Origin of the sequence: Enterococcus sp. BSD2780061688st2 D3, assembly GCF_005844145.1 — a bacterium.
GTDB lineage: Bacteria > Bacillota > Bacilli > Lactobacillales > Enterococcaceae > Enterococcus_B > Enterococcus_B durans.
This window is the reverse complement of sequence record NZ_SPHN01000013.1, coordinates 1-57,671: the sequence shown is the minus strand read 5'-3', so window position 1 is coordinate 57,671 and position 57,671 is coordinate 1. Positions and strand designations below refer to the sequence as shown.

Sequence of the window (57,671 nt, the reverse complement as noted above, 5' to 3'; positions counted from 1 at the left end):
ATACTAATTTTTATCAGTTAAAAAATGATGTGGATCCTTAGAGAATTCCAAAGTTCGTTCATCCTTTTTTCAGATAATAAATTGAAATTTTTCGCAAAAGTAAAAATAGCAAATAGAAATTTTCTGAATCTTATAGGGGTGATTTCGAGAAAACGTTCGTTTATTTGCAAATATATCTTCTAAATAAGAGAATAAATACAAAAAAATAAGGAAAAACTCTGGCAATTTTGTAAACGGTATGATATAGTAAGAATGTAGTTTTTGTTCGGTAATCTGTGGTAGCTTGTTTCAAATAAACATCTTCCAGATATACACCATTCAAGTAATTGCAAAATATGTGTTGATACACAAGGAGGATTTTTATTATGGAAACAGGTACAGTAAAATGGTTTAACTCAGAAAAAGGTTTTGGATTTATCACAGCAGAAAACGGTAACGATGTATTCGTTCATTTCTCAGCTATCCAAGGCGACGGCTTCAAAACTTTAGAAGAAGGCCAAACAGTAAACTTCGATGTTGAAGAAGGTCAACGTGGCCCTCAAGCAACTAACGTTGTTAAAGCTTAATCAACCTATATAATTTATAAAGCTCGGAGAAACTATTCAATTAGTTTTCCGAGCTTTTTTTGTCTTGCGCAACTGTTTTATCCATTGTGAAGCTCCCCATCTTTATGATGATTTACTAAAAGAAAGGAGAGGGTCAAAGTAATTTTCTTAGGTTTGTAGTATAATCGCAAGAGAATATTTAAAGGAAAGAGAAGGGGTATTTATTTTGAAACCAAAAACTTATGCAGTTGTTGATATCGAAACAACTGGGACAAATCCAAAAGAAGATCGAATAATCCAATTTGGGTGTGTCATGATTGAAGGTGGTCGAATCACTTCTCGTTTTTCGATAGATATTAATCCAGGTCGAAAGATTTCTAAACAAATCCAACATTTAACTGGGATTACAAATCAGCGTGTGCAGCAAGCGCCTTATTTCGAAGATGTTGCACAAACAATCTATCATTTATTAGCTGACACGATTTTTGTCGCACATAATATATACTTTGACTATAATTTTCTTAACCAAGAATTGACCCGTTGCAATACACCAGCTTTAACGATTCCAGGAATCGATACCGTTGAGTTAGCACAGATTTTCTTGCCTTGTGAACCAAGTTTTCGTCTTTCTGATTTATCGGAGAGTCTAGGTTTTGTCCACGAAAATCCTCATCAGGCAGACAGTGATGCAGAAGTGACTGCGCAACTTCTTTTACTGATCGAAGAGCGTATGCAACAGCTGCCGATCATCACTTTAGAAAAAATCATTGAATTAAGCGGGCAGACAGGAATGGATACAGCTGGATTCATCCAACACGTGACGGATAAAATGCGAGAGAATCCTCCTAGATTGAAGGAAGACTGGGAAATCATCGATGGCATTGCTTTGCGAAAAAAAGAAGTAGAACTCTATACAGATGTGCATTATGGCAAAAAGGTCTATCCAAGGAAGAAACAGGCCAAAGAGAAGATGTTTGGCAAAACATTGATGTATCGAAAAGAGCAGAATCGTTTGATGAATGCGGTGTATGACCATTTTACAAAAGATGAGTCTAAAAATCTGATGATTGAAGCTGCTACAGGAATGGGCAAAACAATCGGCTATCTCTTACCCCTTAGTTATCTGGCAACACCAGAAAAACCAGCGATCATCAGTACAGTATCGCTTGTTTTACAACAGCAGATCATGGAAAAAGATATCCCTTTGTTGAATCAGTTATTGGAGCAACCGATCCAAGCGACTATCATCAAAAGTTACCGGCATTATATCGATCTTCAACGATTCAAGGCAACACTCGCAACACCAAAGGAGCAAAAACAATATGCTCTCTATCAAATGTCGGTCTTGGTCTGGTTGACGCAAACAACAACAGGTGATTTAGATGAATTGCATCTGACGAATCTGAATCATGCCTTTTTCTCAGAGATCGCGCATCGAGGAACAAACTTTTTAGCACGTAATCAATCTTTCTATGAACAAGATTTTGTCCGTTTCTTAGAAAGAAAAGTCCAGCAGAGCAATTTTTTGATTGTGAACCATGCTTTTTTAGTCCAAGAGACACAAAGGAAAACACCTTTACTTCCGAAAAGTCCTTATTTATTGATCGATGAAGCGCATCATTTACCAGACATTGCAGAAAAGGTGAACGACCAGCGGCTAAGTATTGCTCAATTTTATAAACAAATCCAGCAATTTGAAGATCCAGAACGATTGTTTGACCGCATTCAAAGTTATTTGCCGGAGAATCATGACATGCGTCGCTGGCTTGAGATTTACCGAGATGAATTAAGTGCATTATGTGAGGCACAGATTTTTCTGGCAGAAGGATTGAATGAGTTTGCACCTAAGGAGACTCATGGCGAATATCCAGAAGAAATAATGGTCACCAAAGATATGCTTGATCAGCTTCCATTAGAAGCAAGCATGGCAATTGATCATCTTCATTTGTTTTACCGCGAAATCCAACAATTGCAGATACAGATGCGCCTTAGTCTAGAAATCATCCAAGAAAGTTGGACGAATCAGATGCGGATCGATTTGGCGACTTTCTATCAGCTGTTTGATCAAATGGAAAAACAAGGATTTTTTATGGAAAAATGGCTAGAAGATTGGCATGAGAATCTGATTCATTGGTTCGTACCCGGTAAGAATCCGCAGCAAACGATTTTTCATTTGCATGATTTCCAGGCAGCTTTATTAGAAACAACCGCTTGGTATCCTCGCTATGAAAGAATATTATACATCGGTGGCACATTAAAAGTCGGGCCAAATAGGCACTATCTAGCGAAGCGCTTGGGGATAGAAGGAACACCACTCAAAGTGATTGCTTCTCCTTATGATTATGAACAACAAGCTAGAGTCTATGTGCCTAGAGATGCTCCGGCAATCAATCAAGTGAGCGGTCAGCAGTATGTTGACTATTTGGCAAATTCTCTCATGGAGTTGATTACACAAGAGAAGCGTCCGATCTTAGTCCTTTTTACCTCACATGATATTTTACAAAAAGTGTACCAACGGATTCATTTGACTATGTTGGAGCAAGGACGAGAGATTCTGGCACAAGGTTTTGGTGGCAGTCGTCAAAAACTTTTGAAACGGTTCACGTTATCGGAAATGAGCGTACTGTTTGGTGCAGACAGCTTTTGGGAGGGCGTCGATCTACCTGGAGATGCGTTACAAATCGTAGTAGTGACTCGACTTCCTTTCGATAATCCTTTGCGTCCGATGGTAAAGGCTAGAAATGCGTATCTTGAATCAGAAGGACTCAATCCCTTCTATCAGGAGTCGGTCCCCAAAGCAGCCTTGAAGCTGAGACAGGCATTAGGTCGCTTGATTCGTTCAGAAAAAGACCGCGGGGTTCTGCTGATTTTGGATCGGCGCTTGCTTTCTGCTAAATATGGGGCGCGGATCATTCAAGCTTTGCCTAAAAAAATCACGATCAAGGAAGACTCCATGGAAGAGATTTGCCATGACATCCATCACTTCTTAAACAAAAACGAAGAATAAACTTCCTGTGACATTCTTTTTTCATATCAAAAATCTGCTATAATGAATGATAGCGAACAAAAAAAAGGAGCGACGATCCTTGAAAAAATCACCAAAGAAAAACAAAAAGAAAAAAACGGCAAAAGAAAAGATCATCAACCGCGTTTTACTTGGCTTGATCATTTTTTTGTTAGCAGTGATCGTATTTAGTTCGATTTTCTATTTACGCTCAAGTCGTCCAATGATGCAGGCGAAAAAAGAAGCGACTGAGATTGCCGAAAAATATGCCGATCTAAAGGAAGTTGATCGTTTTTATTGGTTCACACGTAAAAAAACGTATTTCTCTTTGACAGGTAAAAATGATAAAGGCCAGGAAATCGTGGTCGTCATTCCAAAATCGGGTGAAAAAGTAAAAGTTTTAGCTCAAAAAGATGGGCTGACAGAAAAAGAAGCAAAACAAAAGATTGCGGATGCTCATCCAGATATCCAAGTCGAAAAAGCAACTCTTGGTATGTACGATGATCAAGTAGTCTGGGAAATCACAGGAGAAAATTCACATAATGAATTGAATTATTATCTAATTGCTTTTGACACAGGAAAAGAAGTAAAAACAATTACCGATATCTAAATTGTAAAGGATGAGTTAGATGAATCTATCAGAAAAAATTCAACGGCTAGAACCGTCTGTTACGCTGGCAGCAGCAGCAAAAGCGAAAGCGTTGAAGGCACAAGGTAGGGATATTTTGAGCTTAACTGTTGGGGAACCTGATTTTGCTACGCCAGAAAACATTCAAGAGGCAGCCATCAAGGCAATCAAAAATGGTAAAGCTAGTTATTACACACCAAGCGCTGGTATCCCTGAATTGCGTCAAGCAGTCGTCGCCTATCTCAAACAGAATTATGGTGTCGATTATGCACCTTCACAAACAATTGTGACTGATGGGGCTAAATTTGCACTTTATGCGTTATTCCAAACCATTTTGAATCCGGCAGATGAAGTGATCATTCCGGTACCGTATTGGGTCAGTTATGGAGAACAAGTGAAGTTAGCAGAAGGAAAGCCAGTATTTGTCAAAGGCGAAGAGAGAAATGGCTTTAAAGTAACTGTTTCTCAACTAGAACAAGTACGCACAGCAAAAACGAAAGCAATCATCATCAATTCCCCGTCAAATCCGACAGGAATGATCTATGAGAAAAATGAACTTCAAGCAATTGGGGAATGGGCTGTCAAAAACGATATTTTGATAGTTGCAGATGATATTTATGGACGATTAGTTTATAATGGCAATGAGTTTACTCCAATTGCAACGATATCAGAAGCAATTCGTCAACAAACCATCATCATCAATGGTGTGTCAAAAACATACGCGATGACAGGGTGGAGGATCGGTTATGCTGTAGGTAATCAAGAGATCATCAATGGAATGATCGCTATTGCTTCACAGTCGACCAGTAATCCAACTGCAGTTAGTCAGTACGCGGCAGTTGAGGCTTTGACAGGGACTCAAGATACGGTAGAGGAAATGAGAAGTGCATTTGAAGAGCGTTTGAATATCATATATCCGCTTGTTTCTAACTTACCTGGAGTAACGATCAATAAGCCCCAAGGTGCATTTTATTTATTCCCGAATGTCAAACAAACGATGGCGATTTGCGGATATGAGAACGTCACTCGCTGGGTAGAAGATCTATTAGAAGAAACTGGCGTTGCTTTGGTAACTGGTGAAGGGTTCGGTGCGCCAGAAAATGTGCGTATGAGTTATGCGGCAGATCTAGGAACCTTAGAAGACGCAGTGAGACGGATTGCCCGATTCATTGAGAGTAAAAGTCAAAATTAATCCTAAAAATAGGAAATGATAAAGGAGAGTCAACGTGGAACAAATTCAAATCATCGATTCGAAAAACCATGTGGGAGAAACAGTAAAAATCGGCGCTTGGGTAGCCAATAAGCGTTCAAGCGGAAAAATCGCCTTTTTACAATTAAGAGACGGTACTGCTTATTTCCAAGGAGTAGTCGTAAAAAGTGAAGTGTCAGAAGAAGTTTTCCAACTTGCGAAAAACTTGCACCAAGAAACATCGATCATCATAACAGGTGAAATCCGTGAAGATAGCCGTTCAAAATTCGGTTACGAAATTGGGATCTCTGACATTGAAGTGGTCAGTGAAAGTCATGATTACCCTATCACACCAAAAGAACACGGCACAGATTTCTTGATGGATCATCGCCATTTATGGTTACGTTCTTCAAGACAGCATGCGATCATGCAAATCAGAAATGAAATCATTCGTGCAACGTATGAATTTTTCAATGATCATCATTTTGTTAAAATCGATCCACCGATTTTGACTGGTTCTGCACCCGAAGGAACAACGGATCTATTTGAAACAAACTATTTTGATCAAAAAGCTTACTTATCTCAAAGCGGACAGCTTTATATGGAAGCTGCTGCAATGGCTTTTGGGAAAGTATTCTCATTCGGACCAACTTTCCGTGCGGAAAAATCAAAAACTCGTCGTCACTTGATTGAATTCTGGATGATCGAACCTGAAATGGCATTTATGCATCAGGAAGAAAGTCTAGAAGTCCAAGAACAATATGTCGCTTTCTTAGTGCAAAATGTTCTTGATCACTGTGACTATGCGTTAGATGTCTTGGAAAGAGACAAAGAAGTACTGAAAACTTATACAAAATTACCATTCCCACGTATCTCATACGATGATGCAATCGAATTATTGAAGAAAAACGGTTTCGATGACATCGAGTGGGGCGATGACTTTGGTTCACCACACGAAACATTCATCGCAAATTCGTTTGAACAACCTGTCTTTATTTTGAACTATCCGAAAGCAATCAAACCTTTCTACATGAAGCCACATCCAACCAGAGATGATGTTGTTATTTGTGCCGACATGATTGCTCCAGAAGGTTATGGCGAAATCATCGGTGGTAGTGAACGGGCAACGGATTACGAATTTTTATTAGAACAAATCAGAAACCATGGATTAGATGAAAACGAATATTCTTGGTATCTTGATCTACGTAAATATGGTTCTGTTCCCCATTCTGGATTTGGACTAGGTTTGGAACGTACGGTGACTTGGATTGCCGGTATTGATCATGTACGTGAAGCAATCCCATTCCCACGTTTATTGAATCGTATTTATCCATAGAAAAACAGCTAGCTGTCCTAGAGATACATGCTTCGGTTTTGATACAGTGAAGTGCTAGAAGCAACAGGAAAAGCAATCGCTAAACCCAAAGAAGGATTCCACGAACATTCATGATGAATGTTTGTGGGGCCTTTTTTAGTATTGACATATTCCTCATAGATAGCAAAAATCAAACTGTCTCTCAATGAAATGGCCAAGTACGAAGAAGTAAAATAGTTGAAAAAAAGAATTGCATATTTGTCTCTGGAAAATGATGGTATAATACGATTGTGTTGGTGTAAGATAGTCAAAATGAATGGCTACGCCTGATTAACAAGTTAAACGTAACGATAATGCAAAAATCTAATCGAAGCATGGAAGTTTGGAAGAAAAATCTGTAGAGTTATTTTAGTGCAGACAGCAAAAAAAGAGCAATTGCAAACAGCATGTTGGAATAGGAATGAAAAGACACATTCTCAATATTGCTTATTGTTCCCGAGTGAAATCTAAGCTTTAGATGCTGTGTTTTTTCTTTTATACGAATGTAAGCGAATACGTTAAGGAGGGAACCCAATCCTGAAAAGTTGCTGATTGATCATACACAAGAAAGAAAGCATAAATAGACACAATAGGAGGAAAGTAATTTGAAAAAACGTATTTTATTTATTGGTGATAGTATTACTGATTGTGGCAGAGAATATAATGACTCAAAGGATTTAGGTAATGGTTATCCATTGTTGGTAGCAAAACGATTGAGCACACAGTTTCCGACTATCGAATTTGATGTTCTTAATAAAGGCATCAATGGAAATAAGATTGCTGATCTACGAGCACGTTTTGACACAGACTGTTTGGACCTTGAACCAGATATCGTTTCGATTCTTATCGGTATCAATGATACGTGGCATAATGTGAATGATCCAACCACGTTTGCAACGGAGCAATCAATGGCGATGTTTGAAGAAGATTACCGTTACATGATCGAAAAATTGTTGGAGAAAGGGATAAAGCAGGTTGTACTAATGGAGCCTTTTGTATTACCAGAGCCACTTGATCGTCAGACTTGGCGCAAGGACCTTGATCCGAAAATACAGATCATTCGTAGGTTAGCGGAAGAATACCATCTGGTGTTTGTTCCCTTAGATGGAAAACTGAATGCGTTGGGAATTACTCAAGGATTCAGTAAATATACAGGAGAAGATGGCGTACATCCTACACTTGCCGGACATGAGATCATTGCTCAAAGTTGGTTAGAGTTTGTCGTACCTGAAATGTTAGTGAATCTTTGATAAAGGGTGAAACAAATGGAAATACGAGAAGCAAAAGCGGAGGATCTTCAACAAATCAACTTGCTTTTTAAAACTGCCAAAGGAGTACCTACTGTAAAAATAAAGGAGTATGATCTCCAAAATCCTACTCGGATCTCTGTAGTGGCTGAAGTGAGACAGTCAAATGGGACACCAAAGCTGATTGCCTTCGGTCAGGCCTTTCAAATAGACAAAACAGTGGGGATGCGTTCTGGGAAGCTAGTTGAAAAAGTGTTTATCGCAATCGAAGAAGAAGAAAAGGTCCAAACTGAATTTATCAAATACTGGCTACTTGCAGCAAAGAAAAGAAAGATCGCTGATTTTTTTATTGATTTACTTTGAACGTCATATTCTTTTTTGAATAGATAGTTTGATATTCAGAAATGGTCATTTTTTTTGAAAAAAGATAAAATCTGAAAAATATTTTTGTTCACTTCTCTAAAAGGACATTTTCCATTTGACACATGAGTGTTCATTCATATATAATCACTTATGAAGAGTTACTCATATGTAAAAGCGAGGAGTGAGGAAAATGAAGAGTTATTATTTAGATGGATTAGATTGTGCCAATTGCGCGATGAAAATCGAGAAAAAAGTGAATGAAATCAAAGGAGTAAAGCAAGCGACTGTCAATTTTACGACATGTAAACTGACGATCGAAGCGAGTGATAAAGATTTAGCAACAATTGAAAACGAAACGAAAAGAGTCGTAAAAGAAGTAGAACCAGATGTTTCGATGAAAGAGATTACCAAGAAAAAGCAAGAAGTTCAGGGAGAAAAAGATGACCATGAAAAACGTGCATTGCTACGTATCATCCTTTCTGCTATCGGCTTGCTGATTTTGTTCCTGTGGTCACCAGCTGAACCAATCAAATTTATCGGATTTTTGTTGATATACTTAGTCATTGGATTTGATATCATCAAACGGGCAGTCGGGAACATAATCAAAGGACAAATTTTTGATGAGAATTTTTTGATGGCGATTGCGACTATCGGAGCAATGCTGATCGGAGAATATCCAGAAGCAGTTGCAGTTATGCTGTTTTATCAAGTTGGTGAATACTTCCAAGGATTTGCAGTGAACCAATCGAGAAAATCGATTCGTGAATTGATGGCGATCCGTCCAGAAGTTGCCCATGTCCAAACAGAAAACGGGTTGATAACAAAGCAACCCGAAGATGTAGTGATTGGAGAGCAAGTATTAGTCAAACCTGGCGAACGTGTGCCACTAGACGGAACGATCCTTACAGGCCAATCATTAGTTGATACCTCGGCACTGACTGGAGAGTCTGTACCTAAAGAAGTGTTTGCTGGAGAAACTGTTTTAAGTGGATTTATCAATAAAAATCAGCCATTAGTGATCAAGGTCGAAAAGACGTATGAGAATTCTACGATTAGTAAACTATTGGAATTAGTTGAAAACGCAAGCAGTAAAAAAGCACCAGCAGAAAACTTCATCACGAAATTTGCTCGCTACTATACACCGATCGTCGTAGGGTTAGCTTTAGTACTTGCTGTCGTTCCACCCCTTGTGATCTCTGGGGCAGAATTTTCTGATTGGATCTATCGCGCGTTGACTTTCCTAGTGATTTCTTGCCCTTGTGCGTTAGTGATTTCTGTCCCATTAAGCTTCTTTGGCGGAATCGGTGGCGCAAGTAAAATTGGGGTATTGGTAAAAGGTGGGAATTATTTAGAATTATTGGCCCACACAGATACAATTGTTTTTGATAAAACCGGGACTTTGACAAAAGGTGATTTTTCTGTTCAAAAATTAGAAACAACTCTTGGGAAAACACAATTTATGCAATACGTAGCAAGTGCTGAACAATTATCTACCCATCCCATTGCACAAGCTGTTTTATCTGCTTATGAAGGTTCATTATTGCCAGTAGAAGAAATAGAAGAAGTGGCAGGAGAAGGAATCAAGGCGCAGATAGGTGGAAAACTTGTTTTGGTCGGTAATCACAAGTTAATGGAAAGATACCAGATCAAGAGCACGAAGAGTGAAGAAGTTGGTACCCTTTTATATGTAGCGCTGGATGGTGAATTTGTCGGTTATTTGGTGATTGCAGATACAGTGAAACCTGATGCGCAAGAAGCATTGCGCAAACTAAAACAAGTAGGGATCAAACAAACGGTGATGCTCACTGGGGATGCCCAAAATATTGCCGATCATATCGGACACAAACTTGGGATAGATAAGGTATACAGTGAATTACTGCCACAAGACAAGGTCGAAAAATTAGAAAATATCATGGAGAATGCAACACAACAAACCGCATTTGTCGGTGATGGAATCAATGATGCACCTGTTTTGGCGAGAGCAGATGTTGGAATTGCTATGGGTGGTTTGGGAAGTGATGCAGCAATCGAAGCGGCAGATGTGGTCATCATGAATGACGAACCCTCGAAAATCGTTGATGCAATTCGCTTATCTAGAAAAACGTTGAAAATCGTCAAACAAAATATCCTCTTTGCCATTGGTGTCAAAGTGCTTGTTCTATTATTAGGTGCATTCGGAATCGCTTCAATGGGTGATGCTGTTTTTGCGGATGTTGGCGTGACTGTCTTAGCCGTTTTAAATGCAATGAGATGTTTACGGGTTAAATAATACCTAGCCACTTACGGATAAAAAAGCCTTTATTTTTTCGAGTCTTCTCGATCAAATAGAGGTTTTTTTGTTGCGCTCATGTCAGAAAAAACACATAGCAACTGTTTTGATAAAAAACTATTAAAATAACTTCACTGATTTAATTTTTTCAGAATATTCTATAAAAAAGGAAAGCTTTTTTCATAAAATGTGCCTTTTTAAAAGGGTTTTACCTCGAAAAATGATAATAAGATGTAATAAAAATGTGTAATTGCTAAAATAATCCACAATTAAAATAACATTATATTGTAAAAATGTAAGAGTTTTATTATGATTACATGTGGATGTTAGTTTTACCTATTAAAATCAAAAAGGAGAGAACAAATGAACGATAAACAATTACGTTGGTTTACCGTGGCTTTAATTGCATTCAACATGGTGTGGGGTATGGGGAATGTAGTCAACAATTATGCGCAACAAGGGATTTCCGTTGTTACCTCTTGGTTATTGATTCTTGCTATTTATTTTATCCCCTATGCCTTAATTGTTGGACAACTTGGCTCCGCCTTCAAAGATAGCAAAGGGGGCGTCAGCTCTTGGGTAGAGAATACGACCTCGAATAAACGATTGGCGTATTATGCTGCTTGGACTTATTGGGTCGTCCATATTCCTTATTTGGCACAAAAACCACAAGCAATCTTGATTGCAGCTGGTTGGGCAGTTGAAGGAAATGGCAATATCGTCAATACGATGTCAGTCCAAATGGTGGCGGTCATCTCGTTGATCATTTTCTTAGCCTTCCTTTATCTTTCAACAAAAGGACTATCAACACTAAAAGTGATTGGTGGTTTGGCTGGTACAGCTATGTTCGTGATGTCTTTATTATTCATCTTGCTCGCTGTTACAGCACCATTCATCAATCCAACAATGGAGTTTGCGACTCCTCATATGAATGAAGTCAAAACATACATCCCTACATTTGACTTTAGCTATTTCACGACAGTTTCGATGTTAGTATTTGCGGTTGGCGGAGCAGAAAAAATTTCTCCATATGTCAATTCAACACGTAACCCTGCAAAAGAATTTCCAAAAGGGATGATCTTTTTAGCGGCAATGGTCGGCGTGTGTGCGGTCTTAGGTTCAGTAGCGATGGGGATGCTCTTTGCTAGTGACAATATCCCTAAAGATCTGATGGCAAATGGTGCATATAGTGCATTCCAGATCCTTGGGAATTATTATGGTATAGGAAATGTATTGATGATCATTTACGCATTGACAAATATGGTCGGCCAGATTTCTGCATTAGCCTTTTCGATCGATGCGCCACTAAAAATCTTATTAGCTGATGCTGATCCAAACTTTGTACCTAATTGGTTGCGCAAACGTAACCGCAAAGGAACACTAGTCAACGGCTATTTATTAACTGGGATTTTAGTCGGTATCATCATCTTACTACCGATCGTTGGGATCAAGGATATGAATGAACTAGTCAAATGGTTGACGAACCTGAATTCAGTAGTCATGCCAATGCGTTATTTATGGGTATTCTTAGCTTATATGATGTTGAATAAAGCGTATAAGAAATTCACTTCTGAATATAAGTTTGTTAAAAATCCAAAAATCGGCTTTATTTTTGGCGCTTGGTGTTTTGCATTCACTGCATTTGCTTGTATTTTGGGAATGGTACCAAAAGTCGAATATGCAGCTGATCCAAAAGCATGGTGGTTCCAGTTGGTCTCAAACGTCGTGACACCGATCATTTTGATTTTATTAGGAATGATCTTACCTGCAATTGCACGTAGAGATAAAAATAAAGTAGAAGAACCTGTTACTCAAGTATGATGAACAGAACGTGAGTCTATTCATGGATGGAGAAAAATATCCAATCGTTTGAAAGAACAGGAAATAAGCTGAAAATAAGAACAAAACGTTTATACGGATAAAGAGAGACAAGGCATAAGGATGCCTTGCCTCTCTTTTTTCCTATGGTAAGATAGAAAAAAAGATGAATGAAATGGGGAGAGTAAATGAAGCGAATGATTATCGGTCAAAGCGGTGCTGGGAAATCTACACTAGCAAGGAAGATGCAAACGATCACACATAGTCCTCTGTTACCACTAGACTTGTTATGGCATACCACAGATTACAGTGACGAGGCTGCAGAATGGTTCAAAGCAGAACAAATAAAATTCATGGCTGAAAATGAATCATGGATCATCGAAGGCAACTATACCGGTACAGCGACAGAGAGAATCGAAGAAGCAGATCAGATCATATTACTAAAAGTCCCCACACTCCTCGCAATCTACCGAGTGATTTTAAGAAGTATCAAAAGAAAAAGAAACAAAGCAACAAGACCAGATATGCCTCACACCTTTAGTGAAAAACTAGATAGCGAATATATAGAATTTCTCTCATTTGTTTTACATTATAAGAAAAAAAATGAACCGCGGTTATTGAATCGTATTGATCAACTAGGTGCAAGCGAAAAATTGATTATTTTGCACAACAAACGGGAGCAAACAGCATTTTTAAAGAAATTGAGCAAATAATAGGAGAAACCATTTGACATTTTTCGTTTACAGTTGTAATCTATATCCGTACTTAAGTTTACATCTGTAAACAGAAAGGAAGAGTGATGAGATGAAAGAAGTAACTTCCCCAATCAAGATCAGTGACTCTGAGTGGGAGATCATGCGAGTCATCTGGACCCTTGGTCAATCGACAGCACAAGAAATCACGCAGATACTCGCAGAATCCATGGAATGGAAAGCAGCCACAGTAAAAACTTTGTTGGGGCGTCTGGTGAAAAAAGAAGCGGTCTGGACAGAACAAGAAGGGAAAAAATTTATTTATCATCCTGCCGTTTCGGAGACGGAAACGGTTCGCAGTGCAACCGAGAATCTTTTTTCCCATATCTGCGCAAAAAGGATCGGGGCAACGATTGCTGACTTAGTGGAAGAAGCAACCTTGACGCAAGAAGATATCGAGATGATCTTAGACCAATTAAATAAAAAACAGCCAGTCGCATCCGTTGCATGCAACTGTATCCCTGGCCAATGCCATTGTAAGGAACATCAATAAGGAGGAATAAATGATGAAACAAGAACTTTCAATTAAAGGAATGAGTTGTAACCATTGTGTCGAACGTGTGGAAGAAGCCGTTCATTCACTTGATGGTGTAAAAAAGATAAAAGTCAATTTAAAAAAAGAAAATGGGATCGTGAAATATGATGAAGAAAAAATCCAATCGGAAAAAATCTGCCAGACGATCAATGCATTAGGCTATCAATCTGAGGTGATTTGATGGATGCCCAAACAAAAATGGATACATTTGTTATCACAGGGATGACCTGTGCGAATTGCTCTGCTCGAATCGAGAAAGAATTGAAAGAGCAACCGGGTGTTGTATCTGCAACTGTTAATTTAGCTACCGAAAAAGCTAGTGTGACCTATAAAGAAACGTCAACAGAAAAACTGATTCGCAGTGTCGAAAATATCGGGTATGGAGCAATCTTGTACGATGATGCGCATAAACAAAAGATTGCGGAAGAAAAAACGGCTTATCGCAAGAAAATGAAATTTGACCTGATTTTCAGTGCAGTATTGACGTTGCCGCTAATGTTGGCAATGATCGCGATGATGTTAGGGAACAATAGTGAGATCGTCCACTTTTTTCATCGTCCAATCGTTCAACTTATCTTAGCTATTCCAGTCCAATTTTATGTGGGATGGCGTTTTTATAAAGGTGCCTATCATGCATTGAAAACAAAGGCACCAAATATGGATGTCTTAGTCGCGATCGGAACGACTGCGGCTTTTGCTTTAAGTGTCTACAATGGCTTTTTTCCAAGTCATTCCACCGATTTATATTTTGAAAGCAGCAGTATGATCATTACGCTGATATTGTTAGGTAAATATTTAGAACATACAGCGAAAAGCAAAACAGGTGACGCGATCAAACAGTTGATGTCGTTACAGACAAAGACGGCTCAAGTGTTAAGAGATGGACAGGAACAAACAATCTCAATTGATGAAGTCAATCTATCAGATATCCTAGTGATCCGTCCAGGGGAACAGATACCGACAGATGGAAAGATTATTTCAGGGACTAGTGCCATCGATGAAAGTATGCTGACAGGCGAAAGTGTTCCAGTGGAGAAAAAGGAAAATGACTCTATCTTTGGAGGAACGATCAATACAAATGGTTTGATCCAAATGGAAGTTTCTCAAATTGGGAAACAAACAGTTTTGGCACAGATCATTCAAATGGTCGAAGATGCTCAAGGAAGCAAAGCACCCATCCAAAAGATCGCTGATAGGATCTCAGGGATATTCGTACCGATTGTTTTAGTGCTTGCAGTGTTAACGTTACTGATTACTGGATTTATGACCAATGACTGGCAACTTGCCGTGATCCATAGTGTCTCAGTTTTAGTGATCGCCTGTCCATGTGCGCTTGGTCTAGCTACACCTACAGCGATCATGGTAGGTACAGGAGTCGGCGCTCGCAATGGGATTTTGATCAAAGGCGGCGGAGCATTAGAAGCAGCGGCACATTTGAGCAGTATCATCTTAGATAAAACAGGCACGATCACTCGCGGTACGCCAGAAGTGACAGATGTTGTGGGGAACGAAGAAGTAGCTTCGCTCTTTTATTCATTAGAATATGCTTCTGAACATCCTTTAGGTAAAGCAATCGTCGCTTACGGAGAAACCCAAGGGATGATCGCTGAGCCAATCACAGATTTCACTGCCCATCCAGGAGCTGGCATCAGTGGAAAAATCAATGGACAGTTTTATTTTGCCGGTACCAGAAAGCGGTTGGAAGAAATGACCCTTTCATTTGATGAATTTCAAGAACAAGCGTTAGAATTAGAAGGACAGGGAAAAACAGTCATGTTCTTGGCAAATGACAAAAAAGTCCTTGGTTTGATCGCTGTATCGGATCAAATCAAAGATGACGCCAAACAGGCAATCGCACAGTTACAGAACAATGGTGTCGCAGTTTACATGCTGACAGGAGACAATCAACTTGCAGCTCAAGCAATCGGTAAACAAGTTGGAATCGATCCAGCACATATTTTCGCAGAAGTGTTACCGGAAGACAAAGCGAACTACGTTGAGAGCCTTCAGAAAAAAGGAGAAAAAGTTGGAATGGTCGGTGATGGGATCAACGATGCGCCAGCGTTAGCTCTTGCAGATGTAGGGATCGCTATGGGAAGTGGGACGGACATCGCAATGGAAGCTGCGGATGTCACTTTGATGAATAGTCATTTGACTTCGATCAGCCAGACGATTGCTCTTTCGACAGCCACTTTGAAGAAGATCAAGCAAAATCTATTTTGGGCATTTATTTATAATACGATCGGCATTCCATTTGCCGCACTCGGCTTTTTGAATCCTATCATTGCAGGTGGCGCCATGGCCTTTAGTTCTGTAAGTGTTTTGCTAAACTCCCTAAGTTTGAATCGGAGGATGACACATTCGAAGAAAGGATAGGGTAAAGATGAAAGAAAAAACAACACATCCAGAAAAACAGGTTTCTAATGAACAACATGAGCATAGAGAAATGGATCATGGCCACATGAACCATGAAGGTATGGATAATGAAGAAATGGATCATGGACAAATGGGACATGATCACATGAACCATGAAGGTATGGATAATGAAGAAATGGATCATGGACAAATGGGACATGATCATATGAATCATGAAGGTATGAACCATGAACACATGAATCATGAAGGTATGGACCATGGAGAAATGGACCATGAACACATGAACCATGAAGGTATGGACCATGAACACATGAACCATAAAAATATGAACCATGGACAAATGGACCATGGAAATATGAACCACGGAATGATGGATCACGATCACATGGATCATGGAAGTATGGGCGGAATGGACCATTCCATGCACATGGGGAATTTCAAACAAAAATTTTGGTTATCGCTTATTTTAGCTATTCCCATCATTCTCTTTTCACCGATGATGGGAATGGAATTTCCCTTCCAAATTACATTTCCTGGGTCAGAATGGGTAGTTCTAGTTCTTGCGACAATCCTTTTTGTATACGGCGGACAACCATTTTTAAGTGGTGCGAAAATGGAACTCCAACAAAAAAGTCCTGCAATGATGACCTTGATTGCTATGGGGATCACTGTTGCATATGTATATAGTGTCTATTCATTTGTCGCAAATCTGATCAATCCGCAAGCACATGTAATGGACTTCTTCTGGGAATTAGCCACATTGATCGTCATCATGTTGTTGGGGCATTGGATCGAAATGAACGCTGTTTCAAATGCTAGTAATGCATTGCAGAAATTAGCTGAATTACTTCCTGAGTCTGTTAAACGTCTGAAAAAAGACGGTACAGAAGAAACTGTCTCTCTCAAAGAAGTAAAAGAGGGGGATCATCTGATCGTTCGTGCCGGAGATAAGATGCCAACAGATGGTACGATCGTAAAAGGTGAAACGATCGTGGACGAATCTGCGGTTACTGGTGAATCTAGAGGCGTGAAGAAAAACGTAGACGACCAAGTTATTGGTGGATCGATCAATGGTGATGGTACGATTGAAATCACTGTAACAGGAACTGGCGAAAATGGTTATTTAGCGAAAGTCATGGACATGGTACGAAAAGCCCAAGGTGAAAAATCTAAGCTAGAATCATTATCAGATAAAGTAGCCAAATGGCTCTTTTATGTTGCATTAGTCGCCGGTATCTTGGCTTTTATTGCTTGGTTATTCTTAGAGAATTTACCAGATGCGCTAGAACGAATGGTTACGGTGTTCATTATTGCTTGTCCACATGCGTTAGGATTAGCGATACCTTTAGTAGTCGCTCGTTCTACCTCGATTGCAGCCAAAAATGGCTTGCTTTTAAAAAATCGCAATGCATTGGAACAAGCCAATGACTTAGATGTCATCATGCTGGATAAAACAGGGACATTGACTCAAGGCAAATTTACAGTGACAGGTCTCGAAGTGTTAACTGACAACTATACAAAAGAAGAATTGCTGAAATACATTGGTGCTTTGGAATCCGCAGCCAACCATCCGTTAGCGATTGGTATCATGAACTATCTAAAAGAAAAGGATATTGCCCCATATGAAGCGTTGAACCAAAAAAATCTAAGCGGTGTTGGTCTAGAAGCAGATGTTGAAGACCAAAAAGTGAAGATCGTCAATGAAAAAGAAGTGAAGCGCTTGGGGTTATCAGTTGATGCAAGCCGAGTAAAACCTTATGAAGAACAAGGAAATACAATAAGTTATTTGATTATTGGAGAACAACTGGCGGCAATCATTGCACTAGGTGATGTGATAAAACCAGAAGCAAAACAATTTATCCAAGCCCTTAAAGAAAAGAACATCACGCCTGTCATGTTGACTGGCGATAATCAAAAAGCCGCACAGGCAGTAGCAGAATATTTGGGTATCGAGAATTATTATGGTGGATTGTTACCTGATGACAAAGAAGCAATCGTGCAACAATATCTTGATAAAGGCAAAAAAGTGATCATGGTTGGTGATGGGATCAATGATGCTCCTAGCTTGGCACGTGCCACGATCGGAATGGCGATTGGTGCTGGGACGGATATCGCGATTGATTCGGCAGATGTTGTGTTGACAAACAGTGACCCTAAAGATATTTTACATTTCTTGGAATTGGCAAAACAAACAAGAAGAAAAATGATCCAGAATCTTTGGTGGGGTGCCGGTTACAACATTGTTGCTATTCCTTTAGCAGCGGGAATCTTAGCCCCAATCGGAATTATTTTAAGTCCCGCAGTGGGTGCAGTATTGATGTCACTAAGTACAGTAGTTGTTGCTTTGAACGCACTAACGCTGAAATAGTAAAAAACTGAAAGAAAATCAAAAAAAGACAATTCTTAAAATAGCAGAAATCAAATGGACTTTACGAAGAGATGATTTCTTTTAGCTAGAATAGGAATTGTCTTTTTTTCATGATTTAGTTATATCTGTTTTCTGATCGCATCCGCAACAGCGTGATACATTGCTTTATCAAATGGCTCAGCATGACTGCCGTAGAGGAACGCTTCATAATGCGTCGTTAATTTGATGAAACGATCATTCAGTGGATAGTTCGTTTCAAAGCGCATACTGTATGATACGAGATCTTCTTCTGGTGCTCTAGGTAGCAGGCGCTCACATCCCCACAGCAGAAAACGATAGGCTTGCCGTTCGTTGACGATAAATAAGTGAAGACAGAGAACATAAATGAACCAATATAATTTTTTGCGATAGAGCCCGAGAACGACAAGCACTAAAACAGAAAATAACGCAAAGAACAGAAATCTATTATTTTTTTTCAATGTGTCAGTTACACCATTCTCAGTAGTAGTTGTTGTTTCTGTAGAGGAACGTTGTGTATCTGCAGGTTCACTGCTTTGTTCTGCTGCATCTGAAGCAAGCGGCGCACTGGATGTTTCTGGAACTTCCTGTTCAGCAGTTGCTGGATTTGAAAAAGCAGGAGTAGGTTCAAAAGGGAGCCAACCAAAGCCAGGGAAATAAACTTCCGGCCAAGAATGAGCATTGCTGTTTAAAATCGTATATATTTTGTTATCATCTTTTGTACCCGTTTGATAGCCTCCTGTAAATCCTTTGGCCCAACGAGCAGGAAGCCCAGCTGCTCTAAGGAGGATCACCATAGAGGTAGAAAAGTTGTCACAATAACCTACTTTCGTATCAAATAAAAAATAGTCCACATAGTCACGATTTTCTGGGGTATGTTGTGCATCGATCTTTGAATACCGATAGTTCCCTAACGATTTTAGGTGATCTTCAATTGCTTTTACTTTTTCAATAGGAGAAGCAAGTCCATCTGTGAGTTCATTTGCTAGATTTTTGACTCTTTCCGGGAGTGAAGAAGGCAACTGCAGAAAATTTTCAAGTCGCTTTTTATCATCAGCTGAGATCTGAATAGCTTGTAGGTTATCAGGCGAAGTGGAAATTTTATTGACAGCCATGGTAACCGTAGTATCTTTTTTTGCTCCAGTTAAAATGAAACGGTTCGATTGCTGCAAAAAATAGACAGGCATCTCGTTTTGATCAGGCAAAGTAGTCAATTGGATATTCCCATAAGGATAAGGAATGTAGGCTTGACTTTTCAAAGATAACTGGGCAGTTTGTGGTGTTGCGTCAGCTTTCTGATATTCTTGAAGTCCATAAGGTATATTTTCCACTGGAGTAAGAGGAGCATTTGGATCTTCATTCCATCCTTTACCAGTATAATCAGTCTTGTTTTCCACTTTCCAGTAGTTGCTTTCAGGTTGTACAACAGTAAAAACGGCATCGTTATTATCATATAGAGGGCCACCAAGTTGTTCATCATTTTCACTGAATCCAGTTTTAGCGGTACCAGTAGCTTGATAGTTGTTGATTTTGTCATAGAGTCCTTCTTGGTTGAGATAGTCTCTGATTGGTTCACTTTTTTCTTCTAATGCCTGATTGAATGTCGGCAAATAGGAAGGAAGTGTCGCACTGATAACTAAAAGGACAAGTAAAGTTGAATTTGTAAGTAATAGAAATTGGCCTTTTTTATTGCTAGGAAGGGTAACTAACAGTTGTCTTAAAATCAAATAGATACATAAGACAGCCACGACAAAAATCATTTCTTCAAATAGATCGAAATCCCTAAAAATAGTCAACAGCATAAAGTATACAGTTATAAGTATAAAAGGGATCGGCCATAGGTCATAATCGATCACTAGCAGACAGGTGAGATAGATCAAGCATAAAATCAGGCAAAAAGCAGTTTTTGCAGGAAAATAGTTCAATTCTCCTTGAAACAATTGCCCAAGCTCTAACGAAATCTGTGCGTAAAACTGTGAGAACCAACGGAAAGAAAATGGTGTTTCAGGAAAATAACGAACAAGTGCACCAATAGCCAAAATAATATAAAAAGGTAGTCGCAGTAGTTTTGAACGTAAACCAGCAGTGACGGCAGCAATCAAGCCAATGATCAAAACAAGGGTCAAATACTCTGGCAACTGATTCGCAGATAGAAAAACAGGTACTGGGACACTAAGTATAAAAAAACAATATATCCCACGAAGCCATAGTATTTTTTTATCAGTCATCTTTCGTACCTCCCTTGACAGCTAGACGAGCTTGTTTATGTTGAATGACTAAGTGATTGCTTTCGAAATAAATAAAAACGACAGTGGTATTTTTAGGGTTTGCCTCACTAAATGCTTGGAGTGCGTCGGAAAGTCTAGGTGTAAAAATGATAAGGTGCGGGCTATGAGCATCTTTTAAATAGGCGTTTGCCTTTTTTTCATCAGTCACAGGAAATGGCTGTAATTTGGCAAATAATTGATTGGTTGGTTCATTCTGGCTAAAATGATCCTTTCCTAAAACGATCATTTTCGGATTTTTATCTTTAACTAATTGGTAAAAAGAATAATAGATATCCAATGTTTCTTCGAAAAATGGGTCATCTACTCCCCAAAAACATAGGCTGATCTCGCTCATTGGCTGTTTTTCTTCTGTTTCACGATAAAGCCATTCTTGACTATGTGCTGATAATTTCCAATTGATCCGATTCACTGGATCACCATAGCGGTAAGGTCGATATTCTTTCAATTCCTCTCCACCTTTTTGGGGGAATTGCCTTTGCTCATGGATCAACTGTTCAAACAGTTGGTTGGCTTCTTCTTCACAAAACTGGGGAAGGACGGTGGTATTGAAAGGAATCTCCAGTTTGATACTTTTACGAAACAACCCTAAAGGATCATAAGCGATCAGTTCGATCGTGACAGTTTGTAAATTGCCTCGGTTTGGCCAGTTGATGGTCGTTTGCACGCCTTGTTTCTTTTTTGATAGGACAAAAATCGTTTGCTGTTGGGGAGAGAAGTTCTCAGAAAAGCGAATAGTTAAACGAGGTAAGGGAATAGAAAAGACTCGTGCTTTTGAAAAATAAACAGTTGTGACAGTTGCTTTTTCACGGTTGATGAAGGCTGGAACAGAACTAGAGACTGCTATTTTTCGTAAAAGTGAGCCTAATGAAAGAAAACTCCATAACAAATAAAGTGTGGTAAAAGTTGCAAGGAACCAACCCAATGAATTATTGAAAAGAATAGCAAACCCCACAAATAAAAAATAGATACCGAGCAACAAGGAGTTAGTCAGGTAATTGAATAGTTTTGTCATTTGCTCACCTCACTGGTATGGGAACATGAGAAACGATATCGTTGAGAAGCTCTGTGATCTGTGTTTTGCTCAATGAAGGATCATAAAACATCAGACGGTGAGCAAATACAAAAGGAACCAATACTTGGAAGTCTTTTGGCGTAACATACATGCGACCCTGAACAAGAGCATAGGCTTTCGCTGCATGAATAAACGCTCGGCTTCCTCTTGGACTAATGCCTAATTTGATTTCAGGATGTTCTCTGGTTGCTGTCACGAGTTGTAAGGCAAAAGAAGCAACAGCAGGGTCTACGAAGACTTGATTCACTTCTTCTTTTAAGGAGGTCAATTCTTCACTACTTAAAACAACAGATAAGGATTGCCGATTCTGCTCATATTCATTCATCAATAGATAGAGCTCTTCTTCAAATGAAGGATACCCAATCTCTAACCGAAATAAAAAGCGATCTAATTGGGCTTCAGGTAAAGGATATGTTCCTTCATATTCGATGGGATTCTGGGTAGCCAAAACAAAGAAATGCGGATCTAAAGGATACGTATGATTGTCGATCGTTGCGTGTCTTTCCGCCATCACTTCTAAAAGTGCGGCTTGAGTTCTTGGCGTGGTTCGATTGATCTCATCAGCTAAGAGAATTGTCGTAAAAACTGGTCCCGGTCGAAATTCAAAGGAGTGGTTTTGAGAATTATAGACTGAAAATCCCAAAATATCGCTGGGAAGGAGATCCGGTGTAAACTGGATGCGACTAAAGTTACCTTTGATTGCTTGAGATAAAGCTTTGACAAGTAAAGTTTTACCGACACCTGGTATATCCTCGAATAGGACGTGCCCATTTGCTAACAAGGCGACAACCATTAACTGAATCGTCGAACGTTTACCAACAATTGCTTTTTCTAATTCAAGAATCAGTTGATCCACTTTTTCTTTGGATGACTGGATTTGGTTATTCATTCTCTCATCTCCTTCTCATGAAAATTGCTACTCTACTTCTATATTTTAATTGAAGGGTATCGTTCCGACAAGCAATGTCTCTTACACCGTGAACGAATGAAGTATAATAAAATTAAAAATAAATTAATGGTTTATAAAAATAATTTTTTGTTTTTTTTCGTACTTTATATATAGAAACTAGCTATTTGCAATTTTTCTTTTTTATGAATCAGAGTAAATGGATTAAGTGAGGTAGCTTCAATGAAATGGCAAAAACTATTAACAAAAAATGTACAAAATTTATTTTTATTGATCCATCAGATGAAGGATCTAACTTGGAAAAAAGCCGATCTAGCCGAAAAGTTAATGGTAGACGTGAAAACGATCGATCGCTATTTAAAAAGATTAGAGGAAAAGGATATCCCGATCCAATTGATCCAGCAGAAAAAAAGTGTTTGCTTAGTCTATAACAAAGGATACAGCGAACCTTATTTATTATTTGATTTTTTGATCCAGTCTTCTTCCTTTTGTTTATTAAAAGATTTGATCCTCCAAAAAAAATATCAGCAGGTCTATGATCGTTCTTCACAGGAACGCTTACGGAAGTGGTTAGGAGAATATCATCTTTCCTTTTCATATAAAAAGGGACAAATCTATGGTGCTGAACGAAAGATCCGTTATCTGATCTTTTGTTTCTTAAGAGATTTTCCACATTTTTATGTTGAAGATACAGAACGATCTTTTTCAGAAGTGTTTATTCAGCTATTGGAGCAAAGAAAAGAAGTTTCAGAGGTGGAACTGTTAAATGAAAATCAGACGGTATTCTTTGAGATGTTTCCTGAACTGCTATTTTTGAGAGAACAACACTTATCAGAAAAAGAAAAAATATATCGATGTATTTTGCGCTTGAGCTGTAATATCATCATTGAGAAACGTTGGGAAAAAATTGAAGAAACACAGGATTACCGTAAACTGATGATCGTCACTGAAAAGCTGGATTCTTTATTTTGGCTGACCAGCGAATATGAAAGTACGAATAAAAAAAGCATCACACGGGTGATTTATCAAGAATGGTTGCGCTATACGATCGGTATCCAAGAACATACAGTCAAGGAAGAATTGCAAACATATCATGAATTTCTGAAAAAGATACCGAATTGCCAAGAGAAACTAAGCCAATTTCGAACAGCTTTACAACAAGCACTCGATTATCCAGCAAGTGAGTGGGATTTGTGTTTACTAAAAGTATTACAAGAGCGAGGCTATTTGGAACTTTATCCGCCAGAAGTGAAAATCGTCTTTTTTTTTCGTTACGACCATGAGGAAGCGAGAAGACTGGCAGCTGTTTTAGACAAAACACTTAGACACCGAAAACGAACAGCGATTCACGTATGTACGCGAGCAACACCGCCCAATTATGCACAATTGATCATTACGGATCATTTTTTCCCACTGGTCAATAATAAGGATCAAAAAACCTATTTCTACCAATCTTCCTTTGGTATCGACCGGCTACTTTCAGATATCGATTACTGGATCGATACAAAAAATTGAAGGATATTTTCTTCGGATGTTTTGGATATGCTATAATGAAACAGATTAGTAAAGGAGGATGTCCATTGGATTTAAAGAAATTAGAGGTGCCCACATCTTCGATCACAGAGGTAAAAAGATCACCGATGGATGTGTTTGACCAGGCGAGAAAAGCCGAAACTGGGGTATATATATTCAACCGAGAAAAAGTTGCAGGTGTCATGCTGACTCAGGAACAGTACGAAACCTTGTTACAGGAACTAGCAGACTTGCGAGAATCGGTGAAAGAGGAAGTACGGATCAATGAAGAAAGTAAACAAGTACTGGATAACTTTACCGATCAGTCCACGTCAGTTGTTTCAACAACAGAAGGGTTAGAGGAGTTAGTTCAAAAGTTAAAACATTCTTTGATCACTGGAGTAACGGTCTCCGCTAAAAATTTGGATGAACGAATGGTGGCATTAGGATTCATTACAAAGAAAACAGGTTTTGGTGGCGTAGTAGACATGTTAAATGAGTTGAATGCGACTGGGAAAATAAATTACCAGTTACGGAAGAAATCAAATAATCGCACAGTGATTGCTGAGATCATTGGTGAACAAGATAGTCAGTCACAACTATTCGACAAGATCGTGATCAAGAAAGTGTATCTGCATGAGATATAGGTAGGATTCAGTCTGTCATAGGATATACTTTGAAAGTGTCAGAAGAAGCCGCAGTATACAAATAAATCACACTAAAAAAGGGAGCAGACGATCGATGACGAAAGTCTCCTCCTTTTTTATATTCTATTTAAATATGTTTATATTCTGCTTTTTTTGAGTAAATATCCGTGCCCAAAAAATACCCATCACTTGTGGGATTAAATAAATGACAGCTAGTAGCAGGATAAGTTTGGTCGGGCTAAATGGCTGATAAAAAAAGTGCCAATCTGTATAATGGAGACATGCTAAATAGGAAGTCACAGTCGTAGCGATGTTCCCTGGAATCAAAAGAAAAAGTTGGTCTTTTTTCTGCATGAGAAAACCAGTATAAAATGCCAGAAAAATTAGAAAAATCAATCCAAAAATAGAATGATAGCGGTAATCTAGCAACAATGCAAAATAAATATACGGAACTAAAAACAGGAGTAAAATACATTTTTTTAGATATTTTACCATGATGTTTGTCCTCCAAACTTGTGTATTCGATTCTCCCCCACAACTTTATTTTAAGATCAAAATAAAATTAAGCAATTCCTTTTTCATATTTTGATGGTTAAATGAACAAACTCTCATTGCGTTATCTCTAAAAAAAAAGATTTTCCCCCTAATTTTTTTAGAGAAAACGCTTATAGTATGGTGAAAGAAAATAGTGCATGGGAGGAAACGAATGAGAAAGATAATAAAAGTTGAACGTTTGTATTTGTTTTTTTGGTTTTTCCCAATTTTCTTGGCACCTTTTACATGGGTAAATGCGGTAGTACAAGGGGCAGAGATTTTAGGATTGATCCAAGGTAGCGGATTTGTCGTATCAAAGAATTTTCCACTTTTAACGATGTTTTATTTTTTGATCAGTGTGAGTTTGCTGCTTTCAAATAAATTCATTAAAGCTTATAACTGGCATATGCTCCATTTTTCTTGCATGTTGGTTTTTGCCTCGTTTTTCTCGATGTTGCCGCGGATCATCGTTGGTCCTAATGGGCTAAGTGAAAGCGGGTTAAAAGATTCTGCTTATTCAGCAATGTATTTTTTAACAATAAAGCCAAGTTTCTATCTAGCAATTCTCTCATTCTTTTTAGCAGCATTTTTTTATTTTTACACGGAAGTTCGAACAACAAAGATGATTTCAGAGCGCGGATGATACTGATTAGTACACCCTTATAAATAAGCACAGGAACAAACATGGTCGATGAGGACTCTGTTTGTTTTTTTCGTTTTACCGGAAATTTACATAAATTAACTGGATATTTACACCATCCACACGTAGGATTTACAGTACATTGGTACACTTTACTTGTAAATAAGAAAGGGGTATATCAATGAAAAAAGTATTATTCTCTTTAGGTGTCCTAGGTTTTCTTTTAGCTGGATGTGGTTCAGGTTCTGGAAATACAGATGGTTCCGCAGCACAGAATAGTTCGGGTAATTCAAATGAACAAGTAAAAATCGTTGCGGTTGGCTCAACCGCTTTACAACCATTAGTTGATGCGGCACAAGAAAGCTTCGTGCAAGAAAATCCCAATTATCAGATTTCTGTCCAAGGTGGTGGGAGCGGAACAGGCTTGAGCCAAGTTGAAGCCGGAGCGGTCACAATCGGTAACTCCGATGTTTTCGCTGAAGAAAAAGACGGTGTCGATGCCAGCAAGCTAGTGGACCATAAAGTTGCTGTTGTTGGAATGGCACCGATCGTCAACAAAGATACTGGTGTAAAAAATATCACCAAACAAGAATTGATCGACATCTTTACAGGTAAAATCACAAATTGGAAAGATCTAGGCGGAAAAGATGAAAAAATCAGTGTAATCAACCGAGCAAATGGTAGTGGTACCAGAGCAACATTTGAAAAATGGGGTTTAGATGGCGCTACTCCTATCCAATCACAGGAGCAAGATTCTTCTGGCACAGTTCGCCAGATCGTGGCCCAAACGCCAGGCTCGATCAGCTATTTAGCATTTTCTTACTTGGATGACACGACACAAGCGTTAAGCATTGATGGTGTAGAACCTAAGGAAGAAAACGTTGCAGACAACAGTTGGAAGATCTGGTCGTATGAACATATGTATACAAATGGTAAACCTTCCCAAGAAGTGAAGAAGTTTTTAGACTACATGATGAAAGAGGATGTTCAACAAGGCGCAGTCAAAGAACTAGGTTATCTGCCGATCACTTCAATGAAAGTCGAACGTGATGCGAAAGGAAATTTAAAATAAGTTACCCCAAGGCTGGTACAGAAGTATCTCACTCATAAAGAGTGGCTTCTGTTCCAGCTTTTTTACTTCGTAGAATATAAGTGACAGTGTGCCTTGATAGGTATGCTTTTTTTTGCTTGAGCAACTGGCATATGACAGGAATGAAAGACATTTATCAGCCGTTTCATAGGCTTTTTTTCGATGATTGTATTATTGTATTCATAAGAATAACAATCGAGGTAAAAAATCATGGAAAAATTCAGAAAAAGAAGCAAGAATGAATTCGATCAAAATGAGAAAAATCCTGTTACCCGTTACGCCCCCGATTATCATGAGGGGCTTTCAGAAAAAATAGTCGCAGAGAGAATACAAGATCATGCGACAAACCAGACGATAGATACCTCATTTAAAAGTAACAAGGAAATTGTTTTTCAAAATACATTCACATATTTCAATTTGATTTTTATGGTTTTAGCCATTTTATTATGTTTAGTCGGATCTTATAAAAATCTCACTTTTTTACCGGTAATCTTAGCGAATACGGGAATCGCCATCTACCAAGAAATCCGTTCAAAAAAAATCTTGGACAATTTGACCGTATTGTCTGCTGCCAAAGTAACGGTCATTAGAGAGGGAAAAGAAAAGAAGATCGATATTGAATCGTTAGTATTAGATGATGTAGTACTTCTTGAAACGGGGCAACAAATACCAGCAGATGCCACCGTGTTAGAAGGAAAACTGCAGGTCAATGAAGGCTTATTAACAGGTGAAGCAGATGAGATCACTAAAGAGATTGGCGATTCTTTGATGTCAGGAAGTTTTATTATTTCCGGCAAGGCCTATGTTCAATTGGAAAGAGTTGGATATGATTCTTACATCTCGCAACTGACAGTAAAAGCAAAGAAAATGGGTGAAGGGGAACAATCTGAAATGATCGCTTCCTTGAATAAACTCATCAAATGGATCGGGATCATCATTATTCCCTTAGGCCTTACCCTCTTTGGACAAAGCTACTTTGTAAACGAGGATACGATCAAAGAAAGTATCGTAGCAATGGAAGCAGCGTTGATCGGTATGATCCCCGAAGGCTTGTATTTGTTGACGACGATCGCTTTAGCAATGAGTGCCAGCCGATTAGCGAAGGAACGAGTCCTTTTGCATAATATGAAAAGTATTGAAACATTAGCTAGAGTAAACGTCCTATGTGTCGATAAAACAGGTACGATCACAGAAAATCGGATGACTGTTCAAAAATTGCTTGTTGCAAAAAATGAGACTGCTCAAAAAAACAGCGAGAAAATCAAAGGGTTGATTTCTGATTACGCAAAAGCGATGGCCAGCGACAATGTGACGATGGAAGCCATCCAAGATTATTTTACGGACTACACAGATCAAGAAGTACGAACAGTTCAACCATTCTCATCCGTGCAGAAATTCAGTAGTGTATCTTTTTCTGAGGGAACCTATGTATTAGGGGCTCCAGAAATGGTTTTACGGGATCAGTTTTCAAAATATCAAGAGGAATTCAGTCACTATACTGAACAGGGCTATCGCGTGTTGGTTTTTGGAGCCTATCCACAAGAACTCACAGAAATGGTCTTAGAAGCAGAGGTAACACCATTAGGCTATATTCTGATCACTAATCCTATACGAAAAGAAGCACCAGCAACATTCGCTTATTTTAAAGAACAAGGTGTAGCGATCAAAGTGATCTCAGGGGATAATCCGCAAACTGTTTCTAGCGTAGCCAAACAAGCAGGAATCGCAAATGCTGAAAAATATATCGATGTTTCTCAGTTAGCAGAGGAAGAATATGGTAAAGCAGTTGAGGAATATACCGTTTTTGGGCGTGTGAAACCAGAACAAAAAATGAGATTTGTGCAACTGTTAAAGGAAAAAAATACTGTAGCAATGACAGGTGATGGCGTAAATGACATTTTGGCGATGAAAGAAGCAGATTGTAGTATTGCCATGGCTTCAGGAAACGAGGCAACGATCCAAGCAGCACAAGTTGCGTTACTCGATTCTGATTTCTCAAAAATGCCTGAGATCGTAGCAGAAGGACGTCGTGTGGTAAATAACATTGAGCGTTCTGCTAGTTTATTTTTAGTCAAAAATATTTTTTCTTTTTTGCTTTCCGTATTTTCTATTTTATTTGCACTGACGTATCCACTTGAACCTTCTCAAATTACATTGATTAGTTTATTCACGATTGGTGTGCCATCCTTTTTACTTGCACTTGAAGAAAACAAGAACCGGATTGAAGGAAAATTCATGTTCAATGTGATGGCAAAAGCAATCCCTGGCGGTTTGACTGATATGATGGTCGTAGGTGCCTTAGTCGTGAGTGGTGTGAGCTTGCAGCTCAACAAAACAGACGTCTCCACAGCGTCTACGATGTTGCTGACGGCCGTTGGGTTTTTAGTTCTATATAAAATCTGTCAGCCACTGAATCGGTTTAGAGGGAGAATTATTTTATTTTGTGCAGGAGGAATCGTCTTTTCAGTTATTTTTCTCCATAAACTATTTTCTATATCGGCAATCTCCGCAGTCTCAATTTTGTTACTGATCATTTTGTTTTTTGCAGCAGAATCTATTTTTAGACAACTGTCGCAACTGATCGAAAAATACAGTCGATTGAAAAATGACCAAAGAAAACGAACGTTTATAGAGTGGTTGAAGGACTTATTTCGGATCAAATTTGACGAACCGAAAGAATAAATGCGAGTGAGATAAAGGGAAGAAAAGAACGTGGGACAAAAGTAAGAAACACTTTTGTCCCACGTTCTTTAAAACGAATAAACGATGTGAGCAGAAGCAACTCCTTCGAAAAACAAGCCGACACTTACAAAAATTTAAAAGGTAATTTCTGTGAACCTCTTCTTATTTCTCGGAGAGAGATACTTCTGTTCCGGTCTCGATTCAACTTGGAAATTTTGATTGTAAAGCGGGGATCGTGACTGTAAAAGTAGAGCCAGTTCCTGGATGACTGTCTACTAGGATTTCCCCGCCTAATAGATTGACATAATCTTTTACGATCGCTAGGCCTAGACCAGTTCCACCTGAGTGTCGGCTCCTGGCTTTATCCACTCGATAAAAACGTTCAAAAATCCGTTCTTGGTCTTCCTTATCAATACCAATGCCGAAATCTTGGACTGAAAAGGTTAATTTGTTCGTGACTTGATAGCGAATGATGATCGTGCTTGATTCTTTTGAATACTGGATGGCATTTTCGACTAGATTTTTAATGATCGGATATAATAGATCTGTCTGCGTAGTGAATGATACATCTTCCCCAAACAGTTGGATGGTCAACTGTTTTTTCTCGATCGTTGGCTGATAACTTTGGATGATCTGGTGGAAATAAGGATCCAGATAAATCGTCTGTGTCTCGTAAGGTGTTTCTTCATCTTTTGACAGTTGGATGATTTCTCGAATCAACTTATCTAATCGGATGGCATCCTTTTGCATGATCAAAAGAAAGTCCGTCAATGTTTTCGGGTCGTCTTTTGCTCCGTCCAGCAAAGTCTCAGTAAAACCAATCAAAGAAGTGACTGGAGTCTTTAATTCATGAGAGACATTTCCAACAAAGTCTTTTTGAAGTTTTTCTAAACGTCTGATTTTAGTTAGATCATACGCGACCCCCAATATTTGTCCAGTTTCTTCTGAACTATTAAAATAGCGAAGGCTGATGTCCAACGTTTGTTGTCCTTCAGAAATCGTGATTTCTTTGTGTACAAGCGGTTCAGTCGGGGTAACTTGATGGATCAGCTGGATCAATTTTGGTTCTTGGATGATCTCTGTGTAGCGTTCATTGGGGCGAAAGTGACTTACACCTAAATGGCTTTGCATTTTTGGATTAAGCAAACGTAATCGTGATTCTGAATCAATGAGGAAGACACCGATCATCAATTCGTTCAAAAGTGAATATAATTGTTCTTCAGTGGTGGTATACGCACGATACATTTTACTCATTTGTTCACTTAACTCGTTGATCGTTTGATACAATTCTTCCCACTGATCGGATGTTTGCATAATGATTTCCGTCTTGTCTGGATTATTGACCATCTTTTTCAAGACTGGTAAAACTGTCTTGAGTGGTTGATTTCGCTGATAGGCCAAGTAATAGATCATACTGGTCAAAACAATGAAAAAAATCAAGAAAAAGAAGAAGACCCACCGACGAAAGTTTTCTGTTCGAGGTAAGAAGCCACTCGTTGGTTCTGCGATTCGAATAATTGCTTCAAGTTGCCCGTTTACTTTGATTGGTAATGCTACATAGAGCAGTTCTTCATTCAATGTCGTACTCATTCTCAATGAGGTGCCAAGTGTCCCACCATTCAATACCGCTTTGATCTCAGGACGGTCATCCCTCGATTGATCCAACGATTGATCCGTTGTATCAAATAAGACTTTTCCATTAGAATCCAGCAACGTGATCCGTTCGTTCGATTGATGGACAAATTCTGTTAAAATATTTTTATTCTGTTGAGAAGTCAAATCTTCTACATCCAGTTGTTGGGTCAACAGCTGTGCTTTCTTTATCAGATAACTTTCTTGCTGTTCGATGATCTGTTGTTGAAAGTAATGTGAGATCATCTGCCAACCACCAAAAAAGAGCCCAATCAAAAGGATAAGAAAGAATGCGCGTTCGGATAATTTTTTCCAGTTCATATCTTTGGTTCCTGAAACTTATAGCCAAAACCACGAACAGTGATCAAATATTTGGGATGTTTCGGATCTCTTTCAATTTTTTCTCGTAAATGGCTGACATGAACATCTACGATCCGGCTTTGACCAGCAAAATCGAAATTCCAAATGCGATCAAGTAATGTATCACGATCAATCACACGATCTTTTCGTTTCATAAAATAAACAAGTAATTCAAATTCTTTTGGCGTCAACTCGATTGGACGATCATCGACCGTCACCTGATAATTCGTTAGATCAGCTGTGATCTGTCCACTCGACAAGTACTCAGGTTCTGCTTCTACTGTTTGGCTGTTCCGAGGTTCGACCCGTCGAAAAATAGCTTTCATCCGCGCTAGTACTTCTCTAGGGCTGAATGGTTTTGTCAAGTAATCATCGGCGCCGATTTCTAGTCCAATGATTCGATCCACTTGGTCATCTTTGGCTGTGAGTATCAAAATCGGTGTGTCGATTTTTTCTTGTCTTAGTTTTTGAGTAATTGCTATCCCGTCGATGGAAGGGAGCATGACGTCCAGAATAATAAAATCAAATGATTGCTCAAGAGCAAGATCAAGACCGATTTGTCCGTCATCTGCACTAATAACTTTGTAGCCTTCTTTTTCCAAGTTGAAGGTTAGTAATGTGACGATCGAAGGCTCATCATCTACGACTAATACTTTTTTCATAAATTCTCCTTTTGCGAACAGTCTGTTTGGTTTATCTAAACAAGCAAAGCTTGTTGAATGCTTGCCGCTTCAAGTTGCTTACTTTTTTGAATGGTTGGAACAACGATCCAAGAAAAGCTTCAGCTATTCGGCTGTTCTTATTTTAGCATATAATCAATAGTAAGTACTATTTTACTCACTGAATAAATGGTATAATGGGAAGGCACTTGTTGGATAAGGAGGAAAGTAACGATGATCGGTATCAGTGCTTGTTTAGGCGGTCTAATCTGCCGCTATGATGGTCAGCAAAAAGCTGTTCCTGCATTAAAAAAACTGGTAGATGAAGGAAAAGCGATCATGGTTTGTCCAGAAGTGATGGGTGGATTGCCTACGCCGAGACCGCCCGCAGAAATTGTCGGTGGGAATGGTATGGCTGTTTGGCATGGCCACGCTAAGGTTGTGACGGTGACAGGTGAAGATGTGACAAAGGCCTATCAAGAAGGCGCAGTTAAAGCCTATCAAAAATTACGTGAACATAAAATAGACACCGTCATAATGAAAGCGAAAAGTCCTTCATGCGGGGTCCATCTTATTTATGATGGTTGTTTTACTGGAACTCTTGAAGAAGGCATGGGGGTAGCGACTGCCTATTTTATCCAACAACAAATGACCGTACTCTCAGATGAAGAATGGTTGGAAATGCGAGGTGAATCGAATGGAAATCGAGAAAACGAACCGAATGAATGCACTTTTTGAATTTTATTCCACCCTTCTGACCGAAAAGCAAATGAACTATATGGAATTGTATTATGCAGACGATTTTTCATTAGGAGAAATAGCGGAAGAGTATGAAGTGAGTCGCCAAGCCGTTTATGATAATATCAAACGGACAAGTAAAATTTTAGAAGATTATGAAAAAAAGTTGCATCTTTTTTCTGACTATATCGTTCGTGAACAATTTTTAGAAAAAATGACTACTTATGTGAAGGAAACTTATCCAAAAGATGAGACCCTTCTTGATTTGATCAAACAGATCCAAGAAATCGAAGAATAAAGGAATGAAGAAAATATGGCATTTGAGAACTTAACAGAGCGCCTGCAACAGGCGATGAGTAAATTAAGAAAAAAAGGAAAAGTATCAGAAGCTGACGTCAAAGAAATGATGCGGGAAATCCGCCTTGCTTTGCTGGAAGCCGATGTCAACTTACAAGTCGTAAAAGATTTTACGAAACGAGTAAGAGAACGCGCAGTTGGCGCAGAAGTGTTGGAAAGTCTATCACCCGCACAACAAATCGTTAAGATCGTTGATGAGGAATTAACGATCACTCTGGGCTCAGAAACAGTGGAATTGAACAAGTCTCCTAAGATCCCTACAGTTATCATGATGGCTGGTCTCCAAGGGGCTGGGAAAACGACTTTTACTGGTAAATTAGCCAATTATTTAAAGAAAAATGAAAATGCACGTCCATTACTGATTGCAGGAGACGTGTATCGTCCAGCAGCGATCGATCAATTAAAAGTATTAGGCCAACAATTAGATGTACCGGTATTTGATATGGGTACAGATGTCAGTCCAGTCGAGATCGTCCGTCAAGGGATGGAAGTAGCCAAAGAAAAGAAAAATGATTATGTCTTGATCGATACGGCCGGACGTTTGCATATTGATGAAACGTTGATGGATGAATTGAAGCAAATCAAAGAACTAACTCAGCCAAATGAAATTTTACTGGTTGTCGATGCGATGACTGGTCAAGATGCTGTCAATGTAGCAGATAGTTTCAATCAACAATTAGGGATCACTGGGGTAGTCATCACCAAATTAGATGGTGATACTCGTGGTGGTGCGGCACTTTCGATTCGTTCAGTGACTGGAGCGCCAATCAAATTTGTTGGTTCTGGAGAAAAATTAACTGATTTAGAAGTCTTCCATCCAGACCGTATGGCAAGCCGTATCCTTGGAATGGGTGACATGTTGACACTGATCGAAAAAGCGCAACAGGACTATGATGAGAAAAAAGCGGAAGAACTTGCAAAGAAAATGCGGGAAAACTCATTTGATTTCAATGACTTTATCGAACAATTGGATCAAGTGATGGGCATGGGACCTCTGGAAGATATCATCAAAATGATCCCAGGAATGAATCAAGTACCTGGCATTGAAAATGTCAAAGTCGATCCTAAAGATGTGGAACGCAAAAAAGCAATGGTTTATTCAATGACACCAGCTGAAAGAGAAAACCCTGATCTATTGAATCCAAGTCGCCGCAGACGGATCGCCGCAGGTTCTGGGAATAGTGTGGTCGAAGTCAATCGTATGATCAAACAGTTCAAAGAATCACGTAAAATGATGCAGCAAATGTCTAAAGGAGATATGAATATCCCTGGTATGGACCAAATGTTTGGCACGGGCGTCAAAGGAAAACTTGGTAAAATGGCGATGAACCGTATGATCAAGAAAAACAAAAAGAAAAAGAAAAAACGTAAATAAACGTAATTAATAGTAGAGAAGAAGGACTTCAGAGTGATCGGATCACCACGTGGTCCTCTCTTTTTTTATAAAAAATAGAATTAGAGGTGAACCTAGTGAAAAAAAGATGTGCATGGAGTGAACAGACAGAAAGTATGCGGATCTATCATGATACCGTTTGGGGTGTTCCCGAATATGACGACCAGAGGCTTTTTCGCAAATTGATGTTAGATATCAATCAGGCGGGGCTGAGCTGGCAGACGATCCTCAATAAAAGCGAAGCATTTGATGTGGCGTATGATTCATTTGCCATTGAAAAAGTAGCGCGATACCAAGAAGATAAGATCAATGAATTGATGGAAAACAAAGGAATCATTCGCAATCGTCGTAAGATCGAAGCAGCCATCGCCAATGCAAAAGCTGTTCAACAAATCCAAGCGGAATTTGGTAGCTTCTCAGACTATCTATGGGGATTCACGGATCAGAAAGTGATCAATCTTTCTTATCTTGAACAAGCAGATATTCCAACGACTAGCCCGTTATCTGACAAACTGGCAAAAGAGTTGAAAAAAAGAGGGTTTAAATTTATCGGTAGCACAACGCTCTATGCGTTCTTAGAAGCAGTCGGCATCATCAATGACCATGTGGACGGTTGTTTTAGAAAACAGGAAATAGCACGCAAGGAATAGAGGAGGAAGAAGATGGGGAGAATACTATTTTATGGTGCGGTCAGTCTAGATGGCTATCTCGCGACCAAAGAGGACAGCCTGCAATGGCTCTTCGATACTCCAACAGGTATCGGTACGACGTATGAAGCTTTCTATAAGCAGATAGATGTGACGGTCATGGGAAGAAGGACATATGAGGAAGCCAAAAAATACTTGGAAACAGATGCGCTTTATCCAGATAAACGCAACATCGTTTTTTCCTCAAACAAGGAACTGAAATTAGAAGATGCAACGGTTGTGCACGATGACCCAGTAGGCGTTGTTGAACAATTGAAAAATAATCCTGACACAACTGTCTGGGTGGTTGGTGGCGGCACATTATTAAGACCGTTGATTGAACATCAGCTGATTGATGAATGGTATATTCAAATTGCTCCAGTACTTTTAGGAAACGGTATTCGCCTGTTTCAAGAAGGAAAGTATGATGAACGACTAAAACTGACTGATAGCCAACGGTTTGGTGAATTCATCGAACTGCACTATATCAAAAACCAGTAGCGAATGTGGGACAAAGCTAAAAATCAGTTTTGCTATAGGCTCTCGAATAAACGGCGAGAGCAAAAAGCAACTCCTTCTTAAATAAGCCGAAATTTACAAAAATTTGAAAAGCAATTTTCGTTAATTTCTTCTTATTTTTCGGAGTTAAACACTTCTGTCCCAGCCTCTCTCAAATAAACGGTGTCAAAAAGTCAGGTTTTTCTCTCCAATTTCTCAAAACTAAACGACTTTTGTCTCAACCTCCATTTGACGAGTATTTATAGAACAAAAAGACCACATAATCATAGGAATAGGAGGAGCATCGTAAGCAATTGAACGTGGTTCCTCAACTATTCTGTGATTAAGTGGTCTTTTCTTTTATCGTAGCCAGTCTCGTTCTCATTAGTTGTGATAAGCACGAATGTTGACAGGCGGTTAGTCAATCTACTAGTAAATAATATTAATCAGCTAATTTATTAGCAAAAGCTAAATACGCATCTAAAATTGTTTGGAAGAAGTTCAAAGTACCTTCAACTACGTTACCATTTTCGTCAACTAAGTTAGCGATATTGCCGATATACGCTTCTGGTTGTTGTAATGTTGGCACATTTAAGAATACCAATGATTGACGTAGATGATGGTTCGCACCAAAACCGCCGATACCACCAGGTGAAGCAGTAACAACTAGTCCAGGTTTGTTATCCCAAACACTATGGCCATAAGGACGAGAACCAACATCTAAAGCATTTTTTAGAACAGCAGGAACAGATCGGTTATATTCAGGTGTCACAAAAACAACGCCAGCTAAATCTTTTACTTCCTCACGGAAACGAGTCCATTCCGCTGGGGCATTTTCAGGTGTTTCAAGATCTTCATTATAAAAAGGCAGATCATCGATTTTTACAAAGACACTTTCATATCCTTCAGGTAATAATTTTGCAAAAGCCTCTGCAACTTTTTTATTGTATGAATCTTTTCTTAAGCTTCCTACAAAGAAACCAATTTTTTTAGTCATCAATAATTCCTCCCTTTATCTTTCTATATTTATCTTACAAAAAATAAGTAACTGGAGCAAATAATAACCCTTGGTTGTAAAAAGTCAACGGTTGGCTAAAAAGTATTGAATAGTACTTTTGGTTTCGATTCTTTAGACGAAGTGCTCCTTTATGTGGATAAAATCACCAGTATGTCAAAGCCAAATACCAAAAAACTGGAACTATCAGCAGTAATCGATGTATACCATCAAGATGATAAGAGAAACTCTCTCAAGAGAAATGAAGTAACGGCTAGGCGTCACACAAATACCGTTGAATGAATTTAAACTATTGTTTTACGATGGACCTACTTTATCATTTGATCTAATGGCTATGGAGAAATCTTCACCAGTTTGTTGTGAGAAAAAGAACAAAAGACTTTTTTCCACACCTGTTTTAGCTGATGTGGAACAAAGCAATAATGAGGTTGTATTTTCAAATGATGGCGAAATCGTTTTATCAGTTGCAGTTGAGGAATTGAAACCACATACGAAAAAAAGTGAGTTTCCCGCTAGTTTCTTCTCTGTGAAACATTTAAGCAGATTTTTTGCTCCCTGACAGTCAGACATAGGTCAATTCTTTTGTTGCTACCTGTATTTAAAGTAAACGCTATTTTCTCATTTTTTTTGAGATAAAAACTATCAATATTGGCACGCCTGCTCACTCATATTGATAGTTTGTGTAAAAAAATACATGGTAAACTCTCCTTATAAAATCAAACAAAGGAGGTCGGGAGTTAAACGATTCGATGATAAAGGGGGCGGATAATGATTGAAGGTTGTTTTATGAATGAAAATAGTAACTATTTATGTAAAAGAATCAAAATGATACACAATCAACGATCCGAAATGGAGGAATTTGATGATGAATAAGCGTGAAATGCGCCATAGTAGTCCTCCGAATTATGTTAAGAGTAAGATTTGGAATAGATTCAAAATAAAAATACTCGTTTCGTTTGGTTTTCTTTTCGCCTTGTTGTTATCGCTGGCGACTCCCATCAACAGTATAGAAGGAAGTAATACCGTTGAAGCAGCCACTACTGAAACGAGAGTTCCGTTCACAGTACCAGAGACTTATACAGACGGTAACGAAACGATTAAATTCGATGTCAGCGGTTACTTAGTTGACGGTTGCCTTTCCCAGACTGATGATGTCAAAATCGTGATATATGATCCACCGGTAAATCCGCCAGCTGCACAAATCTGGAGTGCAAACGCTGTTGCCGGCTTGCCAGTAGGAAGTGCAGAAAAAAACGGGAATAATTACACGTATACATTTACAGCCGATAGATTGATTAGTAGTGATATCTTTTCCCAAGATGGTGAGATGACAGTTAGCCTTGGCGCTACAGAATTCAAGATAAGTAAAGATGGGACGCCAATTACTGTAAAAGCATCTAGATTAAAAATCAATTACGTGGATACGGATGGCAATCCTCTAGATAATCCCCCTGCATTATCAGAAGTAAGTAACGCGGATCTACAAGCCAATTCTGATGATGTTTTTAATGGGAAAGCTGGCAGATTAGATGGGCAAGTGACCAATATTCCAGGATATACCTTCAAATTAGACCAATCCACACTGACTGTGCCTAATGCGCCTGCTCCTGACTTGAAAGCAAGTACAACGGCAAATGATGGGTCACTATTTGAGGGCATTCGAAATCTTATAAATGACGCTAAGTATGGCAGCGGTCATATCAAAGATGGTTCAGTTTTGACCTTAGTCTATCAAGGGTTGAAACCCACCGCAAAAATTGCTATTGTGCCTATTGATAAGCGGACTGACCATTATGGCGTAGGTGACATGGTGTTCCAATATGGCGATGTTGTGTACAACAAAAAAATTACGACCCAAGCTGATCTGCTCAAACAAATTGTTCAAGGGGTTAGTTACAGTGATGGAATAGGCAGGAACCTTGATTACAAAAATTTTACTATTTCTGGCGACGTAATTAAGCTGGATGGTAGTTTGGATACAAGTAAAAAAGGAACGTATGAGGTTTCTGTAACCTATAATTCTGATGAAATTCAAAAAAGTGTTACTGTCAAAACAGAAATTACTATCGAACCAACCTTCCATGTCAAGATAAACTGGGTAACCGATACTGGGAAGAGAGTAGCGGGGCTGTATGATCACATCCTATTGGGTGAGAAAACACTTGACGAATTAGACACCACATTCGGAAATACTTATAATAAACAAATCCAACCTAAAGATACAACCCATTATATGGTAAATAATCATAATCAAGCAAGTATAGAAAAATCAACCTATGAGATCAAACAAGATGGAAAGGTCGTAGAATCAGATACCGGCTTAACGAAGTTTGGTTCAGACTGGAAGACGGTCATCAGTGCACTCGAGGATGCAACACGCCAGTACGATTATAGTAACGTGCAAACCACCGAATACACCTTGAACTACGTGTATGTAGTGCCTAAAACTGGGGTTTTGAACGACGCTTACTTCAGGTTACATGAAGATGCTCTTCTTAGGGATGATTTCCCTGGAATGACGTTAAGTGATGGCCAAGTAGTAGACAGTCTGTGGGGGGGGCTGTCTTATGATAGTCCGATTGTTGATAGCGATACTCAAGTCGATACCAGTAATGCAGGGGACTTTCCGGTAACAGTAAGGTATAAGTTTGGGATGATAGACGTTACTGCAACTGCCACGATTCACATTTTTCCGGTAATTTATCTTTTTACCCAGTGCGTTGATGAGGATGGCAAGAAAATAAAAGATTTTAATCCCCAAGGGGACTTTGATGGTGGAAAGCTATTTTTTGCCCCGCCAGATCCGGTCATAAACGGGCTCATCCCTTCGTTCAAGAAGTCGAAGCTTATTGAAAAAAGAGATGACCAGATTGTAGCACTTCATGAGGCTGAGTTCCAGAAAACGAATTGGTCTGATGTTCTAACTGCAATCAATGGTGAAGGATTAACGGCTAAGAAAGGATCAAACGTCACAATTTATGATTTGAGCTATGTTTACGTAGCACAACAAACAGCTGTCTTAACGATCGATGGTCAAGCTGAAAAACCCGTGATAGGGGAACCAGGGGATGAGATTTCCTTTGATAAAACTGATGATCAGCTGGTCCGAGGCGGCTATTCCTATACGGTAACGGGGCCTGACGGTACAACTTATGACAGTTTAGCTAAAGCTTTAGAAGCCAACAAGACATTTGATGATTCAAAATTGTCGTCAACCAACGAAGATTCCCACAAACAAGTATTTGAGGTTGTTTATAAGAAAATACCTGAGACAGGAATCAATTTGAACAATCAGTCACTGATACCGTTAGTAGTTGTTTCCCTTGCAGGCTTAGCATTCTTTGTTTTCAGAAAATTGAAACGAATTAAATAGTTGAACAAATTAGTGATGTTGCTAAAAAGGTCGTAGAAGAGGAAATACAGATGATTGAAAAATTCCACAAGAAAAGAAAAAATAAAATCGAAAAAAGGACAACCGAAAACACAAGGAAAGATGGGACAAAACCTAGTTTAACTGAGGATATTTTGAATCTCGTCTTGAAAATATTCATTATCATCGCACTGTTTTGGTCGCTTTTTGTATTCGTTTTCGGACTGCATCAAGTGGAAGAAACTGGTATGTCACCAAGCATCAAGCCAGAAGATATCATTATGTATTATCGCTTGGAGAAAGACTATGACCTGTTAGATCCAGTTGTTTTAAAGGTAAAAGATACGGTGCAAGTGCGCCGAGTAGTGGCCAAAGCTGGTGATACAGTAGATATCACTGCCGAAGGACTAGTTGTCAATGGGTCACTGCAAACCGGGCTGGAAAAGGATTTTGTCAATGGCGATACGTTGCCTTATAAACAGGGCATCACTTTTCCCATCACAATCAAAAAAGGTGAAGTATTTTTATTGGGAGATAATCGGCAGCAAGCACAAGATTCAAGGATCTATGGACCAGTAAAAATCAAAGATACGATGGGAAAACTAATGTGGGATTTAAGACGACGGAACCTATGAAATTATAAAAACAAACAGAAAAGAGGAATTTTAATGAAAAATGCAAGAATGAAAAAAATCGGACTGACTTTTGGTTTAGTTGGCTTGGCACTTGGACTATCAGGAATCAAGGCTTACGCTGCGGATACAGCAGCACCAACTAGTAAAGATGTTCGATTCACCAAGACCTTAGTTTCTCCCGCATCGAACTTAGCGGAGATTCCTGACATGAAGTTTGATTTTACGTTTACAGGCGTAGGGTTTTATCCATATTCAGGAAATGGTGTGGCTGATCAAGCGGATGGATCTGTGACCGTACCAGATTTAGCATCACAAGAAATCAAATTTACGGAACAAGATATGAAAGCTGCAAATGATAAAGATGGTATGAATACTGTAACGAAGCAAAGTACGGACGTTATTGGGGGAGTAACTTTCCCTAAAGCAGGTGTTTATCAATACACAGTTAAAGAAGCAGATGATACAAATACCTTTGCGCCAGATCCGAATAAGAAGGAAGAAGTTACTTACGATGGCAATACCTACACTTTAAGAATCTGGGTAACAATGGATAAAAATGGCAACAATACGCCAAGTGGAACGGTAGATAAGGTGGAAAAAGTCGTAGTAACAGATAAAAATGCCAATAAGGTTGATCCAACACCAGTTACCCCAACGCCAGATACTCCTGTCGATCCGGATCATCCAGTGGTACCAACACCTGAACCAAATAAAACCTTCAACTTTAAAAATATCTATACTGTGACAGCCTCAGACAAACCTTTTAACGGAAATGATCCTAAAACGGCACCATTCTGGATCAGTAAAGAAGTTAAAGGGCAAATGGCAGATAACACACTCGATTTTGATTACACTTTGGATATTGCGGCAAATGAACTTACAGCTGGAAAAGATTATGAATTAAATATCAAACGGACAAACGACGATGTAGATAAGGTAAAAGTTACTCCTGGAACACCCGCTACATTCAAGCTAAAACATGGCGAAATTGCTTATTTTGAAAAGATCCCAGCTGGAGCTATGGTAAATGTCAAAGAAGCAGATACAGCTGATTATGATGAAGCAAATGAAGCTACTTTTAATGGGGAAACACCAGTTACTGGTACTCTTGAAGCAGCAGGAGCACTCGGAACAAAAGGGGATAATTCCGTTGCGTATACGAATACTCAAAATGGTGGAAATATTACACCAACTGGGATCCTATTGAATAACTTCCCTTATATCGCTTTGATTCTAGCAGGATTCGCAGGTTTGGCCTTTTATATCGTTAAAAAACGTCATCAAGATGCATAAAATTTCTTAAGAAAAAAGCAAAAGGAGAACTTTTCACATGGAGAACAAATCTAGTTTGAAAAAACATTTGTTTTGGGTGACAAAAGGATGTATCGGTCTGCTAGATAAATTCATTGATCTTATCGCTGTTCTCCTTTTGTTACTGATGTTCAGCTACGGTATGTTTAGTATTTGGGACAACCAAAAGATTCTCTTAAATGGTCAATCTAGTGAGTATCAAACATTTAAACCAGAAACAAGTAACGCACCAAGTTTTTCTGAGTTACAAAAGAAAAATCCGGATGTTTTTGCTTGGCTAAATGTTTATGGCACCCAAATCGATTACCCAGTCCTACAAAGCGGCGATAATGAAAAATATTTGAATACGGATGTTTTTGGGAATTACAAAATGTCAGGTTCGATCTTCATGGATTATCGCAATAAAAAAGATTTTTCCGATTTCAACTCGATTATCTATGGGCATCATATGGCGGAGTCTGCAATGTTTGGTGATCTGGATAAATTTAAGGATCAAGATTTTTTTAAGGAACACGCCTTTGGGAATCTCTATTTTCAAGGCAAGGATCACGGAGTTAAATTCTTCGCATTTTTAAACGTTGATGCGTTTGACGCGCAGATTTATCAGACGCCGGTAACGGGAAGGGAAAACAGTCAGAGGTATCTCGATGCAGTAAAAGAAAAGTCGCAATCCTATCGCGAACTGAATGTCCGTCCTGAAGACAGGCTAGTCCTGCTAAGTACGTGTTCAACAGACGCTACGAACGGACGATATGTGTTGGTTGGTGTGATCACGGATAAAAAGATCGCTATTCCTAAGGAGCTTCAAACAAAGACGCAGCAGAATACTTTCACCGGGAAAGCCGTCAATTACTTACGTTCAGTTCGTTTGAAAAGTCAAAAGAGCCTACTCTTGTTTATCTTATTGTTTCTAGTCTTGCTCTTCTGGTATGTGATGCTCATTACTCAAAGAAAAAAGCGGGAGAAAGGAGGGAAATATGAAAATAAAACGAATTAATGCTTTACTGATAGGGATTTTAGGACTTTTAAGTGTGTTTCTTTTAACGCCAGATGTATTTGCAGAAGAAGTAACTCTTCCAGTTTTGATTCAGCAAAATGTTCAAGGGAAAACAATCAACTATCGACTTTCTACGCAGGATGAAAATGCAAATTATCCGGCAGAAGCGGGAAATGGACTGTTTTCCATCAGCGATGATCAAAGCTTGACGCTACACTTTGCATTTTTCAAACCAGGCAACTACCACTATACGTTGGCACCAGTTGAAAAGAACTTGATCCAAGCACAAGAGCAGATATATGACATTAACGTTTTGGTTTTCTATAATAAAAATTCTCAGCTTTCATCGGTAATATCCGCAACAAATTCAGCTGGCTACAAGGTGGACTCCATCGCCTTTGCAGGTGTTGCTCCAGATAAAAATCCGGCAAATCAAGGGGGAGACATTGGGGGAAAGACCGCAATCAAAATGTATCCCAAGACAGGTGAGTTAAAGAGCCAAGTCTCGTTATTCGGTTTGCTACTGGTAGTTGGGGTGATGATCATTGGGGGCACGCGCCAGTATTTTTATCAACAAAAGGGGAAATCAAGGGTGTGATAGCTTTCCTTTACTTCCTTTTGATTACTGGAAGAATGCACTCGTTTCTCCATTAGAGAAGAAAAGTATCTACTACTTTATTTATAGAAAATTTGGCTCTATTATCTATGCTTATGCCGCTCATCATTTGCTGTTTCTGCGCTTTGTATTCATACTTGGGGGGAAAGCGTTTCGTGTGCACCTGTATCATGTTCAGATCTTGCACGATAGACAGTTGATTGTTTGAGCAAAGAAGCAAAAATTTTAGGAAGCATGTGGATTTCAGCGAATAGTATCCGTCGTTTATTCGAGAGCCTATAGCAAGACTGATTTTTAGATTTGTCCCACAGTCCATTTGTTTATCTACAGGGGGAAAGATTTCGGTGTATCATAGCAAAGTATTAAAAAAATTGCAGCTGTAAAGAAAAAAAGCTTTACAGGGTAAAAAAAAACTGTTACACTACATCTTGTGAATAAAACAATGGAGGTGGAAATATATAATGGCAGTTAAAATCCGTTTAAAACGTATGGGTTCTAAAAAGAGTCCTTTTTACCGTATCGTAGTAGCTGATTCACGTTCTCCTCGTGATGGACGTTTCATCGAAACTGTAGGTACTTACAATCCTTTGAAAGATCCTGCAGAAGTAGTTTTAAAAGAAGATTTAGTTCTTAACTGGTTGTCTAAAGGTGCACAACCTTCTGATACAGTACGTAACATCCTTTCAAAAGAAGGCGTTATGCAAAAACACCACGAAGCTAAATTCTCAAAGAAATAAGGTGATCGGATATGAAAGATTTAAGCGAATTAGTCTTAACAATCGTTCGTCCGTTAGTCACTCATCCTGAACAGGTCCAGTTAGAAGTCGTTGAATCAAATGATTTTTACGAATACAATCTAACCGTGGCTCCCGAAGATATTGGTCGTATCATTGGCAAACAAGGCCGAGTTGCAAAAGCAATCCGGACGATCGTCTATGGTGTGCGGCTAAATGCACCAAAAAAAGTGCGTTTGAATATCGTCGATAATAAGGAATAATCAAAAGCTGTTTCGTTCATGCGAAACGGCTTTTTTATTATACATGGTTTTGATTGGCAAAAGACTACAGAGAGCGTATTCTTAAAGTAAAGAGGAGGAAATACATATGAAAAAATGGTGGATCGTTATACCAGCTATCCTATTTTTAGGCGCTTGTCAAACCTCGGCTGATCGAACAACACAAAAACAAGAAAATCAAGAGAAGGACCAAAGCCATTCTCAAGTTACACAGATGACTACAGAAACATCTACAGGAGAAAGTGCCAAGGGCAAAGAAGAACATTCAGACGCCAAGACAGGAACAAATCAGACCCAAAAGACCGCCTTTGAGCAATTGAAAGCCGAACAGCCAACGCTACCAATGCCACAGGTCATCCCGATTTCTTCAGGGAATCTAAATCTCGCTGCAGCACAATCAAAGCAAGGATACACGGTCCTCTACTATGCGTTGCCAGAAAAACTCGCGCTAAATGCACAAGCGTTGAATCAAGAAACACCGATCGCCACTTATCTTTATCAATACGGATTTGCTTCAAGCCAAGAAACCATCAATGTGTTGCAACCTTTTACGATCGATAAGAATGGGCAAAAAGTCGATCTCGGTCATCAAATCATTGCCTATCAACAAGGAGCAGCTGGATCGAATTATCTTGAATGGCAAGAAGGAAACTGGCGTATCCGAGTGCGATCAAGCAACATCGAAGGACAAGATCCACTACCTTTAGCGAAAAAAATCGTAAATTATTTAGAAAAGGCCACTCTACCGGCACCTGAAAAATATGGGAAAATCACAGTCGATATGAATGATTCATCCAATCAAGCTACGCAGGTCATTTGGCAAGAACCGAATAATGTCTTTACAGTCACACATCAAGACGCATTAGCCGCCCTAGAAATGGCTGTTTCAATGAATTAAGTGCCAATTTATGATTTTGGGCATGACGAAAGTAAAAAGAAGGGTAGAATTGCCTATAACCACATGCTAAAATAAAACAGATACGTAATACGTTGTTTTTTATACTGAATGAAAAAACGGATAAACGTTGCATAAGAAAAAGAAAAGGGGATACAAGTTGACTGAATATTTAAATGTAGGAAAAATTGTCAATACTCAAGGAATAAAAGGCGAAGTCCGTGTCATCTCAACAACGGATTTTCCTGAAGAAAGATATAAAAAAGGTGCAGTTCTGACCTTGTTTCAAGAAAAAAAAGCACCGATCGAATTAACAGTCAAAAGCCACCGAAAACACAAAAACTTTGATATCGTAAGTTTTGAAGGTCATCCATCGATCAATGACGTAGAAAAATACCGCGATGGGATACTTAGAGTGTCAAAAGAAAATACAGTAGAGTTGGAAGAAAATGAATTTTACTACCATGAAATCATTGGAGCAACTGTCGTCGATGAAGATGGAACAGAGTTAGGTAAAATCAAAGAAATCCTTTCACCAGGAGCAAATGATGTCTGGGTCGTCCAACGTCAAAAGAAAAAAGATATATTGTTGCCTTATATCGATTCGGTTGTTAAAGAAGTAGATACGAAAAATGGTATTGTACGCGTAGAAATCCCTGAAGGACTGATTGACGATGAAAATTGATGTATTAACATTATTTCCGCGAATGTTTGAAGGACCAATGGGCGAATCGATCATTGGTAAAGCAGTCAATAAAGGATTATTGGATATCAATATCTCAAATTTTAGAGATTATTCAGACAATAAACACCAAACCGTCGATGATTATCCCTATGGTGGTGGGGCAGGAATGCTACTAAAAGTCCAACCAATCTATGACAATATCAAAGCAATTGAGGAAGCTGCACCGGAAACAAAAAAAAAAGTGATCTTATTAGATCCGGCAGGAAAACAATTCGATCAAAAGATGGCCGAAGAATTTTCACAAGAAGAACATTTAGTATTTATCTGTGGTCACTATGAAGGCTATGATGAACGGATCAGAAGTCTAGTTACAGATGAAGTATCATTAGGCGATTATGTATTGACCGGAGGCGAGCTAGGTGCGATGGTAATGATCGATGCTACGGTACGGCTATTACCAGATGTCTTAGGAAACCAGACTTCTGCTCAAACGGATTCTTATTCAACCGGTCTACTGGAACATCCGCAATATACTCGCCCAGCAGAATACAAGGGAATGAAAGTACCCGAAGTCTTGACAAACGGCAACCATAAGTTGATTGAAGAATGGCAATTAAAAGAATCACTACGAAGAACCTATCTGCGCCGTCCAGATTTATTGGGACAGCTAGAAATGACGTCACAAATGCTCAAATTCTTAGAAGAAATCAAACAAGAAGAAAACGAATAGCAGATATAGCTAGGAAAAAATAAAATTATCCTTTACATGAAAATCGTAATATGTTAGTATTTTATGGTGAGTGCAAAGCACTTAACTATTACGATGTTCCGCTGTGAGAAAAAGCTCATACGAATGTTTGGAATAAGGAGAAAAGATCAATGAATCCATTAATCGAAGAATTAACAAAAGAACAATTACGTTCTGACATTCCAGCTTTCCGCCCTGGTGACACTGTACGTGTTCATGCGAAAGTTGTCGAAGGTACACGTGAACGTATCCAGTTATTTGAAGGTGTTGTAATCAAACGCCGTGGTGCTGGAATCAGCGAAACTTATACAGTACGTAAAGTTTCTAACGGAGTGGGCGTTGAACGTACATTCCCATTGCACACACCACGTGTTGCAAAAATCGAAGTTGTTCGTTACGGTAAAGTACGTCGTGCAAAATTGTACTACTTACGTGCATTACACGGAAAAGCAGCTCGTATCAAAGAAATCCGTCGTTAATCTATCGCTATCAGATAGTGGAAGAACCCTTGTTTATCAAGGGTTCTTTTTTTAATAGTTATTTTTATATTTTGTAAGATTAGTTGTACTTTGTTTTCAGTAACGAAAAGGGGCAAGCTTTTATTTAAGAAATTTATACATGTTTAATGAAACATGGTTTTTTGCTACGTGAAAGTAATCTTTAAGAAATGCTAGCAATTGTTATCTAATTCTTTAAGTATAAGTTCGATTAACCTATCGATAGTATTAGGATTTTTGTACTATTTTTATATCTGTTTAAGGCATAAATGAACTATTATCATCATGGTATTTATTATTTGGTAGATAAAATGAGTTATGAGTATTGATGTAATGATTTATGAACTCAATTAAGTTGAACCATGTTTCATTATTAAATTCACTATCAAAATAAAAATGTTGGATATTTTCTATTGATCCCTCATATGTGTCAGAAATAAGAATATCAGCTTCTGCTATAGTATCCGTAAATTTTATAGTATTTGTATTATAAAATTTTTTCAAAAAATTTTTGATGGTTGGAATTGTGTATAAATTTTTTGAATAACTCACGTATAATTTCACAGGTTCAATTTTTTTGTTGGTAATATAGCAAAAATATAAAATTGCTAATAGTGTATCAATGCTAGATTTATTGAAATTTAAAAAATTAATTTTTAAAATTTTGCATTCTGAGACTAAAAAAACCTTAATTTTTTCTATCATAGAAAGATAATGACGATTTTGTAAACTGTACTGCTGTAATTTAGGATAATTATAATCAAGTGAATAGATGTCATAATTAAAATGTTTAATATAAATAAAACGAATGAGGAGCAAATAATAAGTATCTATATAAGATTCATATGAAAATTTAAAATTAAATTTTCTTGAGTAATCTGCTAAGAAAGTATTTAGAAGATTTCCAATTCGATTTTTCGAATTCTTAAATTGATGAAAAATTTTTTCTTTATGTGAAAAACTATCCAGCTCTGGGATTGCAAACCTAATGATAAAAGAAAAATATAGATTTTCATTATTGTTTTGATTTGAAGATAATTGAAATGTACGATTGTTTAAATCATGTAAAAGAAATGGCTCAATATCTTTTTGGAAATCCTTAGTTAGTGAGACTGTATTTTTATTTGAAATACGTTTCGAATTAATTTTTTGAATTAATTTAAGCTTTACTTTTTGTGAACAGCATAATCTATTTTCCAAACTCGTTGATAAAAAGAAATCTTTAATTTTGAAATCATTTAGATAAGTTAAATCAACTGTATGATAGATATTCCAAAAAAAAAGATAATAAAAAAAACGAACGCCTATCTCACTTCCGGTGATATTACCAAATTTAGAATTCACAGATAATTTAACATCAAGTTTTCTAGCAAGTTTATTTATATTAGCAATTTTTTTATAGATTGTGGGAACACTTAAATTTACATCATAAGCTAATTGTTCAATACTAACGTATTTATTACGGATCAATGAGTGTAGAACAATAAAAGTAGTATTTTGTTGAATATAAAATACACGAAGTTTATCGATATAAAAATTCACCCCTACGTTTTTATCAAATGTTATTTTATAGATATGGTCACTTTTAACATCTAAATTAATATTAGAATCCAAATCAAAGCACTTTTGAACATCGATAAATAATTGGTTGATGTAACGATAACAAGTAGGTTGACTCAAAGAAAATTTTTTTTGAATCTGAGAAAAGGATACGCCATCCTCTGAGAATAGAATAAATTTAAAAAGTTCTAAGTTTTTTTTGTCTAGTTTGTCCATTAATAAATCATCCATTTTTTCACTCCTCATTTCTAAAAAATTCACTTTTAGGCTAAATTATCATTTTCTGATAAAAATATCCAGTTATCTTTATAAAAAAAAATAGAAGAAATCTTTATAATGTAAAAGATGCTACCTACAAATTAGAGAAAAATCTTTATTTAAGGAGGAAATGGAATGAGAATTTTTTTAGACTCGAATTATGATAAAATTTTGAACGTCGCCTCAATTATTAATAATAGCAAAGCTATGACAATAAAAGAAATATCTGAAAAAGTAAGTCTTTCTATCCCTTCAGTAAGAAATATTGTTGATTGTATTGAGAAAAATAATTTAACTACAAAAGAAAATTTTTTTATTGAAGAGCTACCAAATAAAAGTGTTGAAATTCGTGCAATAAATTATCCACTGCAACAGTTAGCTGATAACTATTTAGAGCAGTCAATTCTATTTTTAATGGTGAAACAACTTTTAGAAAATAGAAAGATAGTATCTAGTAAATTTTGTGAATCCTACGGAATTAGTGCTTCGTCATTTTCTAGATATCGAATGAGCTTAAAAAAGTATTTGCAATCAATTGGATTAGACTTAAGTAGGGAAAATGAAATTATCGGAAATGAAATGTTAGTACGCAGTTTTTTTATTGCTTTTTTTCGATATAGTAATTCAAAATGGAAATTTTCTCCGTCAGTATATATTAGTTTGAAAGAATTTCTTTCAAAAAATTATATGGATTTAGAGCAGTTTACAGAGAACGAATTAAGGGTTATGTGCTTAATTATGTATATAGGTAATAAAAGGATTGCACAAAAAAATTTTTTGTCAGATATATTTTTTGCTAAATTAGGAAATATTTTTATCAGAAATACAGTTATAGCAAAAAAATTTTTTGATTATTTCAAGAAAAAAGGATTGGATAATGAACAAATAGAATTTGAAGTAGGATATCTTCTATTCTCTTTGAAAAAAGAGGGATTACTTTGCGACAATCAAGTGCTGCAATTAATGGAAAAATTTCTATTATCTTGTACAGAAGAGTACAAGATTGGGTACCAACTAAGTTTGGCTGTTACTAGTAATTCAGATAATTCAGCTATTTGTAAGGAAATACTTATCGAGTTGATTTTCATGAATTTAATTATAAAAAAAGGGTATATTCCTTATAGACACTTCTATTATGTGTATGATGAAGAAAATTTTTGTTGTTTTAATAATGCAGAGAAAAAATTACTTGAAGATACATATGATATTCTTAGTGTAGCAATGGAATGCCAAGAAGTATTTTTATATTATAAAGAGTTCATCGAACTGTATAATTTTAAAGAATTGGCTGATTATTTTTTCACTGTATTATACGCAATTTTAATTAAGAGTAAACTTTCTAAACCAAGACCTATTACTATTTTTATCGAACATTCTAAGTTTATGAATTGTCTCATTTTAAGTAATAAATTAAAGTCTATTTTCCATGAAAGCATTGAAATAATCGAAAATTGTAATAACAAAGTTGATATAGTCGTGACGGATATTAGTAATAGTAAAAAAGGGGGAAATGTGATCAGAGTATCTTCATATTCTGATGAAAAAGATTTTGAATTACTATTATTAAAAATATTGGATATAAGGAAAAAGATAGATGAAGGAGATACAATTAAACATTTATTACCGTATCTCTCTAGAAAATAAATGCTTAAAAAATTTCAAACTCAAGAATCCCATTTTTTTTATTAGGTTAAAAAAATATGGGATTCTTGAGTTTTTTTTGATGGTATATTTATTTAGGGGAGAGTAAGAAGTTACTGAAAGGAGGAGATGAATATTTGCTAAACATTTTAACTAAATTCGAAAATAATCACTATAAGATACGCTTACTTTTTTTTATGTTTCTAATTAGCTTTATCTTTTCTTTTTATGGGGGACATTCGATTGGATATGCAGAAGAACAAGATGAGAAACTTTTATTTCAAAATAAGAATGAATCTGTATTTGTTAATGAAGAAATCAAATTTTCTCTGTTGGTCAGCTGTACTGAAGAGAAAACAATTTCAGTTCAATATCCAGAAGATTTTAAAATTAATATAGAAAAAATAAATGAAATAAATAAGGGCACAATTGAAGATGAGATTAATCATTGTTGGAGAATTTTTGGACTCAGGAACTGCTTCTTTTTATGCAGATAACGGAAAAGAAAAATGTGAAATAAGTTTTTCTATAGAAAATAAACCTGATTCTTCGTATCCACTTATAGGAAATGAAGAAACTAGTCTATCTTCTCAAGAAGCGATTCATTCTCTACAAGAAGATAAAGAAGATATTAGAAATGAAGAAGAAGATAAAACTAGCAATGGAATTACTACTTATGCTACATTGCCTTCTTTTGATTGGAATTTATTAAATAGTGACGGATTGGATCTAACTACTTTTACTCAAGTAAGCCAAAATACACCTGTCAAATTATCTGGTGGAATATTTGATAATCAGGAACGTAATTATTATTTATTTTTAGGACATTACGAAGGGAATTATAGCTATCGGACCGGTGCTTTTGAAAAAAAGACTGATATGAGTGCAACAATGAGTAAAACAACTTTAGAATATAGACCAATTTTAAGTCCAGCAGTTTTAGGAATAAAAAAACAAACTGGAAGTGAACCTTCAACCAAAGTTGTTGATTATAGTTATGTAAACGGTCCTGCGAATCTGTTTGATATTGGAGAAATGGATACACCAAATGACATAATAAAAAAAAGTGGATTGAGTACAAAGGACAATTATTTTTCTTTTATGATAGCTGAATATATTAAAGAAAATGAGTTGGTAGCATATGGATATTTGGTTAGGGGAGATCCATCTACAAATGTGCAGACAGATTATCAACCAGTTAGAATCCATGGATATGTGCGTGATGTTAAATCGGGTCGAGTTAGATACGATGTCAGTTTTTACAATGATCAGCCTACAATAAAATATTATGGCTTAACTTATGGGTTACATATAGATATTGGAGGGGCTCATGTAAAATCAAAATTATTTTCTAATGGAGATAAAGGTCTTTACTTTGACGAAGAGAATGTTCCAGCAGATGGAATTGGTGAAAAGCTCTACTTTCATACAAAACAATATGGAAATACTAATGGTCCAACTAGCTTTAAGGTAGGAGATATAGATGGTGTTTATTCTGTGGGATATTGGTCGAACATAGCAAAAAATCGTTATTGGTTATATGGTTCTATTGATGGATATAAAAAACCCTATGAACAATGGGATAGAATTGAACCAGAAGGGTATCAGTTTCCTTTAAAACATCCATTGTTTATTTTAAGATGGGATCCAATTAGCGTTTCTGGATTTGGAGTTGGTATGGGAAGCTTAGATATCTCAATAGAGGAAAATAGAGAAGTGAAACCGGAAGTGGAAAAAAAATATAATAACTTAACATCACAAGATGATAAAAATCATATTGGCGATGTATTAGAATTTGAACTGAATGCTACTAACAAAAAAGATGCTGAAGCAAAATGGGAAAATGTCACAATTACAGATAAGATACCAGAAGATTTAACGATAGATCCTAATTCATTTAAACTTCAACAAGAAACGAAAACAACTCATTTACCAGAATCAATTTATGATAAAGATACAAGAACCCTGAAATATGGACCATTTGATTTAGACCCAGGTTCTACTGTAAGACTAATTTTCACTGCCAAAATAACTAGTGGTGCAGGAAAAACAATCATTAATAACATGCAAGCAGGAAATCATTTGGATACTGAAAAAAGAGAAGATGAGGTATCAATTTTTATTGAAAATGTACCAATAAAATTCAACCTAATACAGGAAGTTTTGCATGCTGATGGAACTAAAGCCACATCTGCTAAAAAGGGCGAACAATTAACATATCGATCAACAATAAAAAATCCATTTTCAGCTAATGATGAGAATAAAAAGTACAAAACTATACAAATAAATTCATTACCATTAGATACTAATCTCGAGGATGTTTCTGAAATATGTTTTAAAGAATCCAATGGAACTAAGATTGCTGGGGCTTTTTCATCTTATGATCCCACAAATAAGTTTGTGTTTGCGGCGTTGATATCAAATGGTGATAACTCTATTAATGCAAAGCAAGATATTTTTATGGAATATAAAGTCAAAATAAAAAGTGATGTCAAGAATCTCACTGAAATTATTGGCCAATCCGAAGCATCAGCTGTGTTAACCACTGGCGAAATTTTAGAAAAAACATTATCAAATAAAGTAACAACTAGAATAGGAGGAAATTTAGTTTTTGTATCTGCACCAATTCTACTTACGTATGGACAAAATATGAATATTGAGGAAAAGGATAAAAATTATTCTATTCAAGCTAAAGACAGTGATTTAATTGTTCAAGACTATAGAGGAGAAGGAAGTTATTGGAAACTAACGGCAATTTTAAAAAAAGATTTAACTAGTGAAACCGGTCATAAATTATTCAATAGCCTTTTTTACTGTATTAACGGCAAATCAGAACTCTTCTCAACAAATACTTCTCTTCTTATCAAGGAAAATAAGACAGAAAACGATGCAGCAATAAATATTTCTCGTGACTGGGAAGGAGAAAATTCAGGACCTATATTAAAGATCAAGGCTGGAAAAGCTCATGCAGAAAAATATGCCGGTAGTATTCAATGGACATTACAAGACGTACCAGAAAATCAAGAGTGAGGGGGCAATGAAAAATGAGAAAATTTTTTTGTTTTCATTATTAGTGTAAGCTTTATATTTTCAAATGGAATGATAGGTTATGCCGAAGAATCAATTGAAACAAACTCCAAAGGTAATATAGGATTCTATGGGTCATATCAAAAATCAACAGATACCTCTGGTTATGATATAGAAGATAATGTAATTGCTTATGAAGATAAATATGAAAATAAATCCTTCCCTCTTACTGGAGAAAAAAAAGAATTAACAGTGGTTACTATTGGAGTAGGAATACTCATATTATTACTCCTATTATTAAAGAAAAGAAAGGAAAGAGAAAATGAAAAATAATACTTTGAAAAACATACTTTGGACGGGCATCTTAATCTCTGCATCTTTATCAACATTTGCTATTTCTGGATTTGCAGAAGATGAGGGCGATTATACAAGAAATATTAAAAGCAACGGTATAATACAATTTACACCAGATACTAATCCAACTGATCCAGTAGATCCTAACGACCCTGACCCTGCTAACCCTATCAAGCCCTGGGATCCATCCACACCGAATCATGAGGCAGTTCCAGGAACTGCAGGCCCATTAAGTTTGGATTTTGCATCAAGTTTGGATTTTGGAAATAATAAAATTACAAATAAAGATACGATTTACTATGCAGAACCACAATTTTTATGGAATGATGACAAATCTGATTTTAATCCATCAAGTGCTAGACCCAATTATGTACAAGTTACTGATAAACGAGGTACTAATAGCGGCTGGACGTTAACGTTGCAACAACAAGGACAATTTAAAAACGAACAAACACTGAATAAAGAGTTAACAGGTGCAGCACTATCTTTTGTCAATGGAAAAGCAACCTCGATTATTAAAGATGTAGCTAAGCCTAAAACATTTGATATTATCGATTTAATTCCTGGCGAAACTGTCAATGTAATGGCTGCTGAAAAAGATGCAGGAGCTGGCACATGGGTAAATTACTTTGGTGAAATTGAAACAATTGAAGTGGAAGGAGAAATGGTACAAAAAAATAAAGCCATTTCACTTTTCGTTCCAGGTACAACAGCTAAAGATGCAGTTAAATATGAAACAGAGTTGCTCTGGACACTAACTGATGCACCAGCTAAATAAGAAAAGGGGAAGAATAATAAATGAAAACAATGAGAATTGCTACAGGAATCCTAATTTTTAGTACAGTATTATTGACAGCGAAAAACGTATTTGCAGAGGAAGCTACAGATGCTTTACCAGTATCTCGTAATACGGAAGTTCAGATAAAATTTATTGAAGATAATTCACCAACCGATCCAGTTAATCCAATTGATCCAGACCCAGACAAACCAATTAAACCAGTAGACCCAACAGATCCTAATAAACCTGTTGACCCTGGAACAAGTGGACCGTTGAGTTTAGATTATGCTTCAATTCTAGATTTTGGGGAACAATTAATTTCAGTTAAAGATCAAATATACTTTGCAAAGCCTCAATATTTATTTGACAAGGATGGAGCTGTTGATAAAGATAATCCAGTACCAAATTATGCACAAGTAACAGATAAACGCGGTGGAGAAAAAGGATGGTCTTTAAGTGTTAAACAAAATGGTCAATTTAAATCATTAAAAAATAATAAGGAACTAACTGGGGCAGAGATCACTTTTAAAAATGCCGAAGTAATTTCAAATTCAGATTCAAAAGCACCTAGTGTTGTGAAAAATAGTTTTTCTTTGACAAGTGATGGAACCGGCGTTGCTGAAAATGTTATGTCTGCAAATGAAGGTGAAGGATTCGGTACTTGGATTTATCGTTTTGGGGATGATAAAACAAAAGCAGAGAGTATCGAACTAAGTGTACCAGGTTCTACAGCCAAGGAATCAGATGTGTACAAGACATCATTGACTTGGACTTTGACTGATACACCTGTAAATAAGTAAATTACTGAGAGAGGTCGAGACAAAAGTCGGTTGGGTTTGAGAAATTGGAGAGAAAAACGAACAATACGTTTTTTGTATTGCTCGTTTTTTTTGAAATATCCGAAAAACCTGACTTTTGGACGCCGTTTATTCGAGAGTCTGTAGCAAAACTGATTTTTAGATTTGTCCCAGACTCTTTATTTCATAATTAGATAAAGAGAAAGTTGGAATATGCAATGAGTAGATTAAACAAATTGATAATTTCTTTTTTAGGAATGGCTGTGCTTTTTTTTAGTTATTCTACAGTAACAATTGAAGCTTCAGAGTTGAAATTTAGTGTTGAACCAATTTTACCGGAAAATCAAATCAATCAAGAGCATACTTATTTTGATTTAATAGTAGAACCGGATCAAAAACAAACAGTAAAAGTTCATATGCGCAATGACACTAATCAAGATATTTTTGTAGTACCTCATATAGAAGCAGCTACAACGAATATTAATGGTGTTGTAGAGTACGGCGAGTCGAATAGCAAATTAGATAAAACAGCCCCCTATAATATTGCTGATTTAGTTAAAGCCAAAGAAAAAGAGGTAAAAATTCCTGCAAACAATTCTTATGATTTAGAAATAGAAATAAAAATGCCAAAGGAAAAATTTGAAGGTGTTTTAGCGGGGGGAATTACTTTACAAGAAAAAGATGAACCTCAAAAAGAGAATAAATCAAAGAAGCAACAAGGGTTAGCAATTGAGAATAAATATGCATATGTGGTTGCAATTATTTTACAAGAAAATTTAGAGGAATTGACTCAAACATTAACTTTAGATAAGGTAGTTCCGAGCCAAGTGAACGCTCGAAACACTATAAATGCAACTTTAAAAAATCGCGAAGCGACATATATCAATCAGTTGTCTGTGGAAACAAAAATTACAAAAAAAGGTGATAAAAGTATACTCTATTCATCCGAGAAAGAAGGAATGCAAATGGCTCCGAATACTTCATTTGCATATCCAATCTTTTTAGATGGAAAAAAATTGAAGCCAGGAAAATACACTTTAGATATGAAAGTTAAATCCGCAAAACAAGGCTGGGAATTTACTAAAGAATTTGAAGTTGAACCTGAAGTGGCAAAACGTTTAAATGCTTCAGATGTTACTATCGAAAAAGATAATTATTTATGGTTGTATTCTACAGTAGCAATAGTGATTGTTATTTTATTAGTTTCTTACCTTTTAATAAAAAATAAAAAGAAGGCGGATTTTATAATGAACTTAGCCATTTAAAATAAAAAAAACGCCACGTGAATTCCATGTTATATTGAAGTTACCA

52 protein-coding genes are annotated in these 57,671 nt (G+C 37.3%); 44 read left to right on the top strand and 8 right to left on the bottom strand.

The genetic code is table 11. From position 1 onward, the window contains the following. Positions 1-365: 365 nt before the first annotated feature. The 14 genes from FGQ66_RS10915 (at position 366) to copB (ending at position 18,448) form a co-directional block, all read left to right on the top strand. Positions 366-566, top strand: a complete 201-nt coding sequence (locus FGQ66_RS10915; protein ID WP_005875554.1) for a cold-shock protein — start codon at positions 366-368, stop codon at positions 564-566. A gap of 205 nt (positions 567-771) precedes the next feature. Further along, on the top strand, positions 772-3,552 hold the full coding sequence (locus FGQ66_RS10910) for a helicase C-terminal domain-containing protein (protein ID WP_138302421.1): 2,781 nt from the start codon (positions 772-774) through the stop codon (positions 3,550-3,552). A 46-nt stretch (positions 3,553-3,598) separates the two neighbouring features. Beyond that, positions 3,599-4,159 carry a cell wall elongation regulator TseB-like domain-containing protein gene (locus FGQ66_RS10905; protein WP_171024604.1) on the top strand — a complete coding sequence of 187 codons (561 nt, stop codon included), beginning with the start codon at positions 3,599-3,601 and terminating at the stop codon, positions 4,157-4,159. Positions 4,160-4,178: 19 nt separating this feature from the next. Continuing rightward, complete coding sequence (locus tag FGQ66_RS10900) at positions 4,179-5,369, top strand: pyridoxal phosphate-dependent aminotransferase (protein ID WP_138302420.1); 1,191 nt, start codon at positions 4,179-4,181, stop codon at positions 5,367-5,369. Between the two features lie 34 nt (positions 5,370-5,403). Beyond that, positions 5,404-6,702: an asparagine--tRNA ligase gene (gene asnS, locus FGQ66_RS10895; RefSeq protein WP_005875563.1), complete on the top strand. Its 1,299-nt coding sequence runs from the start codon at positions 5,404-5,406 to the stop codon at positions 6,700-6,702. Positions 6,703-7,325: 623 nt separating this feature from the next. Further along, on the top strand, positions 7,326-7,970 hold the full coding sequence (locus FGQ66_RS10890; RefSeq protein WP_138302419.1) for an SGNH/GDSL hydrolase family protein: 645 nt from the start codon (positions 7,326-7,328) through the stop codon (positions 7,968-7,970). 15 nt (positions 7,971-7,985) lie between these two features. Next, on the top strand, positions 7,986-8,330 hold the full coding sequence (locus tag FGQ66_RS10885) for a hypothetical protein (protein ID WP_138302418.1): 345 nt from the start codon (positions 7,986-7,988) through the stop codon (positions 8,328-8,330). Between the two features lie 190 nt (positions 8,331-8,520). Next, the gene (locus FGQ66_RS10880; protein ID WP_138302417.1) at positions 8,521-10,599 is read left to right on the top strand and encodes a heavy metal translocating P-type ATPase; all 2,079 of its coding nucleotides are present in this window, start codon (positions 8,521-8,523) and stop codon (positions 10,597-10,599) included. A 363-nt stretch (positions 10,600-10,962) separates the two neighbouring features. Further along, complete coding sequence (locus tag FGQ66_RS10875) at positions 10,963-12,420, top strand: APC family permease (protein ID WP_005875573.1); 1,458 nt, start codon at positions 10,963-10,965, stop codon at positions 12,418-12,420. Positions 12,421-12,605: 185 nt separating this feature from the next. Then, complete coding sequence (locus FGQ66_RS15225; RefSeq protein ID WP_171024603.1) at positions 12,606-13,130, top strand: P-loop NTPase family protein; 525 nt, start codon at positions 12,606-12,608, stop codon at positions 13,128-13,130. Positions 13,131-13,221: 91 nt separating this feature from the next. Further along, the gene (locus tag FGQ66_RS10865) at positions 13,222-13,662 is read left to right on the top strand and encodes a CopY/TcrY family copper transport repressor (RefSeq protein WP_005875576.1); all 441 of its coding nucleotides are present in this window, start codon (positions 13,222-13,224) and stop codon (positions 13,660-13,662) included. 13 nt (positions 13,663-13,675) lie between these two features. After that, positions 13,676-13,885 (top strand): copper chaperone CopZ, encoded by a 210-nt coding sequence (gene copZ, locus FGQ66_RS10860; RefSeq protein WP_138302441.1) that lies wholly within the window; start codon positions 13,676-13,678, stop codon positions 13,883-13,885. Continuing rightward, a complete protein-coding gene (locus FGQ66_RS10855) occupies positions 13,885-16,080 on the top strand; it encodes a heavy metal translocating P-type ATPase (protein WP_138302416.1) in 2,196 nt (731 codons plus the stop codon). The genes copZ and FGQ66_RS10855 overlap by 1 nt, the downstream gene beginning before the upstream one ends. Before the next feature lie 115 nt (positions 16,081-16,195). Beyond that, positions 16,196-18,448, top strand: coding sequence for a copper/silver-translocating P-type ATPase CopB (copB, locus tag FGQ66_RS10850; RefSeq protein ID WP_375811850.1), 2,253 nt, complete (start codon positions 16,196-16,198; stop codon positions 18,446-18,448). Positions 18,449-18,567: 119 nt separating this feature from the next. On the opposite strand, the gene FGQ66_RS10845 is transcribed toward copB, so the two are convergent. Genes FGQ66_RS10845 through FGQ66_RS10835 form a run of 3 tightly spaced genes read right to left on the bottom strand, consistent with a single transcriptional unit; the run spans position 18,568 to position 22,715 of the window. Beyond that, a complete protein-coding gene (locus FGQ66_RS10845; RefSeq protein WP_138302414.1) occupies positions 18,568-20,694 on the bottom strand; it encodes a transglutaminase-like domain-containing protein in 2,127 nt (708 codons plus the stop codon). Then, complete coding sequence (locus FGQ66_RS10840; protein WP_138302413.1) at positions 20,687-21,766, bottom strand: DUF58 domain-containing protein; 1,080 nt, start codon at positions 21,764-21,766, stop codon at positions 20,687-20,689. Before FGQ66_RS10840 ends, FGQ66_RS10845 begins: the two co-directional genes overlap by 8 nt. A 4-nt stretch (positions 21,767-21,770) precedes the next feature. Next, positions 21,771-22,715 (bottom strand): AAA family ATPase, encoded by a 945-nt coding sequence (locus tag FGQ66_RS10835; RefSeq protein ID WP_138302412.1) that lies wholly within the window; start codon positions 22,713-22,715, stop codon positions 21,771-21,773. Between the two features lie 240 nt (positions 22,716-22,955). On the opposite strand from FGQ66_RS10835, the gene FGQ66_RS10830 reads away from it, so the two are divergent. Together FGQ66_RS10830 and FGQ66_RS10825 are read left to right on the top strand one after the other, a co-directional pair. Continuing rightward, on the top strand, positions 22,956-24,248 hold the full coding sequence (locus tag FGQ66_RS10830; RefSeq protein ID WP_081134357.1) for a helix-turn-helix domain-containing protein: 1,293 nt from the start codon (positions 22,956-22,958) through the stop codon (positions 24,246-24,248). 65 nt (positions 24,249-24,313) lie between these two features. Beyond that, on the top strand, positions 24,314-24,892 hold the full coding sequence (locus tag FGQ66_RS10825) for a type II toxin-antitoxin system Phd/YefM family antitoxin (protein ID WP_005875594.1): 579 nt from the start codon (positions 24,314-24,316) through the stop codon (positions 24,890-24,892). 123 nt (positions 24,893-25,015) lie between these two features. On the opposite strand, the gene FGQ66_RS10820 is transcribed toward FGQ66_RS10825, so the two are convergent. Beyond that, positions 25,016-25,387 carry a hypothetical protein gene (locus FGQ66_RS10820; protein ID WP_016177498.1) on the bottom strand — a complete coding sequence of 124 codons (372 nt, stop codon included), beginning with the start codon at positions 25,385-25,387 and terminating at the stop codon, positions 25,016-25,018. Between the two features lie 211 nt (positions 25,388-25,598). Here FGQ66_RS10820 and FGQ66_RS10815 point away from each other — a divergent pair, with 211 nt between their 5' ends. From FGQ66_RS10815 to FGQ66_RS10805, 3 genes are all read left to right on the top strand, one after another. Then, positions 25,599-26,069 carry a hypothetical protein gene (locus FGQ66_RS10815; RefSeq protein WP_005875598.1) on the top strand — a complete coding sequence of 157 codons (471 nt, stop codon included), beginning with the start codon at positions 25,599-25,601 and terminating at the stop codon, positions 26,067-26,069. A 178-nt stretch (positions 26,070-26,247) separates the two neighbouring features. After that, the gene (locus tag FGQ66_RS10810) at positions 26,248-27,138 is read left to right on the top strand and encodes a phosphate ABC transporter substrate-binding protein PstS family protein (protein WP_138302411.1); all 891 of its coding nucleotides are present in this window, start codon (positions 26,248-26,250) and stop codon (positions 27,136-27,138) included. Positions 27,139-27,366: 228 nt separating this feature from the next. Then, positions 27,367-29,838, top strand: a complete 2,472-nt coding sequence (locus tag FGQ66_RS10805) for a cation-translocating P-type ATPase (RefSeq protein ID WP_138302410.1) — start codon at positions 27,367-27,369, stop codon at positions 29,836-29,838. A gap of 201 nt (positions 29,839-30,039) precedes the next feature. Here FGQ66_RS10805 and FGQ66_RS10800 read toward each other — a convergent pair whose 3' ends face one another. Together FGQ66_RS10800 and FGQ66_RS10795 are read right to left on the bottom strand one after the other, a co-directional pair. Continuing rightward, complete coding sequence (locus tag FGQ66_RS10800; RefSeq protein ID WP_138302409.1) at positions 30,040-31,791, bottom strand: sensor histidine kinase; 1,752 nt, start codon at positions 31,789-31,791, stop codon at positions 30,040-30,042. Then, positions 31,788-32,492, bottom strand: coding sequence for a response regulator transcription factor (locus FGQ66_RS10795; RefSeq protein WP_138302408.1), 705 nt, complete (start codon positions 32,490-32,492; stop codon positions 31,788-31,790). Before FGQ66_RS10795 ends, FGQ66_RS10800 begins: the two co-directional genes overlap by 4 nt. A 231-nt stretch (positions 32,493-32,723) precedes the next feature. On the opposite strand from FGQ66_RS10795, the gene FGQ66_RS10790 reads away from it, so the two are divergent. The 5 genes from FGQ66_RS10790 to FGQ66_RS10770 all read left to right on the top strand — a co-directional run bounded on the left by FGQ66_RS10790 (position 32,724) and on the right by FGQ66_RS10770 (position 36,164). Next, entirely contained in the window at positions 32,724-33,227 is a 504-nt protein-coding gene (locus FGQ66_RS10790; protein ID WP_113845990.1) for a 2-thiouracil desulfurase family protein, read from the top strand. Continuing rightward, a complete protein-coding gene (locus FGQ66_RS10785) occupies positions 33,187-33,525 on the top strand; it encodes a putative DNA-binding protein (RefSeq protein WP_005875610.1) in 339 nt (112 codons plus the stop codon). The genes FGQ66_RS10790 and FGQ66_RS10785 overlap by 41 nt, the downstream gene beginning before the upstream one ends. A gap of 15 nt (positions 33,526-33,540) precedes the next feature. Next, complete coding sequence (ffh, locus tag FGQ66_RS10780; protein WP_081134350.1) at positions 33,541-34,959, top strand: signal recognition particle protein; 1,419 nt, start codon at positions 33,541-33,543, stop codon at positions 34,957-34,959. A 95-nt stretch (positions 34,960-35,054) separates the two neighbouring features. After that, on the top strand, positions 35,055-35,627 hold the full coding sequence (locus FGQ66_RS10775) for a DNA-3-methyladenine glycosylase I (RefSeq protein ID WP_138302407.1): 573 nt from the start codon (positions 35,055-35,057) through the stop codon (positions 35,625-35,627). A 12-nt stretch (positions 35,628-35,639) separates the two neighbouring features. After that, positions 35,640-36,164, top strand: coding sequence for a dihydrofolate reductase family protein (locus FGQ66_RS10770; RefSeq protein ID WP_138302406.1), 525 nt, complete (start codon positions 35,640-35,642; stop codon positions 36,162-36,164). Positions 36,165-36,603: 439 nt separating this feature from the next. Here the strand turns inward: FGQ66_RS10770 and FGQ66_RS10765 are convergent, their stop codons facing one another. Then, positions 36,604-37,158, bottom strand: a complete 555-nt coding sequence (locus FGQ66_RS10765) for an NADPH-dependent FMN reductase (protein WP_005875615.1) — start codon at positions 37,156-37,158, stop codon at positions 36,604-36,606. A 171-nt stretch (positions 37,159-37,329) separates the two neighbouring features. Here FGQ66_RS10765 and FGQ66_RS15580 point away from each other — a divergent pair, with 171 nt between their 5' ends. The 13 genes from FGQ66_RS15580 (at position 37,330) to rplS (ending at position 47,927) form a co-directional block, all read left to right on the top strand. Further along, positions 37,330-37,458 carry a hypothetical protein gene (locus FGQ66_RS15580; RefSeq protein ID WP_283205175.1) on the top strand — a complete coding sequence of 43 codons (129 nt, stop codon included), beginning with the start codon at positions 37,330-37,332 and terminating at the stop codon, positions 37,456-37,458. Then, positions 37,451-37,735 carry a hypothetical protein gene (locus FGQ66_RS15220; protein ID WP_171024602.1) on the top strand — a complete coding sequence of 95 codons (285 nt, stop codon included), beginning with the start codon at positions 37,451-37,453 and terminating at the stop codon, positions 37,733-37,735. Before FGQ66_RS15580 ends, FGQ66_RS15220 begins: the two co-directional genes overlap by 8 nt. 414 nt (positions 37,736-38,149) lie before the next feature. Then, a complete protein-coding gene (locus FGQ66_RS10760) occupies positions 38,150-40,549 on the top strand; it encodes a hypothetical protein (protein WP_249361096.1) in 2,400 nt (799 codons plus the stop codon). Between the two features lie 50 nt (positions 40,550-40,599). After that, positions 40,600-41,181, top strand: a complete 582-nt coding sequence (gene lepB / locus FGQ66_RS10755) for a signal peptidase I (RefSeq protein WP_138302404.1) — start codon at positions 40,600-40,602, stop codon at positions 41,179-41,181. A 33-nt stretch (positions 41,182-41,214) separates the two neighbouring features. Beyond that, entirely contained in the window at positions 41,215-42,474 is a 1,260-nt protein-coding gene (locus FGQ66_RS10750; RefSeq protein WP_138302403.1) for a DUF7601 domain-containing protein, read from the top strand. A 37-nt stretch (positions 42,475-42,511) separates the two neighbouring features. Continuing rightward, positions 42,512-43,489, top strand: coding sequence for a class B sortase (gene srtB, locus FGQ66_RS10745; RefSeq protein WP_138302402.1), 978 nt, complete (start codon positions 42,512-42,514; stop codon positions 43,487-43,489). Next, positions 43,470-44,087: a hypothetical protein gene (locus tag FGQ66_RS10740; RefSeq protein ID WP_138302401.1), complete on the top strand. Its 618-nt coding sequence runs from the start codon at positions 43,470-43,472 to the stop codon at positions 44,085-44,087. The genes srtB and FGQ66_RS10740 overlap by 20 nt, the downstream gene beginning before the upstream one ends. A gap of 479 nt (positions 44,088-44,566) precedes the next feature. Then, entirely contained in the window at positions 44,567-44,842 is a 276-nt protein-coding gene (rpsP, locus tag FGQ66_RS10730; protein WP_005875628.1) for a 30S ribosomal protein S16, read from the top strand. An 11-nt stretch (positions 44,843-44,853) separates the two neighbouring features. After that, on the top strand, positions 44,854-45,102 hold the full coding sequence (locus FGQ66_RS10725; protein WP_005875630.1) for a KH domain-containing protein: 249 nt from the start codon (positions 44,854-44,856) through the stop codon (positions 45,100-45,102). Between the two features lie 106 nt (positions 45,103-45,208). Continuing rightward, positions 45,209-46,018, top strand: coding sequence for a hypothetical protein (locus FGQ66_RS10720; RefSeq protein ID WP_138302399.1), 810 nt, complete (start codon positions 45,209-45,211; stop codon positions 46,016-46,018). A 157-nt stretch (positions 46,019-46,175) separates the two neighbouring features. Further along, the gene (gene rimM / locus FGQ66_RS10715) at positions 46,176-46,700 is read left to right on the top strand and encodes a ribosome maturation factor RimM (protein WP_138302398.1); all 525 of its coding nucleotides are present in this window, start codon (positions 46,176-46,178) and stop codon (positions 46,698-46,700) included. After that, complete coding sequence (gene trmD / locus FGQ66_RS10710) at positions 46,690-47,430, top strand: tRNA (guanosine(37)-N1)-methyltransferase TrmD (protein ID WP_138302397.1); 741 nt, start codon at positions 46,690-46,692, stop codon at positions 47,428-47,430. Before rimM ends, trmD begins: the two co-directional genes overlap by 11 nt. Before the next feature lie 149 nt (positions 47,431-47,579). Then, positions 47,580-47,927, top strand: a complete 348-nt coding sequence (gene rplS / locus FGQ66_RS10705; protein ID WP_002286913.1) for a 50S ribosomal protein L19 — start codon at positions 47,580-47,582, stop codon at positions 47,925-47,927. Between the two features lie 276 nt (positions 47,928-48,203). Here the strand turns inward: rplS and FGQ66_RS10700 are convergent, their stop codons facing one another. Next, positions 48,204-49,736, bottom strand: coding sequence for a helix-turn-helix domain-containing protein (locus FGQ66_RS10700; protein WP_171024601.1), 1,533 nt, complete (start codon positions 49,734-49,736; stop codon positions 48,204-48,206). Positions 49,737-49,898: 162 nt separating this feature from the next. Between FGQ66_RS10700 and FGQ66_RS10695 the strand changes: the two genes are divergently transcribed. The 7 genes from FGQ66_RS10695 to FGQ66_RS10665 all read left to right on the top strand — a co-directional run bounded on the left by FGQ66_RS10695 (position 49,899) and on the right by FGQ66_RS10665 (position 57,625). Beyond that, positions 49,899-51,407 carry a helix-turn-helix domain-containing protein gene (locus FGQ66_RS10695; RefSeq protein WP_138302395.1) on the top strand — a complete coding sequence of 503 codons (1,509 nt, stop codon included), beginning with the start codon at positions 49,899-49,901 and terminating at the stop codon, positions 51,405-51,407. A gap of 134 nt (positions 51,408-51,541) precedes the next feature. Continuing rightward, positions 51,542-51,901, top strand: coding sequence for a hypothetical protein (locus FGQ66_RS10690; RefSeq protein ID WP_138302394.1), 360 nt, complete (start codon positions 51,542-51,544; stop codon positions 51,899-51,901). Further along, entirely contained in the window at positions 51,840-54,434 is a 2,595-nt protein-coding gene (locus FGQ66_RS10685; protein WP_138302393.1) for an isopeptide-forming domain-containing fimbrial protein, read from the top strand. The genes FGQ66_RS10690 and FGQ66_RS10685 overlap by 62 nt, the downstream gene beginning before the upstream one ends. A 36-nt stretch (positions 54,435-54,470) precedes the next feature. Then, on the top strand, positions 54,471-54,764 hold the full coding sequence (locus FGQ66_RS10680) for an EF2685/EF0750 family sortase-dependent surface protein (protein WP_483541533.1): 294 nt from the start codon (positions 54,471-54,473) through the stop codon (positions 54,762-54,764). After that, entirely contained in the window at positions 54,754-55,563 is an 810-nt protein-coding gene (locus tag FGQ66_RS10675) for a WxL domain-containing protein (RefSeq protein ID WP_138302391.1), read from the top strand. Before FGQ66_RS10680 ends, FGQ66_RS10675 begins: the two co-directional genes overlap by 11 nt. A 20-nt stretch (positions 55,564-55,583) precedes the next feature. Further along, positions 55,584-56,363, top strand: coding sequence for a WxL domain-containing protein (locus FGQ66_RS10670; RefSeq protein ID WP_138302390.1), 780 nt, complete (start codon positions 55,584-55,586; stop codon positions 56,361-56,363). Positions 56,364-56,578: 215 nt separating this feature from the next. Continuing rightward, positions 56,579-57,625 (top strand): WxLIP family cell surface protein, encoded by a 1,047-nt coding sequence (locus FGQ66_RS10665; RefSeq protein WP_138302389.1) that lies wholly within the window; start codon positions 56,579-56,581, stop codon positions 57,623-57,625. Positions 57,626-57,671: the final 46 nt, after the last annotated feature.

Coding starts and splice junctions, on each gene's coding strand:
- FGQ66_RS10815 (WP_005875598.1), top strand. CDS start 25,599: ATGAGAAAGATAATAAAAGTTGAACGTTTGTATTTGTTTTTTTGGTTT.
- copZ (WP_138302441.1), top strand. CDS start 13,676: ATGAAACAAGAACTTTCAATTAAAGGAATGAGTTGTAACCATTGTGTC.
- FGQ66_RS10875 (WP_005875573.1), top strand. CDS start 10,963: ATGAACGATAAACAATTACGTTGGTTTACCGTGGCTTTAATTGCATTC.
- copB (WP_375811850.1), top strand. CDS start 16,196: ATGGATCATGGACAAATGGGACATGATCACATGAACCATGAAGGTATG.
- trmD (WP_138302397.1), top strand. CDS start 46,690: ATGAAAATTGATGTATTAACATTATTTCCGCGAATGTTTGAAGGACCA.
- FGQ66_RS10915 (WP_005875554.1), top strand. CDS start 366: ATGGAAACAGGTACAGTAAAATGGTTTAACTCAGAAAAAGGTTTTGGA.
- FGQ66_RS10725 (WP_005875630.1), top strand. CDS start 44,854: ATGAAAGATTTAAGCGAATTAGTCTTAACAATCGTTCGTCCGTTAGTC.
- FGQ66_RS10675 (WP_138302391.1), top strand. CDS start 54,754: ATGAAAAATAATACTTTGAAAAACATACTTTGGACGGGCATCTTAATC.
- FGQ66_RS10685 (WP_138302393.1), top strand. CDS start 51,840: ATGAGATTAATCATTGTTGGAGAATTTTTGGACTCAGGAACTGCTTCT.
- FGQ66_RS10670 (WP_138302390.1), top strand. CDS start 55,584: ATGAAAACAATGAGAATTGCTACAGGAATCCTAATTTTTAGTACAGTA.
- FGQ66_RS10820 (WP_016177498.1), bottom strand. CDS start 25,387: ATGGTAAAATATCTAAAAAAATGTATTTTACTCCTGTTTTTAGTTCCG.
- FGQ66_RS15580 (WP_283205175.1), top strand. CDS start 37,330: ATGTCAAAGCCAAATACCAAAAAACTGGAACTATCAGCAGTAATCGAT.
- FGQ66_RS10905 (WP_171024604.1), top strand. CDS start 3,599: ATGATAGCGAACAAAAAAAAGGAGCGACGATCCTTGAAAAAATCACCA.
- FGQ66_RS10835 (WP_138302412.1), bottom strand. CDS start 22,715: ATGAATAACCAAATCCAGTCATCCAAAGAAAAAGTGGATCAACTGATT.
- FGQ66_RS10720 (WP_138302399.1), top strand. CDS start 45,209: ATGAAAAAATGGTGGATCGTTATACCAGCTATCCTATTTTTAGGCGCT.
- ffh (WP_081134350.1), top strand. CDS start 33,541: ATGGCATTTGAGAACTTAACAGAGCGCCTGCAACAGGCGATGAGTAAA.
- FGQ66_RS10805 (WP_138302410.1), top strand. CDS start 27,367: ATGGAAAAATTCAGAAAAAGAAGCAAGAATGAATTCGATCAAAATGAG.
- FGQ66_RS10700 (WP_171024601.1), bottom strand. CDS start 49,736: ATGGATGATTTATTAATGGACAAACTAGACAAAAAAAACTTAGAACTT.
- FGQ66_RS10695 (WP_138302395.1), top strand. CDS start 49,899: ATGAGAATTTTTTTAGACTCGAATTATGATAAAATTTTGAACGTCGCC.
- FGQ66_RS10800 (WP_138302409.1), bottom strand. CDS start 31,791: ATGAACTGGAAAAAATTATCCGAACGCGCATTCTTTCTTATCCTTTTG.
- FGQ66_RS10665 (WP_138302389.1), top strand. CDS start 56,579: ATGAGTAGATTAAACAAATTGATAATTTCTTTTTTAGGAATGGCTGTG.
- rplS (WP_002286913.1), top strand. CDS start 47,580: ATGAATCCATTAATCGAAGAATTAACAAAAGAACAATTACGTTCTGAC.
- FGQ66_RS10785 (WP_005875610.1), top strand. CDS start 33,187: ATGGAAATCGAGAAAACGAACCGAATGAATGCACTTTTTGAATTTTAT.
- FGQ66_RS10740 (WP_138302401.1), top strand. CDS start 43,470: ATGAAAATAAAACGAATTAATGCTTTACTGATAGGGATTTTAGGACTT.
- FGQ66_RS10750 (WP_138302403.1), top strand. CDS start 41,215: ATGAAAAATGCAAGAATGAAAAAAATCGGACTGACTTTTGGTTTAGTT.
- FGQ66_RS10765 (WP_005875615.1), bottom strand. CDS start 37,158: ATGACTAAAAAAATTGGTTTCTTTGTAGGAAGCTTAAGAAAAGATTCA.
- FGQ66_RS10790 (WP_113845990.1), top strand. CDS start 32,724: ATGATCGGTATCAGTGCTTGTTTAGGCGGTCTAATCTGCCGCTATGAT.
- FGQ66_RS10840 (WP_138302413.1), bottom strand. CDS start 21,766: ATGACAAAACTATTCAATTACCTGACTAACTCCTTGTTGCTCGGTATC.
- FGQ66_RS10810 (WP_138302411.1), top strand. CDS start 26,248: ATGAAAAAAGTATTATTCTCTTTAGGTGTCCTAGGTTTTCTTTTAGCT.
- FGQ66_RS10845 (WP_138302414.1), bottom strand. CDS start 20,694: ATGACTGATAAAAAAATACTATGGCTTCGTGGGATATATTGTTTTTTT.
- FGQ66_RS10855 (WP_138302416.1), top strand. CDS start 13,885: ATGGATGCCCAAACAAAAATGGATACATTTGTTATCACAGGGATGACC.
- FGQ66_RS10880 (WP_138302417.1), top strand. CDS start 8,521: ATGAAGAGTTATTATTTAGATGGATTAGATTGTGCCAATTGCGCGATG.
- FGQ66_RS15225 (WP_171024603.1), top strand. CDS start 12,606: ATGAAGCGAATGATTATCGGTCAAAGCGGTGCTGGGAAATCTACACTA.
- FGQ66_RS10865 (WP_005875576.1), top strand. CDS start 13,222: ATGAAAGAAGTAACTTCCCCAATCAAGATCAGTGACTCTGAGTGGGAG.
- FGQ66_RS10900 (WP_138302420.1), top strand. CDS start 4,179: ATGAATCTATCAGAAAAAATTCAACGGCTAGAACCGTCTGTTACGCTG.
- FGQ66_RS10770 (WP_138302406.1), top strand. CDS start 35,640: ATGGGGAGAATACTATTTTATGGTGCGGTCAGTCTAGATGGCTATCTC.
- FGQ66_RS10885 (WP_138302418.1), top strand. CDS start 7,986: ATGGAAATACGAGAAGCAAAAGCGGAGGATCTTCAACAAATCAACTTG.
- FGQ66_RS10795 (WP_138302408.1), bottom strand. CDS start 32,492: ATGAAAAAAGTATTAGTCGTAGATGATGAGCCTTCGATCGTCACATTA.
- srtB (WP_138302402.1), top strand. CDS start 42,512: ATGGAGAACAAATCTAGTTTGAAAAAACATTTGTTTTGGGTGACAAAA.
- FGQ66_RS10830 (WP_081134357.1), top strand. CDS start 22,956: ATGAAATGGCAAAAACTATTAACAAAAAATGTACAAAATTTATTTTTA.
- lepB (WP_138302404.1), top strand. CDS start 40,600: ATGATTGAAAAATTCCACAAGAAAAGAAAAAATAAAATCGAAAAAAGG.
- rpsP (WP_005875628.1), top strand. CDS start 44,567: ATGGCAGTTAAAATCCGTTTAAAACGTATGGGTTCTAAAAAGAGTCCT.